This is a genomic window from Idiomarina aminovorans (assembly GCF_023155095.1).
In the GTDB taxonomy this organism is placed as follows: domain Bacteria; phylum Pseudomonadota; class Gammaproteobacteria; order Enterobacterales; family Alteromonadaceae; genus Idiomarina; species Idiomarina aminovorans.
In genome coordinates this window covers 1-57671 of the sequence record NZ_JAKNDA010000008.1, presented here as the reverse complement: position 1 = coordinate 57671, position 57671 = coordinate 1, and the positions used below count along the sequence as shown (strand labels likewise).

The 57671-nt window shown below is 47.1% G+C and carries 57 protein-coding genes, 1 tRNA gene, 1 rRNA gene and 1 other RNA gene (1 of these 60 running past the window's edge); 21 read left to right on the top strand and 39 right to left on the bottom strand.

What is annotated here, in order from left to right; all coding sequences use genetic code 11:
• From fadD to L8G48_RS12750, 7 genes are all read right to left on the bottom strand, one after another.
• Nucleotides 1-183: the 5' end (the start) of a long-chain-fatty-acid--CoA ligase FadD gene (fadD, locus tag L8G48_RS12780; protein ID WP_248265004.1), read on the bottom strand. 1485 nt of this gene lie to the left of the window's left edge; only the first 183 of its 1668 coding nucleotides appear in the window; its start codon is at nt 181-183; its stop codon lies beyond the left edge, outside the window.
• Nucleotides 184-270: 87 nt separating this feature from the next.
• Nucleotides 271-1140: an alpha/beta fold hydrolase gene (locus L8G48_RS12775; RefSeq protein ID WP_248265003.1), complete on the bottom strand. Its 870-nt coding sequence runs from the start codon at nt 1138-1140 to the stop codon at nt 271-273.
• A gap of 11 nt (nt 1141-1151) precedes the next feature.
• Entirely contained in the window at nt 1152-1724 is a 573-nt protein-coding gene (locus tag L8G48_RS12770) for a Slp family lipoprotein (protein WP_248265002.1), read from the bottom strand.
• A 30-nt stretch (nt 1725-1754) separates the two neighbouring features.
• Entirely contained in the window at nt 1755-2054 is a 300-nt protein-coding gene (locus L8G48_RS12765; protein WP_248265001.1) for a hypothetical protein, read from the bottom strand.
• Nucleotides 2055-2120: 66 nt separating this feature from the next.
• The gene (gene tsaB / locus L8G48_RS12760; protein WP_248265000.1) at nt 2121-2804 is read right to left on the bottom strand and encodes a tRNA (adenosine(37)-N6)-threonylcarbamoyltransferase complex dimerization subunit type 1 TsaB; all 684 of its coding nucleotides are present in this window, start codon (nt 2802-2804) and stop codon (nt 2121-2123) included.
• Nucleotides 2782-4734: a DNA repair helicase YoaA gene (yoaA, locus tag L8G48_RS12755; RefSeq protein WP_248264999.1), complete on the bottom strand. Its 1953-nt coding sequence runs from the start codon at nt 4732-4734 to the stop codon at nt 2782-2784. The genes tsaB and yoaA overlap by 23 nt, the downstream gene beginning before the upstream one ends.
• Nucleotides 4735-4783: 49 nt before the next feature.
• Nucleotides 4784-5056: a hypothetical protein gene (locus L8G48_RS12750; RefSeq protein WP_248264998.1), complete on the bottom strand. Its 273-nt coding sequence runs from the start codon at nt 5054-5056 to the stop codon at nt 4784-4786.
• A 334-nt stretch (nt 5057-5390) separates the two neighbouring features.
• Here L8G48_RS12750 and hisG point away from each other — a divergent pair, with 334 nt between their 5' ends.
• From hisG to hisIE, 8 genes are read left to right on the top strand one after another with little or no spacing between them, the layout of a single operon-like run.
• Nucleotides 5391-6284: an ATP phosphoribosyltransferase gene (hisG, locus tag L8G48_RS12745; RefSeq protein ID WP_248264997.1), complete on the top strand. Its 894-nt coding sequence runs from the start codon at nt 5391-5393 to the stop codon at nt 6282-6284.
• A gap of 6 nt (nt 6285-6290) precedes the next feature.
• Nucleotides 6291-7604 (top strand): histidinol dehydrogenase, encoded by a 1314-nt coding sequence (hisD, locus tag L8G48_RS12740; RefSeq protein WP_248264996.1) that lies wholly within the window; start codon nt 6291-6293, stop codon nt 7602-7604.
• Complete coding sequence (gene hisC, locus L8G48_RS12735; RefSeq protein WP_248264995.1) at nt 7601-8659, top strand: histidinol-phosphate transaminase; 1059 nt, start codon at nt 7601-7603, stop codon at nt 8657-8659. The genes hisD and hisC overlap by 4 nt, the downstream gene beginning before the upstream one ends.
• Nucleotides 8656-9732 (top strand): bifunctional histidinol-phosphatase/imidazoleglycerol-phosphate dehydratase HisB, encoded by a 1077-nt coding sequence (hisB, locus tag L8G48_RS12730; protein WP_248264994.1) that lies wholly within the window; start codon nt 8656-8658, stop codon nt 9730-9732. The genes hisC and hisB overlap by 4 nt, the downstream gene beginning before the upstream one ends.
• Nucleotides 9729-10319, top strand: coding sequence for an imidazole glycerol phosphate synthase subunit HisH (gene hisH, locus L8G48_RS12725; RefSeq protein ID WP_248264993.1), 591 nt, complete (start codon nt 9729-9731; stop codon nt 10317-10319). Before hisB ends, hisH begins: the two co-directional genes overlap by 4 nt.
• Nucleotides 10313-11050, top strand: a complete 738-nt coding sequence (gene hisA, locus L8G48_RS12720) for a 1-(5-phosphoribosyl)-5-[(5-phosphoribosylamino)methylideneamino]imidazole-4-carboxamide isomerase (protein ID WP_248264992.1) — start codon at nt 10313-10315, stop codon at nt 11048-11050. Before hisH ends, hisA begins: the two co-directional genes overlap by 7 nt.
• Entirely contained in the window at nt 11032-11829 is a 798-nt protein-coding gene (hisF, locus tag L8G48_RS12715; protein ID WP_248264991.1) for an imidazole glycerol phosphate synthase subunit HisF, read from the top strand. The genes hisA and hisF overlap by 19 nt, the downstream gene beginning before the upstream one ends.
• Nucleotides 11826-12434 carry a bifunctional phosphoribosyl-AMP cyclohydrolase/phosphoribosyl-ATP diphosphatase HisIE gene (hisIE, locus tag L8G48_RS12710; RefSeq protein WP_248264990.1) on the top strand — a complete coding sequence of 203 codons (609 nt, stop codon included), beginning with the start codon at nt 11826-11828 and terminating at the stop codon, nt 12432-12434. Before hisF ends, hisIE begins: the two co-directional genes overlap by 4 nt.
• Here hisIE and L8G48_RS12705 read toward each other — a convergent pair.
• The 16 genes from L8G48_RS12705 to L8G48_RS12630 all read right to left on the bottom strand — a co-directional run bounded on the left by L8G48_RS12705 (nt 12431) and on the right by L8G48_RS12630 (nt 27156).
• Nucleotides 12431-13819 carry an MATE family efflux transporter gene (locus L8G48_RS12705; protein ID WP_248264989.1) on the bottom strand — a complete coding sequence of 463 codons (1389 nt, stop codon included), beginning with the start codon at nt 13817-13819 and terminating at the stop codon, nt 12431-12433. The two genes, hisIE and L8G48_RS12705, sit on opposite strands and share 4 nt — an antisense overlap.
• Nucleotides 13820-13837: 18 nt before the next feature.
• The gene (locus L8G48_RS12700; protein ID WP_248264988.1) at nt 13838-14626 is read right to left on the bottom strand and encodes an alpha/beta fold hydrolase; all 789 of its coding nucleotides are present in this window, start codon (nt 14624-14626) and stop codon (nt 13838-13840) included.
• 9 nt (nt 14627-14635) lie between these two features.
• Nucleotides 14636-15043: an MAPEG family protein gene (locus L8G48_RS12695; protein ID WP_248264987.1), complete on the bottom strand. Its 408-nt coding sequence runs from the start codon at nt 15041-15043 to the stop codon at nt 14636-14638.
• 89 nt (nt 15044-15132) lie between these two features.
• Nucleotides 15133-15780, bottom strand: coding sequence for an adenylate kinase (gene adk / locus L8G48_RS12690; protein ID WP_248264986.1), 648 nt, complete (start codon nt 15778-15780; stop codon nt 15133-15135).
• Nucleotides 15781-15897: 117 nt separating this feature from the next.
• Nucleotides 15898-17811, bottom strand: coding sequence for a molecular chaperone HtpG (gene htpG / locus L8G48_RS12685; RefSeq protein ID WP_248264985.1), 1914 nt, complete (start codon nt 17809-17811; stop codon nt 15898-15900).
• A 65-nt stretch (nt 17812-17876) separates the two neighbouring features.
• Nucleotides 17877-18482, bottom strand: coding sequence for a recombination mediator RecR (gene recR, locus L8G48_RS12680; RefSeq protein WP_248264984.1), 606 nt, complete (start codon nt 18480-18482; stop codon nt 17877-17879).
• A 16-nt stretch (nt 18483-18498) separates the two neighbouring features.
• Nucleotides 18499-18825 (bottom strand): YbaB/EbfC family nucleoid-associated protein, encoded by a 327-nt coding sequence (locus L8G48_RS12675; protein WP_248264983.1) that lies wholly within the window; start codon nt 18823-18825, stop codon nt 18499-18501.
• A 30-nt stretch (nt 18826-18855) separates the two neighbouring features.
• A complete protein-coding gene (dnaX, locus tag L8G48_RS12670) occupies nt 18856-20784 on the bottom strand; it encodes a DNA polymerase III subunit gamma/tau (protein ID WP_248265012.1) in 1929 nt (642 codons plus the stop codon).
• Nucleotides 20785-20809: 25 nt separating this feature from the next.
• The gene (locus L8G48_RS12665) at nt 20810-21346 is read right to left on the bottom strand and encodes an adenine phosphoribosyltransferase (RefSeq protein WP_248264982.1); all 537 of its coding nucleotides are present in this window, start codon (nt 21344-21346) and stop codon (nt 20810-20812) included.
• A 13-nt stretch (nt 21347-21359) separates the two neighbouring features.
• Complete coding sequence (locus L8G48_RS12660) at nt 21360-21737, bottom strand: response regulator (protein WP_248264981.1); 378 nt, start codon at nt 21735-21737, stop codon at nt 21360-21362.
• 409 nt (nt 21738-22146) lie between these two features.
• Nucleotides 22147-23445: a tetratricopeptide repeat protein gene (locus tag L8G48_RS12655; protein WP_248264980.1), complete on the bottom strand. Its 1299-nt coding sequence runs from the start codon at nt 23443-23445 to the stop codon at nt 22147-22149.
• A gap of 3 nt (nt 23446-23448) precedes the next feature.
• Nucleotides 23449-24060 (bottom strand): energy transducer TonB, encoded by a 612-nt coding sequence (locus tag L8G48_RS12650; protein WP_248264979.1) that lies wholly within the window; start codon nt 24058-24060, stop codon nt 23449-23451.
• 1 nt (nt 24061) lies between these two features.
• Entirely contained in the window at nt 24062-24463 is a 402-nt protein-coding gene (locus L8G48_RS12645; RefSeq protein ID WP_248264978.1) for an ExbD/TolR family protein, read from the bottom strand.
• Between the two features lie 12 nt (nt 24464-24475).
• On the bottom strand, nt 24476-25000 hold the full coding sequence (locus L8G48_RS12640) for a MotA/TolQ/ExbB proton channel family protein (protein WP_248264977.1): 525 nt from the start codon (nt 24998-25000) through the stop codon (nt 24476-24478).
• Nucleotides 25001-25003: 3 nt separating this feature from the next.
• Nucleotides 25004-26371: a MotA/TolQ/ExbB proton channel family protein gene (locus tag L8G48_RS12635; RefSeq protein WP_248264976.1), complete on the bottom strand. Its 1368-nt coding sequence runs from the start codon at nt 26369-26371 to the stop codon at nt 25004-25006.
• Nucleotides 26368-27156 (bottom strand): DUF3450 domain-containing protein, encoded by a 789-nt coding sequence (locus L8G48_RS12630; protein ID WP_248264975.1) that lies wholly within the window; start codon nt 27154-27156, stop codon nt 26368-26370. The genes L8G48_RS12635 and L8G48_RS12630 overlap by 4 nt, the downstream gene beginning before the upstream one ends.
• Before the next feature lie 464 nt (nt 27157-27620).
• Between L8G48_RS12630 and L8G48_RS12625 the strand changes: the two genes are divergently transcribed.
• From L8G48_RS12625 to L8G48_RS12615, 3 genes are read left to right on the top strand one after another with little or no spacing between them, the layout of a single operon-like run.
• Nucleotides 27621-28151 (top strand): primosomal replication protein, encoded by a 531-nt coding sequence (locus tag L8G48_RS12625; protein WP_248264974.1) that lies wholly within the window; start codon nt 27621-27623, stop codon nt 28149-28151.
• Nucleotides 28138-29088, top strand: a complete 951-nt coding sequence (locus L8G48_RS12620; protein ID WP_248264973.1) for a histone deacetylase family protein — start codon at nt 28138-28140, stop codon at nt 29086-29088. Before L8G48_RS12625 ends, L8G48_RS12620 begins: the two co-directional genes overlap by 14 nt.
• On the top strand, nt 29078-29353 hold the full coding sequence (locus L8G48_RS12615) for a late competence development ComFB family protein (RefSeq protein WP_248264972.1): 276 nt from the start codon (nt 29078-29080) through the stop codon (nt 29351-29353). The genes L8G48_RS12620 and L8G48_RS12615 overlap by 11 nt, the downstream gene beginning before the upstream one ends.
• A gap of 16 nt (nt 29354-29369) precedes the next feature.
• Here L8G48_RS12615 and ffs read toward each other — a convergent pair.
• From ffs to L8G48_RS12600, 3 genes are all read right to left on the bottom strand, one after another.
• An RNA gene (gene ffs, locus L8G48_RS12610) (signal recognition particle sRNA small type) lies at nt 29370-29466 on the bottom strand.
• Nucleotides 29467-29549: 83 nt separating this feature from the next.
• On the bottom strand, nt 29550-30299 hold the full coding sequence (locus L8G48_RS12605; protein ID WP_248264971.1) for an enoyl-CoA hydratase: 750 nt from the start codon (nt 30297-30299) through the stop codon (nt 29550-29552).
• A gap of 20 nt (nt 30300-30319) precedes the next feature.
• Nucleotides 30320-31408, bottom strand: a complete 1089-nt coding sequence (locus tag L8G48_RS12600; protein ID WP_248264970.1) for a ketoacyl-ACP synthase III — start codon at nt 31406-31408, stop codon at nt 30320-30322.
• 129 nt (nt 31409-31537) lie between these two features.
• Between L8G48_RS12600 and L8G48_RS12595 the strand changes: the two genes are divergently transcribed.
• From L8G48_RS12595 to L8G48_RS12580, 4 genes are read left to right on the top strand one after another with little or no spacing between them, the layout of a single operon-like run.
• Entirely contained in the window at nt 31538-32083 is a 546-nt protein-coding gene (locus tag L8G48_RS12595) for a YajG family lipoprotein (protein WP_248264969.1), read from the top strand.
• A 2-nt stretch (nt 32084-32085) separates the two neighbouring features.
• Nucleotides 32086-32676 (top strand): peptidylprolyl isomerase, encoded by a 591-nt coding sequence (locus L8G48_RS12590; protein ID WP_248264968.1) that lies wholly within the window; start codon nt 32086-32088, stop codon nt 32674-32676.
• Nucleotides 32676-34019: an AmpG family muropeptide MFS transporter gene (locus L8G48_RS12585; protein ID WP_248264967.1), complete on the top strand. Its 1344-nt coding sequence runs from the start codon at nt 32676-32678 to the stop codon at nt 34017-34019. Before L8G48_RS12590 ends, L8G48_RS12585 begins: the two co-directional genes overlap by 1 nt.
• A complete protein-coding gene (locus tag L8G48_RS12580; RefSeq protein ID WP_248264966.1) occupies nt 34006-34917 on the top strand; it encodes a ketopantoate reductase family protein in 912 nt (303 codons plus the stop codon). Before L8G48_RS12585 ends, L8G48_RS12580 begins: the two co-directional genes overlap by 14 nt.
• Here L8G48_RS12580 and ribBA read toward each other — a convergent pair.
• The 4 genes from ribBA to glyA are packed head-to-tail and all read right to left on the bottom strand — an operon-like array spanning nt 34914 to nt 38917.
• Entirely contained in the window at nt 34914-36029 is a 1116-nt protein-coding gene (gene ribBA / locus L8G48_RS12575) for a bifunctional 3,4-dihydroxy-2-butanone-4-phosphate synthase/GTP cyclohydrolase II (protein WP_248264965.1), read from the bottom strand. The two genes, L8G48_RS12580 and ribBA, sit on opposite strands and share 4 nt — an antisense overlap.
• Before the next feature lie 13 nt (nt 36030-36042).
• Entirely contained in the window at nt 36043-37179 is a 1137-nt protein-coding gene (gene ribD, locus L8G48_RS12570) for a bifunctional diaminohydroxyphosphoribosylaminopyrimidine deaminase/5-amino-6-(5-phosphoribosylamino)uracil reductase RibD (protein ID WP_248264964.1), read from the bottom strand.
• Nucleotides 37172-37621, bottom strand: coding sequence for a transcriptional regulator NrdR (gene nrdR / locus L8G48_RS12565; RefSeq protein ID WP_248264963.1), 450 nt, complete (start codon nt 37619-37621; stop codon nt 37172-37174). The genes ribD and nrdR overlap by 8 nt, the downstream gene beginning before the upstream one ends.
• 39 nt (nt 37622-37660) lie before the next feature.
• Entirely contained in the window at nt 37661-38917 is a 1257-nt protein-coding gene (glyA, locus tag L8G48_RS12560) for a serine hydroxymethyltransferase (RefSeq protein ID WP_248264962.1), read from the bottom strand.
• A gap of 159 nt (nt 38918-39076) precedes the next feature.
• Here glyA and ettA point away from each other — a divergent pair, with 159 nt between their 5' ends.
• A complete protein-coding gene (gene ettA / locus L8G48_RS12555; RefSeq protein WP_248264961.1) occupies nt 39077-40741 on the top strand; it encodes an energy-dependent translational throttle protein EttA in 1665 nt (554 codons plus the stop codon).
• Between the two features lie 51 nt (nt 40742-40792).
• Here the strand turns inward: ettA and radA are convergent, their stop codons facing one another.
• Nucleotides 40793-42157, bottom strand: coding sequence for a DNA repair protein RadA (radA, locus tag L8G48_RS12550; protein ID WP_248264960.1), 1365 nt, complete (start codon nt 42155-42157; stop codon nt 40793-40795).
• Nucleotides 42158-42221: 64 nt separating this feature from the next.
• Here radA and L8G48_RS12545 point away from each other — a divergent pair, with 64 nt between their 5' ends.
• Nucleotides 42222-44726 (top strand): PilZ domain-containing protein, encoded by a 2505-nt coding sequence (locus tag L8G48_RS12545; protein ID WP_248264959.1) that lies wholly within the window; start codon nt 42222-42224, stop codon nt 44724-44726.
• On the opposite strand, the gene serB is transcribed toward L8G48_RS12545, so the two are convergent.
• On the bottom strand, nt 44700-45362 hold the full coding sequence (gene serB / locus L8G48_RS12540; RefSeq protein WP_248264958.1) for a phosphoserine phosphatase SerB: 663 nt from the start codon (nt 45360-45362) through the stop codon (nt 44700-44702). The two genes, L8G48_RS12545 and serB, sit on opposite strands and share 27 nt — an antisense overlap.
• Nucleotides 45363-45389: 27 nt before the next feature.
• On the opposite strand from serB, the gene L8G48_RS12535 reads away from it, so the two are divergent.
• A complete protein-coding gene (locus tag L8G48_RS12535; RefSeq protein ID WP_248264957.1) occupies nt 45390-46022 on the top strand; it encodes a YtjB family periplasmic protein in 633 nt (210 codons plus the stop codon).
• On the opposite strand, the gene L8G48_RS12530 is transcribed toward L8G48_RS12535, so the two are convergent.
• Both L8G48_RS12530 and prfC read right to left on the bottom strand, forming a co-directional pair.
• Nucleotides 45979-46776: a TatD family hydrolase gene (locus L8G48_RS12530; RefSeq protein WP_248264956.1), complete on the bottom strand. Its 798-nt coding sequence runs from the start codon at nt 46774-46776 to the stop codon at nt 45979-45981. The two genes, L8G48_RS12535 and L8G48_RS12530, sit on opposite strands and share 44 nt — an antisense overlap.
• Nucleotides 46777-46781: 5 nt before the next feature.
• Nucleotides 46782-48371 carry a peptide chain release factor 3 gene (gene prfC / locus L8G48_RS12525; protein ID WP_248264955.1) on the bottom strand — a complete coding sequence of 530 codons (1590 nt, stop codon included), beginning with the start codon at nt 48369-48371 and terminating at the stop codon, nt 46782-46784.
• Between the two features lie 179 nt (nt 48372-48550).
• Here prfC and L8G48_RS12520 point away from each other — a divergent pair, with 179 nt between their 5' ends.
• Complete coding sequence (locus L8G48_RS12520) at nt 48551-50248, top strand: methyl-accepting chemotaxis protein (protein WP_248264954.1); 1698 nt, start codon at nt 48551-48553, stop codon at nt 50246-50248.
• Nucleotides 50249-50275: 27 nt separating this feature from the next.
• Here L8G48_RS12520 and rimI read toward each other — a convergent pair whose 3' ends face one another.
• The 4 genes from rimI to L8G48_RS12500 all read right to left on the bottom strand — a co-directional run bounded on the left by rimI (nt 50276) and on the right by L8G48_RS12500 (nt 52136).
• A complete protein-coding gene (gene rimI, locus L8G48_RS12515; protein ID WP_248264953.1) occupies nt 50276-50731 on the bottom strand; it encodes a ribosomal protein S18-alanine N-acetyltransferase in 456 nt (151 codons plus the stop codon).
• Nucleotides 50718-51038: a hypothetical protein gene (locus L8G48_RS12510; RefSeq protein WP_248264952.1), complete on the bottom strand. Its 321-nt coding sequence runs from the start codon at nt 51036-51038 to the stop codon at nt 50718-50720. Before L8G48_RS12510 ends, rimI begins: the two co-directional genes overlap by 14 nt.
• A gap of 68 nt (nt 51039-51106) precedes the next feature.
• Nucleotides 51107-51183: transfer RNA gene (locus L8G48_RS12505), tRNA-Trp, on the bottom strand.
• 95 nt (nt 51184-51278) lie between these two features.
• The gene (locus L8G48_RS12500; protein WP_248264951.1) at nt 51279-52136 is read right to left on the bottom strand and encodes an HDOD domain-containing protein; all 858 of its coding nucleotides are present in this window, start codon (nt 52134-52136) and stop codon (nt 51279-51281) included.
• 56 nt (nt 52137-52192) lie between these two features.
• On the opposite strand from L8G48_RS12500, the gene L8G48_RS12495 reads away from it, so the two are divergent.
• Entirely contained in the window at nt 52193-53953 is a 1761-nt protein-coding gene (locus tag L8G48_RS12495) for an autotransporter assembly complex protein TamA (protein WP_248264950.1), read from the top strand.
• Complete coding sequence (locus tag L8G48_RS12490; RefSeq protein WP_505465442.1) at nt 53950-57327, top strand: translocation/assembly module TamB domain-containing protein; 3378 nt, start codon at nt 53950-53952, stop codon at nt 57325-57327. The genes L8G48_RS12495 and L8G48_RS12490 overlap by 4 nt, the downstream gene beginning before the upstream one ends.
• Nucleotides 57328-57586: 259 nt before the next feature.
• On the opposite strand, the gene rrf is transcribed toward L8G48_RS12490, so the two are convergent.
• Nucleotides 57587-57671, bottom strand: a 5S ribosomal RNA gene (gene rrf / locus L8G48_RS13645); the annotation flags it as partial.

Below are 57671 nucleotides of genomic sequence, written 5' to 3'. Positions count from 1 at the left end.
AAATTCACGAGTTTTTACACCCAGCTCTTTGAAACTCAGTGCTGAATCCATATTAACAAAGGCGGTTTTTTCACCGTACTTTTCTATGGACTGTTCCAGGATATCAGCCAAAGATGAAAAATGATCCGGATCAATAGTTTCTGGTACGCCTGCTGGGTAGTTTTTCAGCCAAATTTTTTCCATAAAAGGCTCTGCCTCTAACTGTTTATCGTTATTTTAGTGGCGTAATCATCGCATATCCGACCAGTTAATCCTAGTCGTTCAAAACGGCTAACCGTGCGATTTAAGCAACTCAGCGATTTTCACAGGTTGTTCCATATGCACGTGATGCCCGCCCCTTAGCGTCATGCAACTTAATTTTGACACTTTATCCTGCCAATTTTTTAAGGCATTTTCTAACTTGTCATAGCCCTCGGTGCCGCGCACTACCACAACCGGCATAGTCAACTCTTTCAGTAAGTCATCCACCGCTGTACTCGGCAGCCGATAGGCCGAGGTTGCTTTCACCCGGGCGTCGGCACGCCAATGCCAACGACCATCGGAACGGTGTTCACAGCCGCGCTCAACAATTAATTGAACCAGCCCGGTCGAAAAATCGGCCTGCGCAGCACGCGCTTCTACTGCAGAATCAAAATTACTGTAGCTTCGCCAGCGTGGCGTCTGTAATTTTTTACGGCTTAAAAAACCTTGCTGTAATTGCTCTCTGGCGTTAGTGCCATCTGACACCAGCAACCCAAAGGCTTCAATTAAAATTAAGCTTTTTATACGCTCCGGACACAAAGTCGCGACAACATTACTAACAAAGCCCCCCATGGAATGACCTAAAAGCGTCAGGTTTTTCCAGTCTTGCTGTTGAATCAGCTGCCACAAATCGTAAGCGTAATCGATAAAGTGATAGTAGTTGCCGCTAGGTCGGTGATCACTGAGGCCGTGTCCGGCCCAGTCAAGGGCCAGTAAGCCGCCCGCTTCTGCAGGCCAGTGTTCGGCCAGCGGTAAAAAGCTGTGGCTGTTATCTAACCAACCATGAGTCGCCACAACCCGAATGTCGCTGGGGTCACCCCAGCACAGGCCCCGCAGCGTGCCCCAGTCAAGCTCATAGCTGACTGGGGTGGCGAGCTCTAAGGCTTCTCGATAATCCATGGTTAAGTGGATTAATTGTTATTTTTAGCGGGCGTTCCGGACTTGTCCTGAACACGAACGCGAACCGGATAACGGTATGGGTAGTAAGGAGAATAGAAATTGTGACGGAACCAAAGCGGCGAGTAATCAACCTCTGCATGGCTCTTTTTGCGCTCCGGCTGCCATAAATAATAACCAGTAGCTTCAATCACCGGATAGGTATAAATGTACTCATCAATTTTGCCTTGCTGCGGCTGACCGATACTGCCTACAAAGCTTATTGAACGGCCGGCTTTATAAACATCGGGGTCAACAAAATCATTGACCACGGCTAAAAAGCGGCCCTGACTGTTGTCACTGACTTCAGGGCGACCCCAGCGTTTTAACGGAAAGCTGACAATTTCCAGAACCGTGTGGTCTTTGGCATTGCGGACATCGGCAATAACACCACCCCAGCGAGCAGAATCACCGACCACTTTCTCGCCCTGGTGTTTAGCCACTTTATAACCGACAAGAGCGTCTTCGTTTTCACTGGCAATTTGCTCGGGGACAGAAGAGCAACCTGCCAATACCAGTGCCATTGTCGCTGCGTATATTATTTTCATATCAAACCCGGTTTTCATAACAGACCTCACTCAGGCGTAAATATCAACACCAAACATTGACGTGATTTGCTCTCTTTTTTCACTTAACGCAACACTTTGGTACGTGTTCAGTGCTTTTTGAGAGCGTTGTGGTGGTTCATCGTAAAATGTATTTAATGATTCCCACCGTTCCGCACGCTGCTTGCTTTGCCGCACATCAGGCGCAACTTGCCGCGAATCAGCAACTTGCGTCCGGCTTTGCCCCGGACGTTGCTCATTTTCTGGCGCGACCCTTTGTGGCCCTTGCTGCTGATTGTTTAGCGGCTGAACCGCCTGCGGATTAATTCGCACGTCAACGATGACCCATCTGTTAATAAGACTGATTTTATTATGGCGAGTTCAGTGCCATTCGGCAAGTTATCGCCCCGGCAATTTTTTCCAGGTGACTTCATTACGCACATACAAAGGTTCTAAGTTTTCGGCATGCACTGCCAAAACATTGCCTTTAGTGGCTAAAGTCAGCATATCTTCAGCCAGCGGCAAGCGACAATCGCCGCTGTGCTTTAACTGCTTTTTCGGATCCAGTATTTCAGAGTAGTTATCCCAGCCCGTGCCTGCGGTATAAAAACCCTGAATATTGTAGTCGGCAAATAAGGTTTCAGATGGCTCGGCCACCGCCGGTTCAGTAACGGCTTCTGCAACGCCGCTGTTATTACGGTAAAGCGCATAATAAATTTCACCCATGCGCGCATCAATACAGGCAACCACGGCTTCAGCCTGGTGTTTACGAATGGCCTGTTGCGCTAAAGCCTGCAAACTACTGACCGGAAATACCGGCAATTCTGAACTAAACGCCAGCCCCTGCGCCATGGACACGCCAATGCGTACGCCGGTAAAGCTTCCCGGACCAACCCCAACAACCAGCCCGTTAAGCTGGTTTAAATCGGTTTTGGCTTGTTGTAGTACTTGCTCAACAAAGGGGAGTAATCGTTGTGAGTGCTCGCGCGGGCTTTCAATAGCTTCACTGAAAAAAGTATTCTGCCATTGTAAAGCTACCGAGCAATTCTCGGTCGACGTATCAACTGCTAATAGGTTCGTCATTATTGGTTTCATCTTTCTCTGCAACCTGCGCCAAAAAACTCAGCGCTTCATTTAAGTCCCGGGTTCGTGACATAGCCGGTAAGCTGGATAAAAACTGCTTACCATACTGGCGTGTGACCAGACGGCTGTCGCAAACAATTAAAACACCGGAGTCGTCTTTATCTCGAATTAACCGCCCTGCGCCCTGTTTCAGAGCGATTATTGCCTGCGGTAATTGTATTGTGCTGAAGGCATCGACGCCGCGCAAGCGAGCGTCTTCAACACGAGCATTCAATAACGGGTCATCGGGTGAGGCAAAGGGCAATTTGTCGATAATAACACAGCGTAGCGCCTCTCCTCGTACATCTACCCCTTCCCAGAAGGAAGAAGTCCCCAACAGAACCGCGTTGCCTTGTTTGGTAAAGGTATCCAGTAATTCGGTTTTGCCCGACTCGCCCTGTACCAGAATGTCCCGATCCAGCCGGTCGCGCAAAATGACCGCCATTTGCTGTAGCATACGGTGACTGGTAAAGAGCAAGAAGGTGCCGCCCCGGTTTACCTTAACGCACTGCTCGGCAATTTCGGTCAACATCTGATGCCGATTCGGGTCATTCGCTTCGGGCAGATAACGTGGTAAACATAACTTCGCCTGTTTAGCAAAATCGAACGGGCTTTCCAGTAAGAGCGTGTCGGCTTCTTCAATTCCTAAGCGTTTCGTAAAGTAGTCAAATTGTTCGTTAACCGCCAGAGTGGCCGAGGTAAACACCCAGCTCATTTTGTTGCGTTTAATATAACCACCAAAAGTTTTGGCAACGCTTAACGGTGTCTGGTGCAAACTAACGTGACGCGGCGTGGTTTCAAACCAAAAGCTGTAACCGGTACGGTCCACATCCATTAACTGACGCCAGATATACAGGTGCTGCTCGGCGCGTTCGTGCAAATTATCAAAATCTTTATTGCGGCCAATGGCAGTTTTCATTACATCGGTTAACAGCGTTAAACGCTCCTGCACACGCTCAGCAACTTCAGCAACTTCGTTTTTTTTACGCCAGTCGCGCCAGTTACCCCGCATTGGGTCGCGCGGAAACAACAGACGCCAGTCTTTTAACGTCTGCAGTAACGTACGCGTCATAGCGCTTGCCTGAGACAAGTCCTTCAGCTCGGTCATACATAACCGCTGCAGTTCTTCGCACAGCTCGGTCAACTGCCGGCTGGATACGGTTTCACCGAAGTACTGGCTGGCGATATCCGGAATTTGATGGGCTTCATCAAACACCACCGTATCCACGCTCGGGATAAGTTCGCCAAAGCCGGTATCTTTTAGCGCCATGTCGGCAAAAAACAGATGATGATTAACCACCACAATGTCGGCTTCCATAGCCTCTTTGCGGGCTTTCACCAGGTGGCAGTCTTCATAAACAGGACAGTCTCGCCCCAGGCAGTTGTCCTGGGTGCTGGTAACCTGAGGTCGTACGGCCGCGTCTTCGGCTAACGCATTAAGCTCCCCCATATCACCACTGCGTGTGGTTGTGGACCATCGCTTTACTGTAATGAGCTGATTTTGAATGTCTTTACTGAATTGTCCGGCTTGCTGGTTTGCCTGCTCCATGCGGTGCAGACACAAATAATTAGAACGGCCTTTTAATAAAGCCACGACTTTTTCTGGCGCCAGAGCCTTTCTTAAAGTGGGTAAGTCACGATGAAAAAGTTGTTCCTGCAGGTTTTTGGTACCGGTAGAAATAATGGCTTTGCCTTTTCCCAGTAACACCGGGGCTAAATACGCAAACGTTTTGCCGGTGCCGGTTTCCGCCTCCACCACCAGCTGCCCTTTTTTCTTAACGGTAGCGGCAATGGCTTCTGCCATTTTCTGTTGGGCTGCCCGCGGCTGGAAGTTTGTAATTGCCTGCGCCAGTTCGCCCGTTGGCTTAAAGACTGATAGAACTGTTGCCATAACCTGTACCGCTAAAAAAATAGACGCGTATTATGACATAGATATTGGCTCAGGCGTAGGTGTCGATATGTCCTGAAGGCGGGGTTTCATCGTCGTCAGTCACCTCTTCGGCCTCGGGCTCTGCAGACGCTTGTTGTTTCTGATGATCGTCGTTGTCGTGTCTTTGTTTATCTTCGTTGATGGTTGAGCCTTCTTCCTCGTTTACTGCGCGCAACTCATGTATTTTTTCAACCTGATTGACTTTCATTTGCTCACGAGCGTGATCCACAGCCACACGAGTGTCTTTGGGTATCAGCGGAACCATTGCATCAAAGTTAGCCATTATCTGTCTTTTTAGCCTCTCAGAGGGTTATCCGTTATTTGACTATACAACCACTGTTTGAATAATAACCTGATATCGACTCAATAACCAATAAGTTTACTCTTGCATTACCTTACCCAGATGGTATAGTGCTATACAACTTTACGGAGTAAACTTATTTTTTGGAGTGTTAATTATGCACCTTGTTCACAGCCACCACCATCATCACTGGAACCATATGGCCTAGCCGTGAACTTTGTGTTTGGGCCAGCCGTATAAACGCTGGCCTTTCAATTGACTATACAACCCCTGAAAGGCACACACTTTCGGGGGTTTTTTTATTTTAGGAGCTGTTATGACTGACCGTTTAACCATTGCGATACAGAAATCTGGACGACTGAGTAAAGAATCGATGGCATTGCTGAATGCCTGCGGCGTTAAGTTTAGTGTTAACGAAGCGCGCTTAATTGCGCATAGCACCAGTCATCCTATTGATTTACTGCGCGTTCGTGATGACGACATTCCCGGTCTGGTTATGGACGGCGTGGTCGACCTTGGCCTTGTCGGCGAGAACGTACTGGAAGAGGCGCGTTTAGAACGCATTGCCACCGACTCGGTCGCCGCTTATCAGCCACTGCGCGGCCTGGAATTTGGACAGTGTCGATTATCGCTGGCACTTCCAAAAGAGAGTCAGTACCAGTCGCTGAAAGATTTAGATGGCCTGAGAGTCGCCACCACCTACCCTCAGTTACTGAAACGTTACCTGAAAGACAACGGCGTTAATGCCCGTACCGTTATGCTGACCGGCTCTGTTGAAGTTGCTCCCCGCGCCGGCCTGGCTGAAGCTATTTGTGACTTAGTGTCTACCGGCGCTACGCTGGAAGCAAACGGTCTGGTTGAGAAGGACGTAATATTCCGTTCGCAGGCACAACTCATTCAGCGTGCCGACAAATTAGCAGACGAAAAGCAGGCCATGATTGACCAGTTACTGCCACGCATAGACGGCGTGCAAATGGCTCGGGAAAGCAAATACATTATGCTGCATGCGCCTAAAAACAAGCTGGAGCAAGTGGTTGAATTATTGCCTGGCGCGGAAACCCCGACCATTCTGCCGCTAAGCCACACCGACGAGCAAGTTGCCGTACACATGGTCAGTACCGAAAAGCTGTTCTGGGAAACCATGGAAGATCTGAAAGCCATGGGCTGTAGCTCAATACTTGTGTTACCTATTGAAAAAATGATGGGGTGATTGATTATGAGCCGTTTACAAATACCCATTGAACAATGGCAAAGCCTGAGCGCTGAGAAACAGCTTCAGCGGTTGTCCCGTCCGGTGAAGGCTCAGGCAGAGTCATTACGCCAAACCGTGACCGCCATTTTGAACGATGTCCGCGATAACGGCGAACAGGCAGTGCTGAAGTACACGCGCCAGTTCGATAACCCGGACGCTACTTCGCTGCGCTTAAACGATGCGCAAGTCGATGCGGCGATTGCTAAATTAGATGACAAAGTAAAACGGGCCATTGATACCGCTTATCAGACTATTTATCGTTTTCATGAGACCCAGCGTCCGACAGACCTCAGTATAGAAACCGCACCTGGCGTTCAGTGCGAACTGCGCTTTGCGCCACTGGATGCGGTCGGTTTGTACATTCCCGGTGGCACGGCAACCTTACCGTCTACCGCGTTAATGCTGGGCGTTCCGGCACAAATAGCCGGATGTCAGCGAGTGGTTATGACCAGCCCGCCGAACAAGCAGGGACAACTGCCGGCAGCGCTGCTTTATGCGGCAAAACTTTGTGACGTGACTGATATCTTATTGTGCGGTGGTGCTCAAGCCATCGGCGCTTTGGCCTACGGTATAGAATCGTCTCCCGCGGTGGGTAAAGTCTTTGGCCCGGGTAACAGTTTTGTTACCGAAGCCAAACAACAAGTCAGCCAAAATGACAGCGGCTGTGCCATGGACTTACCGGCGGGCCCTTCAGAGCTGCTAGTGATTGCCGACGACAGCGCCAATCCGGCCTACGCGGCAGCCGATTTACTGTCACAGGCCGAGCACGGCCCGGATTCTCAGGTAATTTTACTGACTCCTTCAATGGCCGTTGCCGAGCAGATACGGGAGGCTTTAATTGAGCAATGCGCGCAATTAAGCCGCGCCGATATTGCCGAGCAGGCTTTAGCGTCCAGTCGCCTGTTAGTAGTAACAGATATAGATGAAGCCATAGCCGTTAGTGAGGCCTACGCCCCCGAGCACCTTTGTATTCAGACAGACAATGCAAGAGATCTGTTACCCCGGTTGACCCGCGCAGGCTCAATATTTGTCGGGCACTTTACCCCCGAGTCCGGCGGCGACTATGCAACCGGTACCAACCACGTACTGCCGACTTATGGCTACGCGCGTAACTACAGCAGTTTAGGTTTGGCGGATTTTTACCGCCGCTACACCGTGCAGGAAGCCAGCCAGAAAGGATTGCGCCAGCTTGCGGAGGCCATTACCACACTGGCCGACGTTGAAGGCTTAGATGCGCACAAACGTGCCGTGACCATTCGTACGGAGAGCGAGTTATGAGCATTGTCGATCGGTTGCAGCGCCAGCACTTAAAAGAGTTAACGCCCTACGCATCGGCTCGCCGCAGCATGAGTGGCGGCAATATCTGGCTGAACGCAAATGAGTCACCGTACAGCAATTCGTACTCAGTTGATGACACTAAGCTTAACCGGTATCCGGAGTTTCAGTCGAAGCCGCTAAACCAGGCCTATGCAGAGTACGCCGGCATTGAGGCGTCACAGGTATTAAGCAGCCGCGGTTCCGACGAAGGCATTGAACTGCTGATACGTGCCTTTTGTGAGCCAGCCAAAGATAAAGTCATAATTTGCCCGCCGACCTACGGTATGTACGCCATTTCAGCCAAGACCTTTGCGGTGGGTGTCAACGAAGTGCCGTTGCTGGATAACTGGCAACTGGACACTGAAGCCGTAATTGAGGCCTCGACTAAGTGCAAGGTTATTTTTCTTTGCTCTCCGTCAAACCCTTTGGGTAGCGCGTTGAACCCCGATGACATTGAACAGGTGCTGCAGCACGCACCCAGCTCTATTGTGGTGGTGGATGAAGCCTATATTGAGTTCAGCTCCGGTGACAGTGTGGTCAATTGGTTAGAGCGCTACCCCAATTTGGTAGTATTGCGGACCTTATCTAAAGCTTTTGCTTTAGCTGGCATCCGTTGTGGCTTTTTGCTAGCAAGCGACGATATTATTGAACTGCTGCAAAAAGTTCTGGCCCCCTACCCGCTACCGGATCCAACAGTACAAATTGCGGTGCAGGCACTACAAAAAAGCTCGCTTGAACGGCTGCAAAAACAAGTGTCTGCGCTGCTGAGTGAGCGCAAAAAAGTTCAAACCGAACTTGAGTCCATGCCAATGAGCTTAATAGCAGAGAGCGATACGAATTTTCTGCTGTATCAATGTAACGACGCCGTTGGTTTAGTGACTGCACTGGCCGATACCGGTTTATTAATACGCAACCAGTCGGCCCAGCGGGGCTTAGATAATGTGGTGCGTATTACGGTCGGCAGCGCTGCCGAAAACAATGAACTGATTCAACAGTTACGGAAGTATTATTTATGAGCCAACAAGCAATGTTATTTATCGACCGTGACGGCACCCTGGTTGAAGAGCCTGCTATCGACAAGCAGCTCGACAGCGTCGATAAGCTGGTGTTTGAACCCAATGTGGTACCGGCGCTGCTAAAACTGCAACGGGCGGGCTACAAACTGGTGATGGTATCGAATCAGGATGGTCTGGGTACCGACAGCTTTCCGCAGGCCGACTTTGATGCCCCGCATAATTTGATGATGGCGGTGTTTGAGTCCCAGGGTATTCGCTTTGACGATGTTTTAATTTGCCCGCACTTTGACAATGATAACTGCAGCTGCCGCAAACCGGCACTGGGACTGGTGCGTTCCTATCTGAAAGAAGGCCGTGTCGACTTTACCAGTTCGTATGTTATTGGCGACCGCGAGACCGACCTGCAACTGGCTGAGAACATGGGCATTGAAGGCCTGCGTTACAGCCGTAATGAATTGAACTGGGACGCCATTGTGCACCAGTTGCTGGATAATCCGCGTACCGCTTCGGTTACCCGCACCACCCGCGAAACCGACATTAATATTAAAGTGGATTTAGACAGCCAGGCACCACGCGTATTTGATACCGGCATTGGCTTTTTTGATCACATGCTGGAGCAGATAGCTACCCACGCCGGTTTTTCACTATCGGTTCAGGTTAAGGGCGACTTGCACATTGATGACCACCACACCATTGAAGATACCGCATTAGCCTTAGGTCAGGCCTTACGCTCTGCACTGGGTGACAAACGCGGTATTGGTCGCTTTGGTTTCGCGCTGCCTATGGATGAATGCCGGGCAGAGTGTCTGATAGATTTATCCGGACGCCCCTATTTGAAGTGGGAAGCTGACTTCACCCGCGACAAAGTGGGCGAGTTATCAACCGAGATGGTCGAGCACTTTTTCCGCTCGCTGACCGACGCTATGGCCATGAGTCTGCATTTGTCGACCACCGAAGGTAACACCCACCACCAGGTCGAAAGCCTGTTTAAAGTGTTTGGCCGGGCTCTGCGTCAGGCCATTAATAAAACCGGCGACCAACAGCTGCCGTCAAGTAAGGGGATGCTGGCATGAAGGTGGTGATTGTGGATACCGAGTGCGCCAATTTAACCTCTGTGCGCTTTGCGGTGGAACGCTTAGGTTACTCAGTGTTGATTACCGATGACGCCGACCAGATAAAAGCCGCTGATCGTGTCATTTTACCCGGTGTCGGTACCGCAGCCGCGGCTATGCGTAATTTGCAGCGCAAGCAGTTAGTTGAGCCTTTGCGCCAGCTAACCCAGCCGGTGCTGGGTATTTGCCTAGGCATGCAGTTGTTGACGTCTCATTCTGAAGAGGGCGATGTTGACTGCCTGAACCTGATTCCGGCGAAAACCAAGCGCCTTCGGGATACTGGCTTACCGCTGCCGCATATGGGTTGGAATACGCTGCAACCAACAGCCGAGAACCCGCTCATTAATGACACCGGTAATTACTGCTATTTTGTCCACAGCTTTGCTGTAGCAGTTGATGAATATACTATTTCCAGCAGTGAATATGGCGAGCGCTTTGCCTCAATGATACGCCACAACAATTATTTTGGTGCGCAGTTTCACCCTGAACGTTCGGGCAAATTCGGCGAAGCCCTGTTGAAACGATTTTTGGAGTTAGAACTATGCTGATACCAGCTCTGGATCTCATCGATGGCAAAGTGGTGCGCCTGTATCAGGGTGACTTTGCACAAAAAACCGAGTTTGATTTAACCCCGCTGGGGCAGGCTCAGCTTTATGCCAAAGCCGGTGCCGAATGGTTGCACCTGGTCGACTTAGACGGCGCAAAAGATCCCGACAGGCGCCAGCAGAATTTACTGGCAAAACTGGTTTCGGAGTCGGGTATGAAATGCCAGGCCGGTGGCGGCATACGCACAACAGCGGACCTAGAAACCCTGTTTGAAGCCGGTATTGAACGCGCCATTATTGGCTCGACAGCCGTGAATAACCCCGAGAAAGTCTCTGGTTGGTTTGAAACATACGGCCCGGAAAAAATTGTACTCGCGCTGGATGTCAACATAGACCCGAATGGCAACGCCATGGTGGCTACGCACGGCTGGCAGCAGGCCAGCACGCACACACTGGACAATATTCTGAATCGTTATCTTGATTTAGGCTGTCGCCATGTACTTTGTACCGACATTAGCAAAGACGGTACTATGACCGGCACCAACGTCGAGCTTTACAAGCGCTACAAGCAGCTTTACCCACAGGTGGTCTGGCAGGCGTCGGGTGGTGTCAGTTGCTTAGACGATCTTAAAGATTTGAAAGCCGTAAACTGTGATTCAGTTATTCTGGGTAAGTCTTTACTTACCGGCGCTTTCACTATGCAGGAGGCTCTGGAATGCTGGCAAAACGCGTAATACCTTGCCTGGATGTTCGTGACGGACAAGTGGTAAAAGGGGTTAAGTTCCGTAACCATGAAATTATTGGTGACATAGAGCCGCTGGCAAAGCGTTATGCAGAAAGCGGCGCTGACGAACTGGTATTTTATGACATTACCGCCTCGGCCGATGGTCGAACGGTGGATAAGTCATGGGTTGAGCGGGTGGCACGGGAAATTAATATTCCGTTTACCGTAGCCGGCGGCATTCGTTCGGTTGAGCACGCACAGACCATGCTCTCCATGGGGGCGGATAAAATTTCGATTAACTCACCGGCCCTGCTCAACCCCGATTTAATTAATACCTTGGTTGAAGAATTTGGCCAGCAGTGCATCGTTATTGGTATTGACAGTTTTTACAACGAACAGTCAGATCAATACGAAGTGCATCAGTTTACCGGCGATGAAAGCAAGTCACGTAAATCAGCCTGGCAGACCAAAGACTGGCTACAAGAAGTAATTGCCCGCGGTGCTGGTGAAATTGTTCTGAATTGCATGAACCAGGACGGTGTTCGCAAAGGCTACGATATTGCGCAACTGTCGGCTTTACGTGAATACTGCTCGGTTCCCCTGATAGCCTCTGGTGGTGCTGGTGAAATTCAGCACTTTATCGATGCCTTTCAGCAGGCCAAAGTTGACGGCGCGCTGGCGGCTTCGGTCTTTCACAAAAACATATTCAGCATTGCCGACGTAAAAACGGCAATGGCGGCTAATAATGTTGTCGTTCGCGCTATAGAAGCGCCTCAGGAGACACTATGAAAATTGAGTTAGAAACCATTGACCAGCTGGCCTGGGAAAAAATGTCGGGACTGATTCCCTGTACCGTACAACATGCGTTGACCGGTGAAGTTTTAATGCAGGGCTACATGAATGCTGAAGCTATAAAAGAAAGTTTAACAACCGGCAAAACCACCTTTTACAGCCGCAGCAAAGAGCGTTTATGGACCAAGGGCGAGAGCTCGAAAAACTACCTGCATCTTAAAGGCATGTATTCAGATTGTGATGATGACGCGCTGTTAGTTCACGCTCTGCCCGATGGAGCGACCTGCCACTTAGGTAACCGCAGTTGTTTTGATGCTGCGCCTAAACCGTTGCTACACGAATTAGATACGCTTATCGCTGGCCGTAAAGGCGCAGATGCCAGCGAAAGCTATACCGCCAGCCTGTTTGCTAAAGGCATAAAACGCGCGGCTCAAAAAGTTGGCGAAGAAGGCGTGGAAGTAGCTTTAGCCGCGGCAACTGAAGATAAACACGAATTGGTTAACGAAAGTGCAGACTTACTTTATCATCTGTTGGTTGTGCTACAGGCAAGCGAACTCAGCCTGGAAGATGTGTTGGAAGTGTTAGCGAAGCGCCGCGGTTAAGCGGCACTATTAAGCTGTTCACGAAAATGCTTACGCTCGTATTTGCGGGATACGCGGCGTAAGCGCAATGACAAGAGTACCGCCGCGACACTTAAACCACTGATAAAACCAATCCAGAAACCAGCCGCGCCCATGGCCGGTACCACCCAGTCGGTACGCCCCAGAATAAAACCAACGGTTAAACCAAATGGCCAGTAAGAGATAAACGCCAGTACCATTGGATATTTAGTGTCTTTATAGCCTCGCAGAGTGCCAATAGAAATGGCCTGGAACGTATCGGACACAGTAAAAATAGCCGCCAGACCCATCAATGTCGCTGCCAGATTGATAATATCTTTGTCGGGCGTATACAGACTCGCCAGCCAGCCGCCGCCCAAGTACATGATAAGACCGTTCACAGCGGCAAACGCACCACCAAACAGCATAGCCAGTTTAAAACTCAACATGGCATTTTTCGGGTCACCGGCACCCAGCGCAAAGCCCACCCGTAAAGTCACCGCCATAGAAATACTCAGCGGCACCATATACACCAGTGAACTGATATTCAGCGCAATTTGGTGCGCAGAAACTACGGTCGGTCCTAACGGAGCTATCAATAGCGCCACCGCCGCAAATAAGCTGACTTCGAAGAACAATGACATGGATATCGGGAAGCCGATACGGATAACGTAGGTAACATCGTCCCAGTTGGGCCGATACCAGCGGCGCAGCAGCCGTAATCGCTTATACCGTTTTGCCGTAAAGGTGTACACGACCATAGAAATGGCCATGCCCCAAAGTACAATGGCCGTTGCCAGGCCACAACCGGCACCACCCAGTTCCGGCATCCCAAATTCACCATAAACAAAAATGTAGTTGGCGGGTATGTTAATAATTAAGCCGATAAAGCCAATGATGAGCGACGGCATGGTATTCGACATACCTTCGCAGAAGTTTCTTAAAACCGCATAAATAACAAAACCCGGTATGCCCCAGGCAACATAAAACAGGTAATCCAGCGTGATGGCGCGAAAGTCGTTTTCAACCTCCATCGCATCCAGTAACCAGGGCGCGGAAGACATTCCGATAAGGGTAATAACACCAACAATAGCGCAGGCGTATAAGCCCTGTTGCAGTATATTGGCAACGCGCCGGTGTGAATTTGAACCATCCAGATGTGAAATAATTGGAGCCAGGGCTAAAGCCAGGCCAAAGACTAACAGCGTTGCCGGTACAAAAATGCTGCCGCCGACTGAAACCGCCGCCAAATCCAGAGCCCCTTTGCGGCCGGCCATAACGGTATCAACCACACTCATTAACATTTGAGTGAGCTGAGCAACCAAAATTGGACCGGTCAGCTTAGCCAGCTTACGACATTCGGCTTTGTTATTAGTCCACCAATTCACTCGTTTTCACTCTCCGGGTTAAGGTGAGTTTCTTAAAAACCGCAAAATACGTTCGTTGACGTCAGCCGAATGGGTTAGTGGCCCCATATGCCCGGCCGCAACAAAGGCTCTTTCAAGGTCAGGTAATACCGTGGATAAGGCTTCGGCTACCGCTTTTGCGCTGCGACGGGTATGTTCACCCTGTAACAGCAACACGTGTTGGTCAACACCACTGTAGTCATTTAATCGACGCGGTTCATTAAGCAACGCATCAAAATCTAACGCAACCTTGTCGGCCTGACTGACCATCAGCTGTTGAATACGCTCCGGTAAAGCATCGAAATAACCGGCATTGTTCCAGTAATCCACAAAAGTGCGCGTGCATTCTATGGCGTCTCTACCGTGCATGGCCTGACTAATTTCCTGAATTTCGAGCATACCGGGAGAGTCATCCGGTAACGCATGAAAGGCCACCGGTTCATAAAGCACAACGTCTGCAATCTTAAACGGGTTTTCTAACGCGAGCTTTAACGCAACCGCGCCACCATAGGAATGACCAACCAATTGCACCGGTTGTGACAAGCCCAGATGTTCAACTGCTGAGATAATGCGGGGTAACTCCTGCTCCAGCCTGAAGTTAGCCGCAAATTCAACCTTGGGCGCCTGTCCATAGCCGAGTAAGTCAACTGCAATAACAAAGTGACTGCTGATTAAATTTTTTACCAGTGCACGCCACTGCGTGCTTGCACTTTGAGAACTGTGCAACAATATCACCGGGGTATTTTGTTGCTCTCCGTAGAGATGAATTCCAGCTTCTAATTCAGACATAGCTTCACTTTAGGATAAACTGACACCAATAAACTGACCAATACCGAAGCCAGCCGACAACAATAAAACCGCAAAAGTAGTCAATACGCCAATGGTTCTTGGCAGGCTAACCCCAGCGCTGCGAGTCAGTCCAACGGCATGACATAAGCGCGCAATAATCAGTGCAATTCCTACCCCATGCAGCAAGCCTACGGACGCATTCTGGACTTCCATCGTCGCAAACAAAATAAGCGCCAATGGCACATATTCAATAAAGTTACCATGAATGCGTACCGCAATATTAAGTTCTTCGGCTTCACCCGTACCAATGCCGACCCGGTGCTTCCAGCGTAAACGAATAATCTGCACCGCCAGAACAAGATAAATGAGCGTCAGAACTCCGGCGTACAAACCGGTAATTGTCAATTGGGATGTCATTGCATGCTTCTTATTAGTTGTTACTTTTTGACGTTGTCAAAACTGGCTTCATCAAAAAAGGCTCACTATGTGAGCCTTTTATTAGCCGGCTATTTTTTAAGCAAAGTACTTAACTGCTCACTGACTTTTTCAACGGGTTGTGTGCCATCAATTTTATGGCACTGCGTTTTACCTTCCTCAGACAACTTTTGATAATACTCAACCAAAGGCTCGGTCTGCTCATGGTAAACCGACAAGCGTTTACGAACGGTTTGTTCTTGATCGTCCGGGCGAATAACCAGCTCTTCGCCAGTTTCATCGTCTTTGCCCTCCTCTTTAGGAGGATTGTGCTCTACGTGATAAACACGTCCTGAACCGGGGTGAACACGGCGGCCACTCATACGTTCAACGATAACTTCATCCGGAACTTCAAATTCCAGTACATAGTCAATTTCAATGCCGTTATCGCGCATTGCGTCAGCTTGCGGAATGGTTCTTGGAAAGCCGTCAAGCAGAAAGCCATTCTGGCAGTCCGGTTCGGCAATACGTTCTTTAACCAGCTCGATAATGATATCGTCAGACACTAACTGTCCGGCGTCCATAACTTGCTTGGCTTTTTTACCCAATTCCGAACCTGATTTGATTGCTGAACGCAACATATCACCCGTGGAAATTTGAGGGATCCCAAAAGTGTTCATCAGAAACTGAGCCTGAGTTCCCTTTCCAGCTCCCGGGGCGCCTAACAAAATAATGCGCATAGAAAACCTCTTTGTATGATTCAAAAGTCTGCCCCGAACTTTACCCTGACAGGCAGGGTATTACAAGCGCAGAAAGCCGCTGCGGGCAACGAGTTACCGGCAGCGGCGGGTGTAAAATTATGCGTTCAGCATTAATTTATTAAGGCGGGTAACAAAGGAGGCAGGGTCTTTCAAGTTGCCTCGCTCTGCCAACGTTGCCTGATCCAATAGCACTTCAGCCCATTCTTTAAAGGTGTCATCCTCTTTGGTCAGCATACGCTGAACCAATGGGTGCTCAGGATTAACCTCAAAGATATATTTGGTTTCAGGAACCGTCTGCCCGGCGGCTTCCATCAACTTCGCCATCTGCGTGCTCATATCATTGTCATCGGTAATGATACAGGCTGGAGAATCTGTTAAGCGATTGGTCACACGAACCTTCTTAACTTTATCACCTAAGGCGTGCTCGAAACGCTCCAGATTTTCTTTGAAAGCCTCTTCCGCTTTTTCCTGTTCAGCCTTGGCTTCCTCGTCGTCCAGTTCACCCAGATCTAAGTCTCCACGCGTGACTGACTGAAGCTGCTTCTCTTTAAATTCAGTCAGATGACTCATCAGCCATTCATCGATGCGCTCTGAAAGCAGCAGCACTTCAATACCTTTTTTGTTAAAGATTTCCAGCGCAGGGTTATTTCTGGCAGCTTCATAGCTGTCAGCAACAATGTAGAAAATTTTATCCTGGCCTTCTTTCATACGCTCAATGTAGTCGTCCAGGCTGACTGACTGCACAGCGCCGTCGTTATGCGTGGAAGCAAAACGCAACAGTTCGGAAATACGCTCACGGTTGGAGTGATCCTCTGCCGGACCTTCTTTCAGCACATTACCAAACGTATCCCAGAACTGTTGATATTGCTTCTGGTCGTCTTTTGCCAGCTTTTTCAGCATTTGCAACACTTTCTTGGTACTGCCGTTTCGCATGGCACGGGTAATTTTATTGTCCTGCAGAATTTCGCGCGAAACATTCAGCGGTAAATCGTTAGAGTCCACCAGACCACGCACAAAGCGCAAATACGTTGGCATTAACTGCTCGGCGTCATCCATGATGAATACGCGCTTCACATAAAGCTTAACACCGTGCTGCTGCTCGCGATTCCATAAGTCCCAGGGAGCGCGTTTAGGAATGTACAGCAAGTTAGTGTATTCGGTTGTACCTTCAACTTTGTTGTGGCTCCACAGCAGCGGCTCATCAAAATCGTGAGCTACGGTTTTGTAAAACTCTTTGTATTCTTCATCAGTAATGTCCGATTTTTCACGAGTCCAGAGTGCCTGACCTGAGTTGACGGTCTCCCATTCACCGGGCTGCCCTTCCACTTTATTACCTTCGTCATCTTCGGACTCGGGTACCGGCTCTTTCCACATTTGCACCGGTATGCTTAAGTGTTCTGAGTATTTATTGATAATGCCACGCAAGCGGTTTTTATCTAAAAACTCATCGGCATCGTCTTTCAGATGCAAAATAATATCAGTGCCGCGACGGGCTTTATCAATGTCAGCAATTTCGAATTCACCCTCGCCTTGAGAGCGCCATTCAACCGCTGATGCCTCTTTTTCCAAGCCGGAGCGAGTTCTTACCGTAACTTCGTCAGCAACAATAAAGGCCGAGTAAAAGCCTACACCAAACTGACCGATGAGCTTGCTGTCCTTTGATTCGTCACCCGACAACTGACCGAAGAATTCAGCCGTACCTGACTTCGCAATAGTCCCCAGGTTACTCATCACGTCATCGCGTGTCATACCCACACCATTATCGCTGATAGTGATGGTGCGGCTGTCTTTATCAACAGAAACACGAACGTGCAGATCACTGTCGTCTCCATACAGGGAATTGTCACTTAAAGCTTTAAAGCGCAATTTATCCGCCGCGTCAGACGCATTGGAGACCAGTTCACGTAAGAAAATTTCTTTATTGGAATACAGAGAATGAATCATCAGGTGAAGTAATTGTTTAACTTCTGTCTGAAATCCATGTTTTTCCATTTGACCGGCTTCCGCCATAGTATATTTCTCCTGCTGTTATTACCTATGGCAACAGTAATGGGGGCGCAGGAAATATTTTCAAGTCACCGGGAAAATTGTTTTCGGCCGCTGAAGGCGTGGCCGAGTGTGGTTTGATCAACATAACCCAGCTCACCGCCGACTGGCACGCCGTGAGCTATACGGGTGGTATTAATATTTTGTTGTGCAGCAATATCGGCAATGTAATGTGCCGTAGCATCACCTTCTACGGTTGGATTCGTTGCTAATACAATCTCTTTAACCGGCTCATTCTGCAACTGTCGTTCAAGCTCATCCAGACCAATATCTACCGGACCAATGCCGTCCAGAGGAGACAAATGTCCCATCAGCACAAAGTAGCGCCCCTGAAACTGAGAGGTTTGTTCAATGGCTAATACATCAGCGGGTGTTTCAACAACGCACAGCACACCGTTTTCGCGCCGCATCGGGTTGCTGCAAATTCGACACAACGGCTCTTCTGTTAAGGTCCGGCAGCACTCACAGTGCCCCACTTTTTCAACCGCGGACTGCAGTGATTCAGCGAGCCTTGAGGCGCCACCACGATCACGTTCAAGCAAATGAAACGCCATACGCTGGGCTGACTTCTGGCCAACACCCGGTAGGCGTTTTAAATTATCAACAAGTTCATCGATTGCCGGACTAATACTCATTAACCTGCCTCAGTTCTCAGAACGGCATTTTAAAACCCGGAGGCAAACCCAGACCACCAGTAATTTCTGACATACGCTCTTTGCTGGTTTCTTCAACCCGGCGCACCGCATCGTTGGTTGCGGCAGCAATCAAATCTTCCAGCATATCCTGGTCATCTTCCATCAAGCTTGGGTCAATGCTCACGCGTTTTACGTTGTGATTACCCAACATGGTGATTTTTACCAAACCCGCGCCGGCTTCACCGGTGACTTCCATGTTAGCAACTTCTTCCTGGGCTTGCTGCATGCGCTCCTGCATTTGTTGCGCCTGCTTCATCATGTTACCCATTCCACCTTTCATCATAGTTCTCTTCCTCGTTTAAGCTTTTGAAAATTAGCGCGCCTGAATTGACGATTCATCAATTTGCGCTTGAAACTTTTGCTGTAATTCCTGCACCCCGGTATCCGCCTGTAATATTTCACAGGCGCGTTGATGCCGATACTCATTAATATGTTGCTGCACCATAAGAGGCGTTGGCTGAGCCGGTACTCCGACTTTAAACTGTACACCCGCGCTAGTGCCTAATAAACCCGCCAAAGACTCTCTGACGGCCGCGTCGGTCGATTCATTCAGTAAACTTTTCTGTTGTTCTGCAACCAGGATCAACCAGTCGTCGTCTCCGGTTTTCTGCAACTCAGAGTTCAACAATACCTGACGAGCCAGACCGGAAATGTCCATACCCGCTATCATCGCGCTCCATTTATCAATTTCAGCCGCTTCGCGAATATCATCATTCAACTCGGGCAGCGCATAGTCACTTGGGTCTGACTTTTCTTCCGTTGTTGGCTCTGTTGCTTCAAATTTTATCGGCGCGGCGGATTCAGTCTGCGCCGGAGCATCTACCGACTGATTACCTTTGCCGGGATTTTTTTTTTCAGCCAGCTGTTCACGAACACGCAGTAAATCGGACACACCGGAATCCTGCTGCGCGGGTTCTGATTCTGGTTCTGCTTTTGGTTCTTCAGCATGATACGAAGGCGGTTCGTTATCACCAGCGTCATGTTCTGCTGCCTGCTCGGGATACGTAAACGCCGGCTCTGAATCTTGTTCGGGCGGCAACGGTTCAGTAAATTCAGGTTCCGGCATCGGTTCCTGCAACTCCGAATCGGTCAGTTCTGAACTGGGAATATCAGTATTCTGAGTCGAGCTTAACGTATCGATATCATTAGAATCCGTACTCTCTGCCGGACGGAAACACAGTAAACGCAACAAAGTCATTTCCAGACCGCTGCGCGCATCAATAGCGAAGGCCTGCTCACGGCGCCCTTCCAGAACAATACGGTAAAAAACCTGAATCAATTCGGCTGGCATGCGTCGTAACAACGGCTTAAGCACATCGCTGTTTTCAAAAGCATTAGCCGCGTCCGGCACCTGTTGAACCAACGCCAGCTGATGCAGCAAGCTTTGCAGCTCAACCAAAACTGAGCTGAGATCAGGTACCATAGATACCATCGCATCAACACGCTGCATTACCGTTTCTGCATCACCGTCAAGTACGCAATCCAGCAATGCAGCGATATCTGCCACAGGGACATTACCCAGCATACGTCTGACACTGTTAATACTAACGGCACCGTTTCCCTGAGCAATGGCTTGATCGGTTAAACTTAATGCGTCACGCATACTGCCTCGAGCTGAGCGGGCTAATAATGGCAACGCGTCAGCGTCTGCCTTAACCTGCTCCTGCCCCAGAACGTAATTCAGTTGTTGGGAAATATCGTCATTCGACAGCGCTTTTAAATTGAACTGCAGGCAACGCGACAAAATGGTCACCGGTAATTTTTGCGGATCCGTAGTGGCCAGCAGAAACTTCACATGTTCCGGCGGCTCTTCCAGAGTTTTTAAAAGCGCATTAAAACTGTGCCGCGACAGCATATGCACTTCGTCAATCAGGTAAACTTTATAGCGCCCGCGAGTTGGACGATACTGAACGTTATCAAGTAACTCGCGGGTGTCTTCAACTTTGGTTCTTGAGGCGGCATCAATTTCCAACAAGTCAACGAATCGCCCCTGCTCAATTTCCAGACAGGCACTGCACTGGCCACAAGGCGTTGAAGTAATGCCTTGTTCACAATTAAGGGCTTTAGCCAGTATGCGAGCGATGGTTGTTTTTCCAACCCCACGGGTGCCCGTAAACAGATAAGCATGATGCAGCCGCTGCTTATCGAGCGCATGCTCAAGCGGTTTCAGAACATGTTGTTGACCAACAACTTCCTCAAATTGAGAAGGTCGCCACTTTCTTGCCAGTACCTGATAACTCATAGGGCGAATTCTTAACTCTGTGTCGTTAAAACTGACATAAGGTATAGCATGCAACGCCTGCATGCTGCAATTTATCTTCGCCGCCCAGTTCCGGTAATGACACAATAAAAGCAGCTTCGGCAACCTCGGCACCCGCAGAGGCTATCAATTGATTTGCTGCAATAACGGTTCCCCCGGTTGCCAGCAGATCATCAATAATCAATACGCGATCGTCTTCAGTCAATGCATTTTCGTGCATTTGCAATTGATCAGAGCCATATTCTAACTGGTAGCTTTGACTGACAATTTTACCGGGCAGCTTCCCCGGTTTTCGCAGAAGCGTTACCCCGCATCCCATTGCATAAGCTAATGCCGAACCAAAAATGAAACCCCGTGCTTCAATAGCCGCTATCTGGGTAATGCCTGACTTGCTGTAACGATGTTTTAAAACGTCAACTGCACACCGGAAGGCAGTGGCGTCTTGCAACAAAGGAGTAATATCACGAAAGATTACACCCGGTTTTGGATAATCCTTAATAGAACCTATTGAGTCCCTGATATCCGTTGTCGTTGAGTTTGTCATCTCATTCTCGTTATTAGGCAACAAAACGCATCACCCACGCCTTCAAAATATCACGCAAAAAGTCTCCTTGAAGCGGTTTAGCAAGACATTCCGTTGCCCCGGCTTTTAATGCTTTGGGTTCAACTTCTGTTAGATCCTGCGTTGACATGAACAGTAATGGGTTGTGCCGATAGGCATCCAATTCGCGTAAGTTTTTCAATAATGATAAACCGTCCATCACCGGCATTTTATGATCAAGCAGGATGATATCAAAATACGACTGTTTCGCCTTACTGAAACCATCAAGACCATCACATGCAAGGGTTACATCTAAGCCAAGCGGTTCTATCGCCTGACAAATAGACTGGCGAGTTGTGTCTTTATCCTCGACAACGAGTAAAGTCACTGACATAAATGTCGCTTACCTGATAGTTAATGAGGATTTAATTAGGCAGAAATAAGCTGAGTTAAACGTAAAACTAATGGCAAACAGCCAGTAATTACAAACAGGACAACTGCAATAAGCAAAAATCGTTTGCCCGCAGGTTCTTTAAAGGTTTCTGATGACATAACTTTTACCCCTCAATGAAATCAAGGCCGATCATACTCGATCCTTTACGACGATAAAAGTTGAATTCAATTCTTTACTGTTAATATTAATTGCTACTGAGTAAGTTGGTTTAATCTTTGCTTTGCATCTAGTTCCCGGGGTTGGAATTGCTCACTTATCTTGTCTTTAGGGTGCTGATTTCATTCTGTCCCCAAAAACAAAAACCCGACACTGTGGCCGGGTTTTACTGTGCAGTTATAACGAAAAGCGATTAATTGAGTTTGATGCCTTTTCGTTCTGCTGTCGATTTTATGTAACCTTTCCAGCTACGAGCACTGCGACGTTGACCGTCGAAGGTTGCCGCTTCATCAACATAACGCATTGCCTGGCGATAGTCACCACCATAGAAATACGCTTCTGCTAATGACATATAAACGCGGCCTTCATCTTTACGTCCTAAATAGTCCAGTGCCTTTTTCAAAGGATCCGTTGCCGCAATATACTGTTCGTTTAACAGCATCAGGTTACCCTGCTTACGGTAATATTCACCTTTGTCGTCACTGTCGTTAGTCGCTCCAGCTGCACGTTGATACCAAGCTACAGCTTTGTCAAGCGCTTTTGCCCGATGAAAACTATTCGCAATAGTTGCAAAGTTTTTCGCTGTACCCTCAATATCTCCTGCTTTTACATGCTTTTCCATGGTACTGGCTGCTTTGTATGGAATACCTTCATTATCGTACAGTTGAACCAGCATTTTATACTGACTTTCCGTATCGAGATATCCAGCCATATAAGCTATTTCCATGGTCTGAAGAGATTTTCCAAGATTCTCTTCAAGCATGTAAAACTGAGCGAGTTGAGGCCACCAAGCTGTTACTTCGGGTAGCTTGTTTAAACCTTCTTCAAGAACCTCTATCGCCTGAGGATACATCTTACGTTCATAGTAAGACGCCATCATTAGCGTATAGATATTTTTGTCCGGTTTATCAGCGGCCTGCAAAGACGCTTCCGCAAAAGGAATAATTTCCCCGAAGTTCTTCATCTGATAGTGCGCATTGGCCATATACAAGAACACCTGAGAATCACGCTCGCCGGTGAATTGGACCCACTGCTTCAGGTATTCAAGACTTTGCGCGTATTTCTCTTCCTGCAAACTAATTTGCCCTACCAGTTTCAGAGCCGCAGATTGATCATTCCAACCCAGCACATCTTGATCAACGGAGTCTTTCAAGACTGCTAAAGCGTCAGCCATGCGTTCATCTGCTGCATAAAGATTACCCAAAAAACGACCTAAGTAAGCCGAGTCATATCCCGGCTCAGGATCTTGATCTTCAAGAATCGCTATGGCTTCTTTTATTTCGTCTTCTTCATACAGCTCAAACGCATCCATGATGGCTCGACCAATACTTTGCGAAGCCGCTTTATTGTCACGAGCTTTCTTCTGCGCCTCAACGGTCTCTTTATCCGGAATATTGAAGCCAAGGTCCTGAGCCAAAGCCGGGACCGTTGTCATCGACATAATCGAAGCAAACGCCAGGGCACTAACAAATGTTTTTACTGTATATTTCATTTCTTAGCTCCCATCCATTGTGAAGTCAAGTTGAACGGTCATGCCTTCCTGACGGACAGGCTTACCATCAATGACCTGAGGTTTATATTTCCAACGCAACAATGCACGTCGTGCCTCACGGTCAAACACTCGACGAGGTTCAGAATCGATGACTTCAACGTCAGTTACACCACCTTGTTGATCGATAGTGAAACGCAGTTGTACCCAGCCTTCAGTGCCGTTTCGGGCTGCTGATGGTGGATAACGCGGTTCAATACGAACAATTGGTGTTGCGTCACCGTCGGAACTCAAACCTCCACCAGGCCCCGAAAGTCCGGTGTCAGCTCCACCAACATCAACATCAAAACCCATGTTCATGTTCATACCACTGTCTGATGTATCTGGTTCAGACTGCGGCGTTTCCGGTGGTTGCTCCGGCGGTGGCGGTGGCGGCGGCGGCGTACGCTGACGCTCTTGAACATCAGAATCCGGTGGCGACGTTACGATGTCAATAACCGGCGATGGAGGCGGCGCTTCGTTGCGCTGAGCTCCTCCGCCGATTAAGTAAGCCATGAAAGCAAACAGAGCAAACGTAACGGCGGCACCTAGTAGTAAAGATACTAAAAAGCGCACCATATTAGTTCTTCTCCGCAGCTATGGATATCTTGTCGATACCCGCTTCCTTAACTTGATCCATAACTTCGACAACGACACCATGTTCAGCTTTGTTATCTGCCTGGATAACAACAACATCAGTTGGTTGTTCGGCAAGCATACGTTCAATGTTCGCACCTACGCGTTCAACATCTACTTGACGTTTATCCATCCAGACCTCACCGGTATCGCGAATAGCGATAAAGATGTTAGCCGAAGGTTCCTTGGTCGTATTACTCGCTTCAGGTTTATTAACCTGAATACCCGCTTCTTTGACGAATGAGGTCGTTACGATAAAGAAGATCAACATAATGAAGACGATGTCGAGCATCGGCGTCATGTCGATCGACGCATCTTCCTCTTCTCGATTACGATTACGTGCCATAGTTTTACTCTCTTAGTGATGTGGCAAACTGTCAATAAGGCGTTCTTTCGCTCTGCGCACTTTACTTTCAAGGCGTGTCGCAAAGAACATACCGGATAACGCTGCAACCATTCCCGCCATTGTCGGGATTGTTGCCATCGAAATACCCGATGCCATTAGACGAGGGTTACCCGTCCCTTGTACTGCCATGATTTCAAACACCGCAATCATACCTGTTACGGTACCCAGCAGCCCGACCAGCGGACATAAGGCAACACAAGTTTTTATCAACAGAATACGTGCATTCAGTTTATCGTTCGCTTCGGAAATCCATGCTTCACGGATTCTATGGGCGTACCATGAGGTGGTGTCCTTACGGGCATCCCATTTCGCAATAATTTCTTTGCGAAATTTCGGGAAAGCACCGGTAAGATACCAATAACGCTCAATCATCAGTACCCACATTAGAAAGAGCACCCCCATGACGATGTACAGGACATCGCCACCGGTAGCCAAAAAATCCCTGATAGATTCCCAAAGTTCCATCAGGTAAAGCATGGGTTACTCCTTCTCCGAATGCGTAGCTACGATACCCGCCGCCTGCTCGTCCAGAATATGAACAATAGACTTGCCGCGAGAAGCCACAATACTGTGAGCCAAAATCAATGGAATAGCGGCAATCAGACCCATAGCCGTTGTTACCAACGCCATAGAGATATCGCCTGCCATGATCTTAGGATCACCGGTACCAAACAGTGTAATCGACTGGAACGTACCAATCATACCAACAACCGTACCTAACAGTCCAAGCAACGGTGCGATAGCGGCAAGAATCTTGATGACATTAATGCCACTTTCAACCCTTGGTGTTTCACGCAGAATGGCTTCGTCCAGTTTCAGTTCCAGGTTTTCAACATCGGCTTTCTTATTCTCATGATAAACCTTAAGAATACGACCCAATGCGTTGTTATCTTTAGGCTTGTCTGTGTTTTTCAACTGAGAACGAATTTTACCGGCTGCAGTTGTCAGAGTAACCAGTTTGAAGATAGAAATTAGCAGACCCAGAATTAACACTGCAGTGATTACATAACCAACGGTCTCACCCTGATGATAACGCTCTTCCAAGGTTGCTTTGTTAGTCAACAAGCTAAGAATCTGGCCTTTTGACGGATCAAGGAATACGCCTTCATAACCTTCTTCGGTGCTAGCAAACTCTTCAGCTTGTGAAGTTGCAGCACCCTGCGGTTGACGGCCCAACGGCTGAACTTGTTCTGTCACATCGTTGTACACCAGGTACTCGTTGTCAGAAATTAAGTTAAAGGTACCAATACGCACCACTTCACGGCTTTCGCTACCGCCGTCAAGCAAAGTTACTTGGGTATTAAACTTAACCACTTTACCCGATTCGACCATTTCAGTTAATAACGCTTTCCAAAGCTCTTCAAGTTCTTCCAGAGTAGGAAGCTCTTTGGCTTCAGACAAGCTTTCTAAAACGTCTTCACGGCCAGGGTATTGCGCACTCACAATTGACGTTGCAATACGACCGATGGTTTCTGTTGCAGCACCGCGAACAACACCGAACATTTCACCTAAGGTGCCTTTAGCATTCTCGAGTTCTTGCTCTTTGTTCGCCAGGTTAATTTCATTTTCAGAAAACTCTTCCTGTAAACGTTTGCCGCGAGCTTTCTCTTCCTTTAACTGCTGTTCAGCACGGTTAAGCAAAGCCTGCTTGTCTGCGCGGGCAGCGGTGAACTCACGCTCACGTTCTGCGTTTAATGCGCGAGAAGAAACACGGTTTTTCTCAACAAGCTGCATCAGCTCATCTAAGTTTTTAGCTTCAGATTGATCCTGAGCTTGAGCAGCGAGAGTCGTACCTGCAGAAAGGGTGACTGCTGCTGCAATCATTAACGATTTAACTAATTTATTCATTCTGCACTCTCCGCTGCGAATACTGGAAGTTTAACCAGATCGTAAGCAAGTTGCTTACGTGACATACGAATCGCTTGGGTCAGAGGACGGATAAACTCGTCTTCCAAAGCAGTCCACTCATCGGTTTCGTTGTTATAGATCCAAGCATTTTTTAAGTCCAGAGACTGCGCCAGGAATGCAACACGACCCATATGGAAATAGTCGACAGCAAATTTTTCACCGTTAATTTCCAGGTTGCCCTGGTAAGAGATCAAACCGGAACCGTAGTCCATTTCTGTCTGATAAGCTTCGATGATTTGACGAAATTGCTCTGATGTAGAAACGCTTGAGCTGTCCATAATGTCACGCAAACGCTCAACACGCTCAATACGCTTCTCGCGGTGAATTGGAATATCCAATTTCACGAATTGCTCAAGCGAATTGATCATTTCATACATCAAAGGAACAACGCCCTGTTTAGTGCGTTCAATTCCGTTAATTTGCTCCTGCAGAGACTCAAGTGTCGCGTTTTGGTCGTTAACCAAACGCTGAACGTGGTCATTATAGACTTTCAAGTTCTCGTACTCAGCAACGACTGAGCGATACTCGATAAGCATGTCCTGACTTTGCTCGAACAAAGAGTTGATTTTCTCCTGCGACTGTTCGCTGGCGTTTAAAATCTTTTGCTCTTCGTTTTGCAGCTTAGCTACATCTACTTGCTGTGCAGCGGCAACGCCGGTGCCAGCAAACGCCATCACACCCATAAGGGTTGCAGCGAGTTTGGTTCTTTTAATTACTTTGGTCATAGTTCCCAACCAATTTGACTTAACTTCCGCTTCAACGCCTGAGGCGCGAAACACCAGTTGTTTGAATGACGAAAAGATCTAGTTCTACACTTTATGAGTATTGCTCTAATAAGCAATATCAAAAGATAGTCCCACGATGACCATACGCTGTCAACCAAGTAGACTGAGTCAACCGCGCTATAGTTGTCGCTTTGTATTCAGTGCAGAACACGGATCTGGACTCTCGCAATCTCCAGATATTTTCTTGGACAACATCCTGTCGTCAACCCATTTCACATCCTAAGTTTAGATAGTTAATTACCTAACTATGGATATTACTCCTTCCAGAATAGTATCACTTTTTGATCAACGAACAACACTGACTTCTCAAATTCAACGTTTTTTAAACAACTTATTTATTAATCTATGTTTAATGACAGATCCAATTTCGTGACCTAAGTTCCAAAATCCTTTAATATAAGAGCATGAAAGAGACTTTAAACGCAACATCAATACAACATATTAAACAGTTGCTCAGCAGGTTAGAGAACCAAGCTGAACGAATTGACGAGCAAAATCGGCAGAAGCAACGGGAAATGAGTGAAAACTGGTTTAATCAATCATTGTTTAGCCAGCACTCAAACCTTGCGGTGGATTACGTGATGGAGACCCAAAGCCTTTTTCATCAGCTGCAACAGAGCATGAACCCAAATGCCCAGCAGTACCTTGCGGAAAAACTCAGTTTACAGCTTGAAGCCTTGAATACTACTTTTCGAGCCAATAAACCGCCGCGGCAAAAGCAGGATCAGCGCATTACTGCACAGAATAAAGTTCAACAAATGCATCAGCAGTTAGTGACCTACCGGGATTACGAAAGGCGACTCACGGAAAACCTTGATACTGCCGTAGCGAATAATAATTCGACGCTTATTCAAACAGCTCAGCAACGACTAAATCGTTGCCAAATGGCAATTGATACACTGGAAAAGAAGATCAGTCGTTATGAAGAAGGTTGACGTTCCTTTTATTTACTCACCTTTATACAGTGCGTTAGATTTACCTCCCCGGCATCGTTACCCAATAGAGAAATATCGCTTATTGAAAGACTGGGCGATAAAACATGGTGCTAAAAGCAATCAGTGGTTTACCCCACAACCCCTCAATTGGGAGCAAGTATCCGCAACGCATTGTACGCATTATTTGACTCAGTTACGCGAAAACAGTATTGATAAAGCGGCCTGGCGTCGTATTGGCTTTCCCTGGTCAAAGCCCCTGTTAAAACGTACTCTTACTTCAGCCGGCGGAACCCTTCTTACAATGAAGCAAGCTTTGATTAACGGCATAGCGATACATTTCTCGGGTGGGTATCACCACGCCCATAAAGACTGGGGAAGTGGTTTTTGTTTACTGAATGATTTGGCGATAGCCTGTAATGAAATTCTGCGCAACGCGCCTAATTTAAAAATTGCCGTGTTGGATACCGATGTGCACCAAGGTGATGGAACAGCAACCCTGTTCGCTAATGACCATAGAGTTTTTACGTGTTCCATTCACGGAGAGCGTAATTTCCCCTTCTCTAAAGCACGTTCAGATTTAGACATAGCCTTGAGGAAAGACACGTCAGACAAAGAGTATTTGGCGGAATTACAGCGTGTTCTTGAGTTTATCAGAGACCATGTTAAACCTGATTTAATTCTTTACGACGCCGGCGTGGACATTTATCAGCGCGACGAGCTGGGGCATCTTAATATAAGTCTGGCCGGGATTTTTCAACGTGACCTGGCAGTACTCAACTTTGCAAAGCAACAAAATATTCCAATAGCAGCGGTTATAGGCGGTGGATACCAGCGTAATTTAGAGCGTTTGGTCAGAGCACATGCTCAATTACTAAGAGCCAGCTATTATCTCTACACTGAAAGCAAACCATTAGAAGGAAAAATATATGAAGTTTGATGATGATATTCATAATTATTACGAACGCTTAGTGTCAGACCGAATAGAAGAACTGGAGCTGGAAAAGCAATACAGTCAGGAATTTCTTTCTGATCTTTGTTGTCTGGTGCTCAATCAGTTACCGCCTCGATACATTCGTCATGAAGTTGATATGGCTTTCTTTTTGCCGCCTTCAAAACGACTGGACATGGAAATGCAAGTGCATAAGGCAATAACAGAAGCATTGGAATTTTTGAAAGAGAGGAGACGCCCTGACGGCGATTAATAAAATGGGGTGGCGACTCTACCAGCCACACCTCGGCACACACATCCCTGACTACGGCTGCTCCCTTCCGGGCCTGACCGGGTTCACCAGTTAGCGTTGCGAGGGGACCCGCAGAGTCACCATAAACGCTTTACTCAAAGCGGGCTGCATTATGAACCAGTTACCCGGCTGAAACAACCCACAGAAAACCTTTTGCTTACTTTTTCTGCAGCTTCGCGGCAATAGCCTGGCGAGCGGCGTCCGAGTTCAATGCTTTAGCAAAAAATGTCGCTTCCCGGCTAATGCGATCAGCTACCGACTCAGCCGGCTGTTTTAATAAATGCTTAGAAATTCGCAGCGACTTACCGGATTGTTTACGCAGTTTATCTAACGCTTCGCTAACCACAATAGGCAAACGTTCAACGGAAACCACATGATTAACAAAACCGGCTTGCTGAGCTGTTTGCGCATCGAAATTTTCGCCAAGCAGAAGTAACTCTGCAGCTTTTTGATACCCGCAAATTTGCGGCAGTAATAAACTTGATGCAGCTTCAGGTAACAACCCAAGTTGCACAAAAGGTAATGCAAACACCGCATCATCGCTGCTGTAAACCAGGTCGCAATGCAGTAAGAGCGTTGTACCTATACCGATGGCCAGTCCGTTGACAGCGGCGACTATAGGTACTTCAACCTGCGCAAGTGTGTGTAAGAACTGAAAAGGCGGAGCTGACTCATCCAGATTTTCGACGGCTAAAAAATCATTTAAATCGTTACCGGCAGAAAAACTGTCACCGCTGGACTCAAAAAGTACCGCATGAACAGAAGCGTCGTTATCTGCGGCTTTTAAAGCCTCGTTGCAGGTTGTATACATAGCCTGAGTAAAAGCATTCTTCTTTTCCGGTCGATTCAGACGTATGCGGACAACGCCGTTATCTTGTGAAACTTGTACCCGTTCTTCATTACTCAAAATACGTCTCCTGTCACTGATTACTGATCGCGATTCTTCCATGCTTTTTTAGTTGCTTCATGCATAGGTACAATCAATTCTAATGCCGTCTTGTCACCTGCCGGTAATTCCATCTGGTTAGGGCGCTTGGGTGTCACCCTTTGTCCCCACTTTATTAACCCGGCACCGCAGGTGAGTCCACCGCCAAACACCGCGGACATAATACTGTCACCAGGCTTGATAATGCCATTATCAGCAGCTTCAGCAAAGGCTATAGGTAAAGTGGCCGAAGAGGTATTGCCGTATTTTTGAATATTAATAACGGTTTTTTCACTCGGAACTTTACACATTTTCCCAAGAAAATCGATTAAACGCTTATTGGCCTGATGTGGAATAAGCGCGTCAATATCATCGGTTGTCATGCCAGTTTGCTGAAATACATTGTGGACTGCCGCGCTCATACCTTTCACAGCACGCTTGTATATTTCCTGACCCACAAAATCAAACTGCATAATACCGTCAAAATTGAACCGGTCAAAATTGGAACCGAAATCAAGACTCAGCACGTCGCGTGCATCTGCGTCACAGCTAATATGACTGGCCAATAAGCCAACTTCTTCATCTGTCGCTTCCAGAATCATAGCGCCGGCACCGTCACCAAATAACACCGCACTTTCGCGCTTGGTCCAGTCGAGAATACGAGTCAAACGCTCGGCACCAATCAGCAATACCTTTTTATGTACACCGGTTTTTATGCCTTGAGTGGCAACGTGCATGGCGTACAAGAAACTACTGCATGCTGCATTCAAATCAAAAGCCGCCGCGTTCTTTGAGCCAATGTTTTGTTGCACTTTAGAGGCGACGTTAGGAATAAGCTCATCGGCTGTACAGGTACCGACAATAATTAAATCCAACTCATTGGGGTCTAAGTCAGCTGCCGCCAGCGCATTGCGAGCAGCAACGGTTGCCAGCTCGGATGTACCGACATGGCTCACTCGACGCTCGGAAATTCCTGTTCGTGAAACAATCCATTCGTCGGATGTTTCCAAAAAGGTTGCAAGATCATCATTGGTCATTACAGCCGGCGGCAGACATTTTCCCCAACCGGTAATTTCAGCAAATTTAGTCACGGCAAAACCTTTTACTTCTGTCGGCTAGTATCGTCATAATAGTAGGGTGTTTTATGACGATACCGTTTCAGCGTATCATAGCACGAATCGACGCTAGGTGAATGACCGCCATAAAAAAGGATTAACCACATGTTTCGAACACTATTTGCCGCAGCTTTTGTACTTTTTGTGAGTGCTTGTCAGAGTCAGCCTGATCCCTTAATTATTAGTGCTGACAGCGTTGTCAATAAGCTCAACACGCCAGTGAGTAAATTAGAAATCAGAGATAAACGCTCTTATTCTTACCTGTATCGCCATAAAAAAGAACAAGACAAAGCTGAATTCACTCCGGCTCAAAGACCTTTAACCCGCATAGTTGAAGAGGCGTTACAGCCAGTCACAGGCTCTGATAGTAACAATGGCCTTAGCTGGTACGTGAGTATTGAAAAAGCCTTAATTGACGCCACCCTTCATACCATTAAGTATGAGCTTGAGCACAGTATTACCATTCGCGTTGAGGCAACTCGCGATAATCGTCGCTACAGTAACTTCTACTCTGGAACCTACCGCTCAAGCGGCGGTCTTAAACCAGCTCAGGCTACTATCGAACGCCAGTTCAAACAGTTATTAAATTCGGTAGTTACAGATATTGCGAACGATCCTAAGCTACGACTGCCAGAACAAAAGGATTTTTAACGATGAGATGGTTTAACTATTTTATTGGCATTGCGGCGGCATTCTTTATTGGCATAAGCCACGCCGAAATTCAGCCGGACAATCCTTTTCCAAGAGTAAAGATGGTGACTTCGATGGGCGACATTGTGGTTGAGTTAAACCGCGACGCTGCACCTTTAACGGTTAAAAACTTTTTCCGCTACATAAAGAAAGCTCAATACAACGACACAATATTTCATCGGTTGGTACCGGACTTTGTTATTCAGGGCGGGGGCTATAACGAAGATTTTCAGGGCAAACCTCACTATGAAAAAATAGCCAACGAATCCGGTAACGGCCTTAACAATGAATATGGCACTATTGCCATGGCGCGTGAACGCAAGCCGCACTCCGGTACCCGCCAGTTCTTCTTTAACTTAAATGACAACAGCTCACTGGATCCTGACAATGGCGACTGGGGCTATGCGGTCTTTGGCCGTATAGTTGAAGGGTTAGATGTACTCGAAGCCATGGCTGAACTTGAGTCACAGGCGTACAGTGATGATATAGGCTGGGCTGACGTGCCTGTCGACCCGCCCATTTTAAAACGTATTGAGGTTATACCGCAAAACTGATGGCGTTAACAAAACTGACTTTCTGGCAAGACTTGAAAGTCTACAAACAGCCTCGCGTATTAGTTATTTTTGTTCTGGGCCTTGCCAGCGGTTTTCCGTGGGTGATGATTGGCTCAGCCCTTTCAGCGTGGTTGCAGGAAGTCGGCCTTACCCGCTCAACCATTGGTTACTTTGGTGCTGTTTCAGTGGCTTACTCAATAAACTTCTTATGGGCTCCTCTTATAGACAATTTCAAGTTTCCGCTGCTTACCCGTTTGCTGGGTCAACGAAGAAGCTGGATTTTTCTCTGCCAGATGCTAATCGCGAGCGGCTGTTTCGCATTAGCCTGTCTGGATATTACCAATAACCTCCATCTGGTCGGAATAATCGCGCTGGGTATTGCAGTAAGTTCTGCAACTCAGGATATTGCGATTGATGCCTACCGAATCGAGTCTTTCGCAGAAACCGAAGGCCGTCTACAAAGTGCCGGTGCAGCAATGACAACCGCCGGATGGTGGACCGGCTACAGTGGTTTAGGTGCCCTGCCGTTCTTTTTTGTCGATGGTGTAAACTGGCAATGGCAACATGCCTACTTCGGCCTGGGCTGCGTCATGCTGGGGTTGGCCTCAGTCGTGCTCGTTGTCCGCCGTACCACCTATCACCAGGACCCAATTATAAAGACTGAGCTCACCAACTATTGGCCAGCAATGAAGGAACGGATTTCTGTTACTGTAGTTCAGCCTATTGGAGAGTTTTTTTCCCGTAACGGCGTCAAACTGGCTTTCTCAATTCTTGCCTTTATCTTTCTGTTTAAAATAGGTGAAGCTTTTCTCGGCCGAATGTCGATTGTGTTTTATAAGGAAGTCGGCTTTACCAACGCGGAAATCGGTACCTATTCAAAACTTGTTACCTGGTGGGTGACTATTGTTTTTGCACTGCTTGGCAGTGCCGTTAACCTGAGACTAGGGATAGTTAAAGGTTTAATGATTGGCGGCGTAGCGATGGCCGCATCTAACCTGATGTTTTCCTGGATTGCACTGGTTGGCCCTGACACCAGCCTTTTCCTCAGCGCGGTTTTGATAGATGGCTTTACCAGTGCTTGGTCAACCGTAGCCTTTGTCGCTTTTATCAGTTTGCTGTGCAACCGCACCTTCACCGCCACCCAGTACGCTCTTATGGCCTCACTCGGCACCTTAGGTAAAACCGCATTAGCTTCTTACAGTGGCGTTATTGTCGATTCAATGAATGGAAACTGGGCGCTGTTTTTCGTGCTAACCGCTGTAATGGTTATACCCAGTCTTATTTTCCTATGGGTTATTCGTAAGCCATTAACAGCGTTGGAGAAAAACCGTGACAAGGATTAGCCCCAACTGGGTCATATTAGGACCCGGTGCCATTAGTGGCCTGATTGCAGGCAGCTTGCTTGAACACGGGCAATCCGTCTCTATATTGCCACGCCTTACTGAACACAACACGGTAAACTGGCAAGTTATCCGTTCTGGAGCAAAAATCAACCATAGCGCTCCAGTTGTTCACTTACCACTGCCTGAGAACAGTATTTTCTTAGTTGCGGTCAAAGCTTTTGATGTTATCGATGCCCTAAAGCAAATAACGGCATTAGATGGCTTTCAAAAAACGATGCCTGTTCTGCTTAGCCATAACGGCATGGTGCAGTTGCCGGAGGCTTTAAAAGGACTTAATTTGCGTCATATGGTGACCACTCACGGCGCTGTTAAAAATCGAAATAATAACGGTGAAATTTGCATAGAACATCGAGGGGTTGGTCGCAGCTGGCTTGAAGCAGAAAAGGAAACAGAACAAACAGAATTCTCTCCCTGGTCTATTTTACAAGCGACTTTTCCTCCACTTGTATTTGAGCAAGAGCTGAGTGAAAAGCGCTGGCTAAAACTGATTATTAACTGTGTTATAAATCCGCTAACGGCCATTCATCAATGTGTTAACGGCGAATTGTTAAAAGATAAATGGCAGGAACAACTCTACAACTTGGTGGTTGAAGCCGTTGCTGTTGCGAACAGTCAAAATGTGTCATTCACCCGCGACAATTGCTACCGGGAAGTGCTTCGGGTAGCACAGGAAACCGCATCAAACCATTCGTCAATGCTACAAGATATCAAACAACAAAAGCGCACTGAAATACAACAGCTAACCGGCTATTTGATTAAGACCGGTGAGTCAGCCGGCATTGCCACACCGACTCACCAGGCATTACTCGATGAATTCCAGAAGCGTTACGCTTATTAGTCTTTATCTTCAATAAAGTCGACCACTTCTAGGCCAAAGCCTGACAATGCAGAGTAACGTTTTGGCGAGCTCATTAAGTGCATTTTATGAATATTAAGGTCGGCCAGAATTTGTGAACCTAAGCCAACATTACGAGACGCACTTGATGCTGACGTTGTCGGCTTATGCTCACCTTTATCTTGTGCCTCGAACTCCCGCACTTGAGCAATAATATTATCCGGTGTTTGCTGACGACCGATAATAACTAATACCCCATCGTGCTCTGCTATATAAGACATGGCTTTTTGAATAGGCCAACTGCGTTTTGCAGCCCGTTCCGTTAAAAACGTATCGTGAAAGGTATCCTGTAAGTGAACCCTGACATTCGTGACTTTATCCTGCGAGAGATCACCGTGAATAAGGGCATAATGCACTTGCTGATCGATGGTGTCCTGATACGTGATTAACTGAAATTTACCAAACGCGGTGGGTAGATCACACTCCGCCACCCGCTCTATGGTTTTTTCCTGGATTGAACGGTATTCAATGAGGTCAGCGATAGTGCCAACTTTAATGTCGTGCTCTTTTGCAAAAGCTTCAAGATCCGGACGGCGGGCCATGGTACCGTCTTCGTTCAGCACTTCCACGATAACAGAAGCGGGTTCAAATCCGGCTAAACGGGCGAGATCACAGCCGGCTTCCGTATGCCCCGCCCGGTTCAGTACGCCGCCTGACTTCGCCTTTAGCGGGAATATATGACCCGGCATCACTAAATCTTCTGGCTGTGCGTCTTTCTTTACTGCATCCAATACCGTTTTTGCTCTGTCGGCTGCTGATATACCGGTGGTTACTCCCTCAGCGGCTTCTATAGAAACCGTAAAGTTTGTTGCGTAAGGCGCATTGTTTTTGTCCACCATTAACGGCAGATTCAACTGCTTACACCGCTCTTCAGTCAGGGTTAAACAAATGAGTCCTCGCCCATAACGGGCCATAAAATTAATAGCCTCAGGCGTCGCGCATTCAGCTGCAATAATAATATCGCCCTCGTTTTCGCGATCTTCATCGTCCATCAGGATAACCATTTTTCCCTGACGAATGTCGTCGATAATCTCTTCTGTGCTATGCAGTGACATAACGCTTTACCTTTTAATCTTGTGTATGAGGTACGGCAACCAAGCGTTGATCCGGGCCTACCTGCCGACGGTCAATAATTTTAAATCTTGGTGCGCAAGCTAAATTTATCGGCTCAGCCATATCGATAACCGATCGGCCCTGGTGGCCTAATATCTGCTCAGAACTGTAAATCATCAATCTGTCGCATAACTGCTGTTCAATAAGAGCACCGGCTAAGTTTGCACCGCACTCCGTCCAAAGTTGATTAATTTCACGGTTCGCTAATTCAACCATCAGCGCTTTCAGGCAAACTTTGCCATTCTTATCTGCTGAGACAATCAATTCATGACAATGCGGGTGACGGCTGGCATTACCCGGTGTTGTCCGAACCAGCCAAACCGGCGCCGGAGAATCAAACAGTCTGGCATCGTCACTCACCCGATGCTGACTGTCGATAATAATACGCACCGGCTGCTTCAACGGTTCAGGCAATTGACGTGATTTTGGCCACTGCTCAACACGCACCGTTAACTTTGGATTATCGGCCAAAACGGTCGCCGCACCGCTTAAAATTGCATCCGCTTGTGCACGGTAAAATTGCACGTCGCTGCGAGCTTCGGCCGATGTAATCCATTGACTTCGCCCATCCGACAACGCCGTTTTCCCATCCAGCGATGTTGCCATTTTTAGGGTTAACCATGGCCGCTGAAGGGTCATACGCGAAATAAATCCGGGGTTTAAGCGCTCTGCGGCGGCTTCTAAAACCCCTACTTCAACAACCACACCAGCGTCTTTCAGACGCTTAACACCGTTGCCGCTGACACGGGGATTAGGGTCTTGCATGGCCACCACCACGCGGGCAATGCCAGCTTCAATCAAAGCGTCCGAACAAGGGGGGGTTCGCCCCATGTGACTACAAGGTTCCAGTGTCACATAAGCCGTGGCACCTTTTGCCTGTTGCCCGGCAACGCGCAACGCATGCACTTCCGCATGGGGCTCTCCAGCCTGATGGTGCCAGCCTTCGGCAACAACCCGGTGGTTAACCGTAATGACACAACCCACAGCCGGGTTCGGCCGGGTTGTCATTACCCCCCGTCGTGCTAACAGTAAAGCACGGTGCATCATATGATGATCACGCTGTAATTGCTGTTGTTGCTTTAAGTCAGTCATTCAGGCGCGCTATTTCTTCACCAAACTCACGGATATCCTCGAATGAGCGATAAACCGAGGCGAAACGGACATAAGCCACTTTATCAATTTGCTTAAGGTTTTCCATAACCAGACTGCCAATAAAGTTACTGGTGATTTCTCGCTCACCAGTGGCACGAATACTGGATTTAATTTTGTTAATGGCCTGCTCCATCAGTTCAAGGCTGACCGGCCGTTTTTCCAGCGCTCTTAGAAAACCATTTCGCAATTTGTCTTCGTTGAACGGCTCGCGTGAACCATCGGTTTTTATCACTCTGGGCATAACCAGCTCAGCAGTTTCAAAGGTGGTAAAGCGCTCTTTGCAATGATTACACTCACGCCTGCGACGGACTGAGGCGCCATCCGCAACTAATCGCGAATCGATAACCTTAGTATCTTGTGTGCCGCAAAATGGACAATGCATTGCCTGACTCCTTTAAGTGCGCTCAGCCTCAGCGAGCAATTAACCGTAAACCGGAAACTTAGCGCATAGCGCTTTAACTTGCTCTCGAACTTCGCTGATTTTGCTTTCGTTAGCAATATCGTCCAGAACGTCACAAATCCAGTTAGCAACCTGCTCAGCTTCTGCTTCCTTAAAGCCACGGCGGGTAATTGCCGGCGTGCCTAAACGCAACCCTGACGTCACAAACGGAGAACGCGGGTCATTCGGAACCGCATTCTTGTTCACGGTAATAAAGGCATTCCCTAATGCAGCGTCTGCATCTTTACCAGTAATGTCTTTATCAATAAGGTCAACCAGGAATAGATGGTTTTGGGTGCCGTTAGAAACGATCTTGTAGCCGCGCGCCTGCATGGTTTTCACCATCGCGTTCGCGTTTACTAATACTTGTTTTTGATACTCTTTAAATTCCGGTTGTAACGCTTCCTGGAAAGCAACGGCTTTACCAGCGATAACATGACACAAAGGACCGCCCTGATTCCCCGGAAATACCGCACTGTTTAATTTTTTATGCAGTTTTTCGTCATCGCTACCGGATATGATCAAACCACCACGTGGACCTGCCAGAGTTTTATGCGTGGTTGTGGTTAACACATGCGCATGAGGCACTGGGTCAGGATACTCGCCTGCTGCAACCAAACCGGCTACATGCGCCATATCGACCATTAAGTAGGCATTGACTTTATCGGCAATTTCACGGAATTTCTTCCAGTCAACAATGCCGGAATACGCGGAAAAACCAGCCACAATAACCTTAGGTTTATGCTCTAGCGCCAGCTTTTCAACGTCGGCGTAGTCGATTTCACCAGTGGCTTCATCCAGACCATAAGAAACCGCATTGTATAACTTACCGGAGAAATTAACACCTGAGCCATGTGTCAGGTGACCGCCGTGAGCCAGGCTCATACCCAGAAAAGTATCGCCGGCTTCCATCAGTGCCATGAATGCGGCAGTATTTGCCTGAGAACCTGAGTGTGGTTGAACATTGGCATATTTTGCACCAAACAACTCTTTCGCTCGCTCAATGGCTAAGTCTTCAACTTTATCAACAAACTCGCAGCCACCGTAGTAACGCTTATGCGGATAGCCTTCGGCATATTTATTAGTCAGTTGTGAGCCCTGAGCTTGCATCACCCGCGGACTGGTATAATTTTCCGATGCGATAAGCTCGATGTGTTGTTCCTGGCGTTCAACTTCGCCTTGCATCGCCTGCCATAAGTCCGCGTCAAAGTCGGCAATGTTCATCTCAGATTTAAGCATTACAGCTCTCCAAATTATTAAATGGTCTTAATTTATCCAGTATTTTACCTTAAAACACAAAAGAGTGCCTACTTCAGCGCAACAAAGTTTGGGGATGTTCGTAAATCACAGTAAACTATGCGGTAACTTTTTACTTGATAGGAAGGATTTTACGTCACTATGGCGCAATATATCTATTCAATGTCTCAGGTGAGCAAAGTTGTTCCACCGAAGAAAACCATCTTAAAAGACATTTCTTTGTCGTTTTTTCCGGGCGCCAAAATTGGTGTTTTGGGTGTTAACGGTGCCGGTAAATCAACCTTGCTACGCATTATGGCGGGGGTTGATACCGAGTACGAGGGTGAAGCCCGCGCGCTGTCTGGTACTCAAATTGGTTACCTGCCTCAGGAACCGCAACTGGACGAGAACAAAACGGTAAAAGAAACCGTTGAAGAAGCGGTAGCAGATGTCAAAGAAGCGTTTGCAAAACTGGACGAAATTTATGCCGCTTATGCCGACGAAAATGCTGACTTTGATGCCCTGGCGAAAGAACAAGGCGAATTAGAAGCCTTGTTGCAGGCAAAAGACGGTCATAACATCGACAATATTCTTGAGCGTGCCGCTGATGCCCTGCGTCTGCCTGACTGGGACGCTAAAATTGGTAACTTATCCGGTGGTGAGCGTCGCCGTGTTGCTATCTGCCGTCTGTTACTATCAAAGCCAGACATGCTGCTTCTTGATGAGCCAACTAACCACTTAGATGCGGAGTCTGTTGCGTGGTTAGAGCGCTTCTTGCATGACTACACCGGAACCGTTGTAGCCATTACCCATGACCGTTACTTTCTTGATAACGTTGCGGGCTGGATCCTCGAGCTCGACCGTGGTCATGGTATTCCCTGGGAAGGTAACTATTCTTCCTGGCTGGAGCAAAAGGAAAAACGACTGGAGCAGGAAGAACGCTCTGAAAAAGCGCGCCAACGCACCATTAAACAAGAGCTGGAGTGGGTACGTACTAACCCCAAAGGCCGCCAGGCAAAAAGCAAAGCTCGTCTTAACCGCTTTGAAGAGCTGCAAAGCGGCGATTACCAGAAACGCAACGAGACCAATGAGCTGTTTATTCCACCCGGTCCGCGTTTGGGTGATAAAGTCATTGAAGTTAATGGCATTAGCAAAGCTTACGAAAAACACCAACTGATTGATAACTTAAGCTTTAGCGTTCCGAAAGGCGCTATTGTCGGTATTATCGGCCCTAACGGTGCCGGTAAATCAACCTTGTTCCGCATGATAAGCGGCGAAGAAAAGCCTGACGGTGGCTCTATCGAATTGGGTGAAACCGTACAACTGGCCAGTGTTGATCAGTTCCGCAATGACATGGATGACCGCAAAACCGTTTTTGAAGAAATTACTGACGGTAACGACATTTTAAAAATTGGCAACTTTGAAGTGAATGGCCGAGCCTACGTTGGTCGTTTTAACTTCCGCGGTACCGACCAGCAAAAACGCATTGGCGAGTTGTCCGGTGGTGAACGTAACCGCATACATCTAGCCAAACTGCTAAAGGCCGGTGGCAACACATTGTTACTCGATGAGCCGACCAACGACCTGGACGTTGAAACCTTGCGAGCACTGGAAGAAGCCATTCTGGAATTCCCGGGTTCAGCTATGGTTATCTCGCACGACCGTTGGTTCCTTGACCGTATCGCGACTCATATTCTGGATTACCGCGACGAGGGCGAAGTGGTGTTCTATGAGGGGAACTACAGCGATTACGAAGCTTACATGAAAGAACAATTCGGTGAGCAGGCTATGGAGCCGCATCGCATTAAATACAAACCGATTGGTTAATGGGAGAGTCATAAGGGGAGCTTACTGGCTCCCCTTTTTTACCCCCACCAGTTACATCACATCCAACGCTTGCTGAAGATTCTTCACACCAATGACTTCCATTCCTTGGGGTGAAGTTTTCGGCGTATTACCAATGGGGACAATGGCTTTTTTGAAACCGTGTTTAGCTGCCTCATTTAATCGTTCCAGACCATTGGGTACCGGTCGTATTTCACCGGCCAGTCCAACTTCTCCAAACACGATGAGTTCCCGAGCTAAAGGTTCACCTTTAAAACTGGAAACTATGGCTAACAATAAGGCTAAGTCCGCAGAGGTTTCTGAGACCTTGACCCCGCCAACCACATTCACAAAAACGTCTTGATCAGACACTTGTAAGCCGCCATGCTGGTGCAAAACCGCTAATAGCAATGCCAGCCGGGTTGCTTCAAGTCCTACAGCAACCCGCCGGGGATTAGCCAGTGCGGAATAGTCCACTAGAGCCTGAATCTCCACCAGCAACGGCCGGGTACCTTCCCAAATCACCATGACCACCGAGCCATTGCCCTGATCTTCTGCTCGTTGCAGAAATATCGCCGAAGGATTCGAGACTTCTTTCAACCCACCGCCTGTCATTGCAAACACGCCGAGCTCGTTGACCGCACCGAAACGGTTCTTGGTGCCTCGCAGGGTACGATAACGGGAGTCTGAGGAGCCATCCAGAAGTACGGAGCAGTCAATGCAATGTTCCAGAACTTTCGGACCAGCCAGATGCCCTTCTTTGGTCACGTGGCCTACCATAATAATGGCGACATTTTTTTGCTTTGCGTAACGTGTTAAAAAGGCGGCGGATTCGCGTACCTGAGAAACACTGCCCGGCGCCGACTGAATATCTGCCATGTGCATCACCTGAATAGAATCAATGACCATAATGGCTGGCTTTTCTTTGTCAGCCAGCTGACAAATGCTCTCTACCGAGGTTTCTGACAGCATACGCAGCTTATCGGTTGGCAGGTTCAGTCGTTGTGCCCGCATAGCAACTTGCTGCAGCGACTCCTCGCCTGTAACGTACAACGCAGGCATTAGCTCGGCCAGTTTACAAAGAGTTTGCAGCAATAAGGTACTTTTTCCGGCTCCGGGTGAGCCACCTATCAATATCGCCGACCCCGGCACAACTCCGCCGCCCAAAACTCGGTCAAATTCCTGAAAACCGGCACTAAACCGCGGTACTTCTTGTAAGTCCACTTCGTTAAGGGTTTGTACTCTGCCTTCGGTGATACCACTAAAGCCCTGACGGTCCGCTGTATTTGTCGTTGTTTTAGAGGTTAAACGAATTTCGGTAAGCGTGTTCCAGGCCTTACACTCTGGGCATTGTCCTAACCAGCGAGGGAAGTCTGCACCGCAATCATTACACACATACGCACTTTTTGCTTTTGCCATTCGTCTGCTTCTCGTTTTATGATGATGTATTACTCAAGAATAATGATAAAAATAGTAGATTTTGATGCCTAATCAGTATTTTGACCAATTTATCGATCAGTTAAAGCCGCTCGTTTACGATACCGACTTTGATACACTGTTCCAGTCTTTAACTGAAAACGAAGATGGCCCGACCCGCTTCAAACTAAAAATGGAGCTTAGACGTTTAGCCGCCCCTTGTCACCGTACTGTTGATTTACGCAACCAGGTCGATGGCGAATGCCGCCCCTATGAATATAACGGACGCCGACATCAGCTTGACGATGTTGCCATCGAAATTTTTGAACGCGGTCTGGAAACCTATAAAGGCGTTTTCACACAGGATACATTTGAGCAAATACTTGATGCAGACAACCACTTGCGTCAAGCCCGTGAAGAAGAAAGAGCCTTTGCTCAAAGTCTGGCAGAACATAATGCCGAGCCTTTAAGTGGCCAGTCTCCATTCTTAAGCGCTGATAATGAAGCGCAATCGTACCTGTTAGAAACATTCCACTTTGGTCAATATCCTTACCGCGCCGAAGAGCGCATGAACTTTACCATTGAAGTCGGTATTGAGGACAGTCAAGGAAAGACTTACCGGGCGGTAACAACTGATATTTCAATTACCGGTATGCGGGTACGAGTTAACGACGACCACAACCTGAAATACGACGATGCCCTATCGTTGTATTTTACCGGTTTAGCAAAAGAGTTCACGGTAGATTCTGAAACTCGTATTCCTTATCGGGTTGTGGGCATACAGGAAACTAACGACAAACATTATCTCAGTTTAAACCGGGATCCCGACTACCATTCTGCAGAGCTGGATAAATTTTTCCATCGCTTTATCAACGGCTATAAAAAACGCTACCGTGTTAATGTAGATAACACTTATAACACCATCATTAATAAAGGGCATGAGCAGTTTTTGCTGCCCAGAATGCAGCAGTTGCCGGTGTTTTTCTCGGAGTCAAACCGACAACTCGTGGCCGATTACATTTTAACCACCGATAATAATCGCTTTATTCTTAATAACTGGATTAACGAACTGAACCAAATCAGCTTTGGCTCTATTTTTAACGTCAGGCGCAGTGGTTGGTTGTTGCAGGATTTAACTGAAAAGAACCATGCCAGATTATTGGTTCTGACCTTTTCAATTACCGCCAGAGGTAAAATATACAATTACTCCGCAACGGTTGAAGAGCTTCAGAAAACCGGACTCTGGGACACCTATGTCGCGTTCGGTAGTCAAAAAGCGTCGTGGAGAGTTTATCAAATTGATTTACGCCGGGTTGACCTGAATCAGGCGTGGAAGCCTCAAAGCGTTCCCGAAAATGTGGACGTTCCATTTCGGTTAAACCCGCCAACAGAAGAAGTCAAAAGAGCAATTGCTCCGTTGCGATATATGGCAGTAGTAAACGATATCACGGACAGCTTAAACGGCTTTTTTGATACTGAGCTCGATAAAGAGCAACTGTCGTCATTAAAAGTTTTCGTTCATCCTCCGGGGGTTCCTGTTCGCACTAGGGAAACACGGCTTGAATTTATTAATTTACGCAGCGAAAAGCGTTTTAGTTACCGCAGTCGTTGCCGGGTTAAAGTGGGTAAATTTGTTCGTGACGGTATGATCATTGATCTTTCCATCAGCGGCTTACAAGTGCAGATTGATACCCCGCTCTCTGCTGAGAAAGGGGATAACGTCGAAATATCCATGAGTGGTTTTCAAAAGCTGTATAAGAAAGCAAAATTAGAGCGCTTAAGTTACACCATCGCTTCTATTGACGAGGCTCGCACAACGTTACGTCTCAGAATAGATGGCGATAAAGAACAACACATGGGAGCGCAGTTCATAAGTTTCTTAATCAGGGAGCAGCGTGACCTGCTTCAACTGCAAATTGAAAACACGTCGATAAATGGTCTGGGTCTTTGTCTTCGCAATTTATATTGCGATACTCCGGGTTCTCTACCGGTTTTTCTCTACAGAAATAAAAAACGAAAAACATCGGTACGCCGAGCCGGTTTGTCCAACTGGCCTTCAGACTGGGGTAGGTTATTATCTAAATTCCCGGGAAGTCAGCATAGAGCTCTAAACCTGCAACCTTTATTACGGGGGGCTGCCGTCGCTAACGAGCTCCTGCCACGATTGAACGATATGGATCGTACCTCAGAGCCCGTTACTTTATTACTTTTGCTACGACTTTATCGTCAAAGTGGTGAAGATATAATTCAGACTCAGTGGCTGAAAAGTAATGATAATCACGCCATTGAATCCTTTATTGAGCAATGCTTACCTAACTCAATTTTTCGGGCGGCAACCGTGTCTCTGTCCAGAACAGGACGTCCTGATACGCAGTTTATTCAGGCAGAACTTTATTACATTAATCGTTATGCCGCTTATAGGGCACAGGAAATTGAAGAAGACTTATGGCAGGTTTATGGCATTGCAGATATCGTTGATGTTACCGAGAGTTTACTCGAGTTTGCTTTGCCAGATACCGACACCATCAATGAGCAACGAGAGCGTTTAAACAATTGGATCAATAAGCTTTGAATGCTTCATACAAGCCATTACCCCCATTAAATTATTGGAGTTTACGGAACAGTCAGCGACAGCCTGCAACGCAGGCTTTGCATTAAAAGCGATACCAACAGCCGCCATTTTAAGCATGAGAGCATCATTGGCACCGTCACCCACGGCAACTGTCCGGCTGGCTGGTATCTGCCACTTTTCGGCCAGTACCTTAAGTTGTTGAGCTTTCACTTTTGCATCGACAATTTCTCCCAACACCTTTCCCGTTAAATAGCCATTGGCAACTTCTAGTGTATTGGCGACCACAGCGTCCAGATTCAATTCCTGTTGAACCCTGTCGGCAAACCAGGTGAAGCCTCCGGAAACTAACGCGGTTTTCCAGCCAGCAGCTTTTAAAGTCTGAATGAGTTCCGCCGCTCCGGAGTTAAACGGAATAGGGTCGAATAATTTTTCCAGGTCGGATTCTTCAACGCCTTTTAAACAAGCTACGCGTTGCTGCAAGCTCTCGCCAAAGTCAATTCCCCCCCTCATCGCAGCTTCCGTTATTGCTGAGACTTTAGTATAACGGTTATTTAATCGTGCAATTTCGTCAATACACTCAATATGAATTAAGGTAGAATCCATGTCGAAAACGATTAAACCGGAACTGTGTTTCATTTTACCGAAAACTCCTGGGCTGAACCCATGCGATTAAAAGAACTTAAGCAATGGCACCAATTAAAAGGCTTATTGTTTAACAATAAAAACCGAGCGATTCTTCGCATTATAATGAAACGCGCGCTTCGCCTGGCTGCTGCCGGTGGTTTGCTGTTGATTATTATTAATGTCTGGAATATTGCCAGTGTCCAGTCGCAACAGCAACTGTTCTCGCAAACACAATCCGTTACCCAGTTAATGATGGACCAAGCTGAACACGAAGCTCACTACTGGCTTGAACATCAAAATACCGAGCGTTTAACCGCGCTAACCGAACATATAGCCGGACAACCTGAAATACTGGCAGCAAGCATTCGCAACCGCTTTGGCGAACTACTGGTACATAGTGGTGTCAGTGCCTCCATTATTGACTGGCCAGCCAGCGAATCTACCTCAGAGCCCTGGGTGCTGGTAGAGGAAATTAGCCTTGAAAATGACGTCAGCGGATACCTGCAAGTGGTTTTTGATAAGAAACTTTTGCTCAAACAAAGCCAGAAAGCTCACAATGGCCTTATGCAACAAGGCAAACTACTCTTGTTGCTGGCAATGTTAGCAGGGGTATTTATCATGCTGGGCTTTAACCGGATACGTGACCGTTACTGGCAGGTGGAGCGTCATTAAAGAGTTCACAGCTGTTTTTCCAAAGAACTTCGCTGAGTGAGTCTTTACTCATTTCTCTTAAATCAGCTAAAGCCTCCAGAACCTTTGCTACCCTTGCTGGTTCATTGCGCTCTCCCTGGTGTCCACAAATAGGCATATCCGGAGAGTCTGTCTCAAGCACCAGAGCCGATAAAGGCACTTTGGCTATAGCCTGACGCGTTTTTTGAGCACGGGGGTAAGTAATTACTCCTCCAACACCCAGTTTATAGCCGCAATCAACAAACTTCATAGCCTGCTCGTAGCTTCCGCTGAACGCGTGTATAACGCCAGATTCCGGACCATATTGCTTAACTAATGGGTGTGTTGTTTCCAGAGTTTTACGATGATGAATAATGGCGGGTAAACGAAACTGCTTAGCTAACTTAAGTTGCTCAATAAAGAGCTCGCGCTGTAAGTCTGCATTATCGCAGGTTGCATCCAGACCAATTTCACCGACTGCCCGCAAGCGTTTATGCTGGTTGCTTAGCGCCTGCTCAAGTTCGCTTAGCTGATGTCGGTTATGTTGTTTTATAAACCAGGGGTGCAACCCCAGAGCAAAGCGCCAGCTCGGGAATTGTTCGACGTGTTGTTGTAACCGGGGCCACTGCTCAGCACTGACGCCCGGCACCATAAAACGCTCTACTCCAGCTTCAGAAGCATTTTTGACCACTGGCCCTCGGTCATTATTAAACACCTTAAAGTCAATATGGCAATGAGTGTCGTAGAGCTTATTCATAACCCCTAATGTTCGCGCGTATGAGTAAACTCAATATCGGGATAGCGTTCTTCCGCTAAGCTCAGGTTCACCATAGTAGGCGCAATATAAGTCAGATTATCACCACCATCTAATGCCAGGTTAGACTCAGCTTTTCGGCGAAACTCATCCAGTTTCTTCTCATCTTTACTGCTTACCCAGCGCGCTGTCGAAACGTTAATATTTTCGTACATCGCGTCTACTTTATATTCCGTTCTCAACCGGTGAACCACAACATCAAACTGCAGCACACCCACTGCGCCGACAATCAAATCGTTGCTAATAAACGGACGGAAAACCTGTACAGCGCCTTCTTCTGACAACTGTACCAAGCCTTTCAGAAGCTGCTTCTGTTTGAGCGGATCTTTTAAACGGATACGACGGAAAAGCTCAGGAGCAAAGTTAGGAATACCGCTGAACTTAAAGTCTTCGCCAGCGGTGAAAGTATCGCCTATTTGAATGGTGCCATGGTTATGCAGGCCAATGATATCACCGGGGTAAGCTTCTTCGACATGAGACCGGTCGCCTGCCAGGAACGTTAAGGCGTCACTAATACGCACATCTTTACCGGTACGCACCTGACGCATTTTCATGCCTTTTTCATATTTACCGGAAACAATTCGCAAGAAAGCAACACGGTCACGGTGACGCGGATCCATATTGGCCTGAATTTTAAAGATAAAGCCGGAAAAATCGCCATTCTTAGCGCTAATACTCTTATTTTGATTGGTTTCACGGGGTTGCGGTTGCGGTGCCCACTCAACCAAACCATCCAGCATATGATCAACCCCAAAGTTACCCAGTGCGGTACCAAAGAATACCGGGGTCAGTTCGCCGGCCAGAAACAGTTCTTTATCATATGGATTGGATGCACCGTTTACCAACTCAATTTGTTCGCGTAATTCATCGGCCCAGACACCGAGCCGTTCATCCAGTTCGGGGTTATCAAGCCCTTTGATAATATTTTCTTCCTGAATGCGATGCCCCTGACCGGTTTTATATAAAATGGCCTCGTCTTTAAGAAGGTGATATACGCCTTTAAAATTCTTACCAGAACCAATTGGCCAGGTAATAGGGGCGCACATAATTTTCAGAACATCCTCAACTTCATCCAGTAACTCAAGAGGGTCTCGAATGTCGCGGTCAAGTTTGTTCATAAATGTGATGATGGGTGTGTCGCGCAGTCGGGTGACTTCCATTAACTTAATGGTACGATCCTCGACACCTTTGGCTCCGTCAATAACCATCAGGCAAGAATCAACTGCCGTCAGCGTACGATAGGTATCTTCCGAGAAATCTTCGTGTCCCGGTGTATCCAATAAGTTTACCAGCGCATCGTTATAGGGAAACTGCATAACAGAAGTGGTGACTGAAATGCCCCTTTCCTGCTCCATCTGCATCCAGTCAGATTTTGCATGTTGACCCGACTTTTTTCCTTTTACCGTACCGGCTTTCTGAATTTGATTACCGTGCAACAAAACTTTTTCGGTAATCGTTGTTTTACCGGCATCCGGGTGAGAAATAATGGCAAAAGTACGACGTTTCGCGACTTCGTTCTGCAAGCTCGATTCAGACATCAATTAAGACTCTTAATAGTTAAATTTCACTATGCCCCTTATTTTCGCTGATTTAATGCCGATACACAAACAAAGGAGTGCGATAAAAAGAGACGAATATGTTATTAAGGTCTAAAAGAGATGCTCAGTAAACTGTATTAAACGATTCAAGTAACAACAACTTGCAGAGTAATTCGCCAATGAAACTAACGATTAAAGCCAAAGTATTCTCCCTTGCACTGATTCCGCCGGTGCTTATTGCCGTATTCTTAACCTGGTATAATTTATCCCAGTCTACTGTCGTCGGCCAAAATGCTGTTAAAGAATTCAAAGCACAAATGCAAAAGGACAGCAGAGAAGAATTACACAACTATATGGAATTAGCTTTTACTGCCATTGAACACCTGGTAAAAGATACCTCATTGGGTTCGTTAGAAGAACGGCAGAAACGGGCAAAAAACATACTCCGGCAATTACGCTTCGATGATTCTGATGATGTGGGTTACCTCTTTGTCTATGATCGTCAGGGCGTCAGTATCGCTCATGGTGTGAATCAAAGCCTTGAGGGAAAAAACCTATTCAACTTTCAGGATCCCAATGGGGTTTTCCTTATACAGGAGCTTATTGACGCCGCAGAAAGTGGCGGAGGCTTTGTCGAATATGACTGGCAAAATAACCGGCAACAGGTTAGCCCAAAACTCGGTTACGCCCAGTTACTGGATGAGTGGAACTGGGTTATTGGCACCGGTTTTTGGACGGCAGGGCTGGAACAGGAAGCAGCCAGAATAGAAGGAAATGTCGATGAAGCACTTTCAAAAGCTGTCATTGAAACCATTATTGCATCAGTTATCGCATTACTTATTATCGCCACTCTGGCTCTGTTTGTTGTTAAAGGAATCACGCAGCCACTGCGTAATGCGCTGAACGCAATGGACAGAATTGCAAAAGGAGATGGTGACCTTACTCAACGTTTGGACACAGACAGTAACGACGAAATGTCTGATCTTGGCCAAGCCTTTAATGATTTTGCTGATCAAGTATCGAATATGGTCAGCAATATTCGGCATTCAGCCACATCGGTCAGTGAATCCACACAGCAATTAGATAAAGTACTTGAGGATGCACGTCAGGGCGTTAATGAGCAGCAGGCCGAAAGTGAGCAAGTTGCCACCGCTATCAATGAACTGGCAACCGCATCGCATGAGGTTGCCCGAAGTGCCAGCGAAGCCTCAACCGCGGCGGAGCAAGCGGAAGCATTGGTCCATTCGAGTAACCACTTACTCACTAAGGCGGTCAATGTCATTCATGGCTTAGCAGAAAAAGTTGAAAACGGGACTACCGAAGTTGAAAAACTTAATAAGCATTCAACCGAAATAGGTTCAGTGCTTGATGTCATTCGCAGTATCGCCGAACAAACCAACCTGCTGGCTCTCAATGCAGCTATAGAGTCAGCCCGGGCGGGAGAAGCCGGTCGGGGATTCGCTGTAGTCGCGGATGAAGTCAGGACTCTGGCTAAGAGAACTCAAGACAGTACGCACGAAATTGAATCGATGATTGAGCAGTTGCAACAGGGAAGCCATCAGGTTTCCAGCGTCATGTCATCGATAAAAGAAGGCAGCGAAACCAGCGTTGCAGAAGCCGCTGAAGTTGAAAGCGCTCTTGCTCAGGTGCTTGAGTCAGTTAACACTATCAACACGCAAAATGCTCAAATTGCGACAGCAGCGGAAGAACAAACGTCCGTTTCAGAAACCATCAATCAAAACATGACTAAGATTGTCGACATTGCGAACCAGACAGCCACTGGAACACAGCAGGCCGGAGAGCACATGACAGAGCTGACCAATACTGCTGAGCAATTAGAGCATAATGTGAAGCGCTACCGCGTTAACGGAGTTTAATCGGTTCCCCTTCTGTCAATGGTATAATTACTCGGTTAACTTTTTTTGACTGCTCCAGCGCATAACCAAAGCGTCTTCACGGCCTTTGCCGGATGGATAATAATTTATTCTCCGACCTACCGTATCAAATCCATTACTTTCATATAAGCCAATAGCGCCCGCGTTAGACGCACGAACTTCAAGAAAAACAATACAATGACTTTTTTCAGCGTATTCCAGTAAGTCTTCTAGCAGTTTGCGACCAAAACCCTGACCTTGATAGTCAGGATCGACCGCAATATTATGCAAAGTCAATTCACCGGCGACTAGCTGGCTAATGGTAAAACCAATAATCCGGAGGCCGCTGACCAGCCTCCGACAACGATATTGCTGACCATAACTTTGGCTGAATACCGGCCATGACCAGGGGCTTAGGTGTGCTTTTTTCTCAACCGAAAACTCAAGCTCACCGGGTCGAAAATTCTCGATGTTAAAGCTCTGCATTTTGTAGCTTTTGCCAAAGTGCCTTTTTCTGTTCAACTGAAACTGGCTCATCCAGCCAGTCGTTATAATCAACACTTAGAATAGGAGTTTGAAGTGGCGCTTTTACCGCAACCGGTCGCTGTTCAAAATAAAGGCAAAGATCATTAACCCAAGCAGGTAAGGAAACCGGGAGTTCCCTTGCTCCATGCATATACAGCTGACCCAGACGATAATAAAAGACAGGTGGTTTTGCCGTTTTCTTTTGCCATACGGGAATGCCCATAACTTGCAATGCGGCACGTTGTTGACGGGTCCATTCTGGGAGCATAACGATTACCGTTGATAGACAGATAAGTTCAGTTTACTCAAGCTTGGGAAGGATAGCCAGTGAGAAACTGGCAGGGGCGGAGGGATTCGAACCCCCAACCATCGGTTTTGGAGACCGCTGTTCTACCAATTGGAACTACGCCCCTAACGCTTGAGCGAAGAATTATACCGACACCGAGAGTTCAGACAAGCGATATCTTCGGGTTAGCTTACCGTTTGCAGATAAATTAGACAATTATCACTAAACTTCAGTATCAAAAAGCTCTTCGTGAACTATCTGTAATATTTCTTCGACCTTAAACTCGTCGATCTGAAAATGCTCCAGCAGCCCATCCTGCACTTGCTGCCACTCTTCTTCCCCGGCCAGACTGCGTGTTCTCATATCGACCGCATAACGGGCTATTTTCAGTATGCCTAATAAATCCAATGTTAAACTGTCCAGCTCACTGGAATAGGCAAAAATTGAACTGTCTTCAAATAAATAATAAATGACTTCGACAACAATTTTAGGCAATTTCCATTGCTGAGCAAGTAACGCACCTATGGTCGTATGGGTGGTATTAAATAATTCTTGTTCTTTCGTCTGTATTGTCGGCCACGGTGTGCTTGCTGACGCATTTAACAAATCTGCGTAATCATCAAATTCAGCCAGCATTACCGGAATACCGGAACTCTGAAACAAACCCAGCATGTAGGCATGATCTCTAAGTTCAGGACGACCAATAGACTCCGCAACCAGTACACAGGCGCTAGCCACCCACTCGTTATAGCGCCAAAACTCATTAAGGTCATAGTCAGAGGACAACGCTGATTTCAGTGCAACGGCCCGAACGATTGGAAATACTCGACGGAATCCTAATGTCATTACCGCTTGCTGAATTGAGTCGACTTCCTTTGCCCGGCGATAAGCGGCAGAATTTACAACCTGTAAAACCGCTGCTGCTATACCCATATCAGCAGAAATTGACTCGGCTATAACACTCACATCAGGCTCGTCTTTTTTGGCTTCACTACTGACAGTTAACAGAGTTTGAGGGCGCGGCGGAATACTGACTCTTTGTAACAACTGCTTTTCTGCTGTCGTAATTTCTATCGCCATGATATCTCCAACAAGTTGAGCCTAATAATTTACATAAAATCTTAAAGCATGCGATTATGTTGACACCTTTTGTCTGGTATAGCACTTCAATGCCTTATTTTCGACGTATTCTTTTTTGCTGTACTTTAATTTTCAGCGCCCTGGCTCAAGCTTCAGTTGAAGTTGAGGTGTCAGGTGTTGACGGGAACGAGTACGCCAATGTTATGGCGCTATTGCAAATAGCGCGTCTTGACGAAAATAAAAGCTATGCCGCTTATCGAGTCAGGTATCTGCACCGGCAGGCGCCTGAAAATATCAAAAAAGCACTTCGTCCCTATGGATATTATCAGGTTGACGTTAATGCTCAACTAGAAACTGTCGACTATGGTTGGTCTGCCTCTTATCAAGTGACATTAAATGCTCCTGTAAAAATTTCAGCGAACAGCTGGAAAATACAGGGTGACGCAGCTGATGATAAAGCTTTCAATACGGTCATGGAAAACATCGGGCTCAAACAAGAGCAACGCTTCATTCACAGTACGTACGAACAAGCTAAGTCACGTTTATTATCCTTAGCAAGCCAGCGCGGTTATCACGACGCTCGGCTTCTAAAACATGACGTTGAAATTGACATAGATAAAAATACTGCAGAAATTGAAGTTCTGTTTGACTCCGGACAACGCTATCAATATGGCAAGACCACCTTTAAACAAGACATACTCGATGACAAATTACTGCAACGATATGTTCCTTTCCAACCGGGGGAAGGTTACAACACTCAGGAACTCAGCCAATTACAAGTGGCCTTAGGTGATAGCGGGTATTTTTCTCACGTTCAGGTTACTCCAAAATGGAGTAATGCGGACGATAATAGGGTGCCTGTTGCTGTCAGTTCGGAACCTAACTTTAGAAACCAATACCAGTATGGTGTCGGTTACGGTACAGACACAGGCGCTCGGGTTAGTGCCAGTCTTAACCGTCGATGGGTTAATACGATGGGTCATCAATTACGTGGAATAATGCAATTATCTCAAGTCGAAAGCCGCGTAGGAGCAAATTACACCATTCCCGGCCAAAAACCGCAGTCCGACTATTATCAGATACGCGCAGAAGCGTCTGATAAAGACAACGAAGGGCAAGTTAACCGACTTTATCGCTTAGGCGTATCTAATGTCATTGCGATGAATGAGTGGCGTCGTGAGTATGGGTTAAGCTGGCAACGCGATAATTTCGAGATTGGCGAAAGCTCAGGAACCAGCCAATTTTTTATACCCCAGGCTAACTGGAACTATATGACAGCAGATGGTCGCTTGAATATAGACAAAGGATTCCGTTTCGATGTGCGCTTAAAAGCGGCAAGTGAAGCGCTTTTGTCCGATGCAGATATGGCAAGCCTTGAACTCGGCTTTAAAGCGATTGTCCCTGTAACGGACAGAATACGTTTTCTTGCCCGGACCGAAGCCGCCGCGACCTATATTGAAGACTTTGATCTGTTGCCACCTTCGCTGCGCTTCTTTGCCGGCGGAGATAATAGTGTCCGCGGCTATGCTTACGAGCAATTGGGACCCGAGGATGACACCGGAACGGTTATCGGTGGTCGCTACCTGGCCGTTGCAAGTGCAGAAATTGATTATCGCTTTAAGGAAAACTGGCGCATCGCGCTTTTCACCGATATAGGTAACTCCATGATTGAGCCGAATGAGAAGCTGAAACAAAGTATCGGCTTTGGCGTTCGTTGGATTTCGCCTATTGGCTCCGTTCGCCTTGATCTGGCTCAGGCAATTGACGAACCCGGCACGCCCTGGCGGCTGCACTTTACGCTGGGGCCAGACTTATGAGGTTGTATCGTTGGCTGGCAAGCATTGTACTTCTGCTTATTTTACTGATTCCCCTAGCAGCAGTCAGTCTGGTTGCTACTGAAACCGGCAGTCGATGGCTACTGTCACAAGCGCAACAATATCTACCTGCCTCTATTCAGTACAACGAATTTAGCGGGACTTTGCTCGATGAGTTTGAGTTTGATGGTTTTAGCTTTAACAGTGAAACTTTTAGCTACACGCCGGATCAGCTACAAATAAAATGGCAGCCCTTCGCTTTATTATCCGGCGTTGTGCGGATTGACAAAATTGAAAGCATTGGTGGCGAAGTTCGGGTCAGAGCACAACAGAATAAAAGCCAGACTGCTAATGCCGAAACATCTATTGAAAATATAAAAATAGAACTACCGCTAAACCTGAATATACGCAGTTTTACTATTCAGAAGAGTCAATTTTTTATTCTTGAAACGCCGGCACAACAACTTGATATTCATGCGGCAGCCAGAATTAATACTGACGGCCTGTTAAGTATTAAAGAATTAGGTATAGAGCATCAATACCTGAGCACTTCGATCTCAGGTACCACTCAATTGTCTTATCCCTTTTTAAGTAACATTAAAAACAATACGCACTTACATTCCCCTGACTTCCCATCACTTAAAGTAAAGAGTCAGATAGCGGGTGACACACGCTCTTTAACAGTCAGTAGTGAGTTTTCAGAAGGTCTCGAAGGTCAGATTAACGCAAAAGTTGAGCAGCTGCTTAATAAGCTCAAGTGGCAATTTAACAGTAATTGGGCAAATAATAATTTAAAACCCTGGTTAGCCAGTATGAATGCGGGTGACCTTGATCTTAATTTCAGCGGAGCAATAAAAGGTAACGGAACTTTAGAGCAGGCAATTTTAGCACCTGAGGTTTCCATTACAGCCAATCAGCAAAGTGCGGACATAGACGGCAACCTTCATTACCAAAATAGTACCGTACTGTTTGATTCAGTAAATGTTCGTCCTAAAAATGTTATTCAAGGGCAGTTTTCGCTGACAGGAAGCATTTCGGCGCTTAATACTAAGCCAATGATTAATGCGTTGATAAACTGGGATGAGCTTACCTACCAGCCAAATGACATTGTCAGTCGCAACGGTAATTTGAAGGTACAAGGTGCCCCAGATGACCTGACAATAAATTTGAGTAATGCGCTATCGGGTTTTTTAGAACAAAATTTGATGCTTACTACAGAAGCTAAACTTAAACCCGAAAGCCTTAGACTCGTCGATATACAGTTATCGCAGAACAACGAAAAAGTCGTCGGCAAAGCCAATATCGATTGGAGTGACGGTGTATCCTTAAGCGCTAATCTCTCCGGGAATTATCAAAAGAGTCCGGTTGAAGCAAAGTTTGAATTGCGGATGTTGAGCCCCTACTTATTCGTTGATCAGTTCGAAGCCAATTGGGGAGAACAGTCCGTTAAAGCTGAGGGAGCACTCAGTCCGGGCAGGAAGTTAAACTGGGAGGTACGTTCGCAAAAGCTTGATGCGCTCTCTGATATTAGAGGCCAGACCTTAGTACAAGGTAGCATTAATGGCTTATTTAATCAGACAGAGTTTGAGTTAGGTGTCGATAAACTGATGCTTAAGCATCCTGACTATAATGCTATTCACCTGGACGAGCCTGTTATAGCCAGCTTTGATTATCAGCGTCTCACATTCGATGCTTCCCCGATTTGTTTGATTTATAGCGGAATTGATAATCCTCTGTGTGTGCAAGTGGAGCAAAATAAAAACTTACTCGATTTTGAGGCTTATGCTAGTGAGGTGCCGTTAAATTTACTACAAGCATTTGCTTTACCTAACGCTCATTACAAGATCAATGGCTCTGTCTCTGCCGACATTAAGGGGTCTTTCAATTATCAAAGTATGAAACTCGCCCATCTTAAAGGTGTGATCAACGCCGATAACAGTCAGGTTCAAGCCGCAGAAGACACTATTACTTTAAATAAGCTCAATTTGACCGCTAAAAACAGTAATGACGAAGGAATCGATGTTGCATTAACCGCTAAAGCCGAAGAGTTCAACTTTAATCTAAAAGGACAGCTCGCCATTGCCACAGTAGCGGTAGATAGCTCAATATCAGGTAAACTATCATTAAATTCTAAAGGCTTAGAATTAATTAGTTTATTTACACCACAACTTGATATTGGCGATGGCGATACAAGCGCTCTAATTGATATAGCCGGTAACTTAAACGATCCGACCGCTTCAGGAAATATTAATTTATCCGCCGACAGGCTTGTAATACTAGCCAGCGGCACTTTAATCACTAAGTTACAAGCCGAATTAACAGCAGACGCTAACGTGGGTCAATTTACAATTAATGCAAGCGGGAACGTTGGTCGGGGGAATGTCCTCATAAAAGGCAAACTCAATGCCTTCAAGCGAACAGGTCTACTGACTATCGAAGGCGAAGAGTTATTAATTTTAGATACTCCGGATCTTTTATTAGTTGCATCGCCCGATGTAAGCCTGGAGCTGGATAACGATCTCGTCACCATAACTGGCAACCTCAAAATGCCCAAAGCAAAAATAACTCCTGTTGAATTGGATCAGGCGGTCACCGAGTCGGCTGACGTAACTTTAAAAAATGAACCTAAGGAAGAACCTCTGTTTTCCACTAAAACCGATGTAACCGTCAGTTTGGGGAAAGACGTTAGAGTCGAAGCTTTAGGCTTTGCCGGTAATCTTCAGGGTAAACTACAAATCACGCAACAACCTAATTCAGTCACCCGCGGAAACGGCACAATAGGTGTTGTTACCGGTGATTATGAAATTTATGGTCAAAAATTAGCGATAGAACGAGGCGACTTACTTTTCAATGGAGGGCCTTTAAACACGCCTTCATTAAACCTTCGGGTAACCCGTAAGATAGAGAAAAATGGCATTAACCAGCGCACACCTAAAAATATCGGAGCTCGGGTTACAGGAACAATCGATCAACCAGAATTAACTCTTTTTTCAACACCTCTGCTTCCCGATAGCACAATTCTTTCCTATCTGCTCTTTGGCAAACCGCCGGGGAGCCAGGGCGACGTTAATAACCTCGAACTTCAGGCAGCTTTGCTAGTGGGGGGACGAAGCACCAAGTTCCTTACTGAAGGAATAAAAGATACTTTCGATTTGGATGAAGTGTCCTTAGATTCTGAAACTAGCGATGTTAACGATACATCCCTATACATTGGTAAATATCTGTCACCTCAGCTGTATATTAAATACGGAATCGGTTTATTAGAACCAACCTCCACTTTTATTCTGCGCTATACCCTGTCTGACAGGCTCCTTTTTGAATCTACTTCAACTACCGAAGGTCAAGGTGGGGATCTGATCTATACCATTGAAAACTAGTTTCTGATACCTAACTGATGCTCCCTATCAAGATACATATCTATAGTAGTGTAATTTTCCTATCAGATTAGACAGCTTAATAATAGTAGTGCAAGTGTTAACCAGAGGAATTGGACTTTGGTCGTAGCCTGATGGTCACATAAGGTGGGGTGCCGGAGGAAGATACGATGTCCGGCAATGAGAAGTGTCAGAGTCGCGTTATTTCCGCGCACGCATAAAAAAAGCCCCCAGCGTCAGCTGAGGGCTTCTTAGAATTAAAGTCTGGCGGTGACCTACTCTCGCATGGGGAGACCCCACACTACCATCGGCGCTGGTGTGTTTCACTGCTGAGTTCGGAATGGATT

Bases quoted from the DNA above. Each gene is read 5' to 3' on its own strand.
- L8G48_RS12750 (WP_248264998.1), bottom strand. From the start codon at position 5,056: ATGGCTAACTTTGATGCAATGGTTCCGCTGATACCCAAAGACACTCGT.
- L8G48_RS12695 (WP_248264987.1), bottom strand. From the start codon at position 15,043: ATGACATCCCAATTGACAATTACCGGTTTGTACGCCGGAGTTCTGACG.
- L8G48_RS12645 (WP_248264978.1), bottom strand. From the start codon at position 24,463: ATGGCACGTAATCGTAATCGAGAAGAGGAAGATGCGTCGATCGACATG.
- serB (WP_248264958.1), bottom strand. From the start codon at position 45,362: ATGAAACACAGTTCCGGTTTAATCGTTTTCGACATGGATTCTACCTTA.
- nrdR (WP_248264963.1), bottom strand. From the start codon at position 37,621: ATGCATTGTCCATTTTGCGGCACACAAGATACTAAGGTTATCGATTCG.
- hisG (WP_248264997.1), top strand. From the start codon at position 5,391: ATGACTGACCGTTTAACCATTGCGATACAGAAATCTGGACGACTGAGT.
- ribBA (WP_248264965.1), bottom strand. From the start codon at position 36,029: ATGTCACTGCATAGCACAGAAGAGATTATCGACGACATTCGTCAGGGA.
- hisA (WP_248264992.1), top strand. From the start codon at position 10,313: ATGCTGATACCAGCTCTGGATCTCATCGATGGCAAAGTGGTGCGCCTG.
- ettA (WP_248264961.1), top strand. From the start codon at position 39,077: ATGGCGCAATATATCTATTCAATGTCTCAGGTGAGCAAAGTTGTTCCA.
- L8G48_RS12700 (WP_248264988.1), bottom strand. From the start codon at position 14,626: ATGTCTGAATTAGAAGCTGGAATTCATCTCTACGGAGAGCAACAAAAT.
- hisF (WP_248264991.1), top strand. From the start codon at position 11,032: ATGCTGGCAAAACGCGTAATACCTTGCCTGGATGTTCGTGACGGACAA.
- L8G48_RS12770 (WP_248265002.1), bottom strand. From the start codon at position 1,724: ATGAAAATAATATACGCAGCGACAATGGCACTGGTATTGGCAGGTTGC.
- L8G48_RS12590 (WP_248264968.1), top strand. From the start codon at position 32,086: ATGAGATGGTTTAACTATTTTATTGGCATTGCGGCGGCATTCTTTATT.
- adk (WP_248264986.1), bottom strand. From the start codon at position 15,780: ATGCGCATTATTTTGTTAGGCGCCCCGGGAGCTGGAAAGGGAACTCAG.
- recR (WP_248264984.1), bottom strand. From the start codon at position 18,482: ATGAGTATTAGTCCGGCAATCGATGAACTTGTTGATAATTTAAAACGC.
- hisC (WP_248264995.1), top strand. From the start codon at position 7,601: ATGAGCATTGTCGATCGGTTGCAGCGCCAGCACTTAAAAGAGTTAACG.
- L8G48_RS12655 (WP_248264980.1), bottom strand. From the start codon at position 23,445: ATGAAATATACAGTAAAAACATTTGTTAGTGCCCTGGCGTTTGCTTCG.
- L8G48_RS12535 (WP_248264957.1), top strand. From the start codon at position 45,390: ATGCGATTAAAAGAACTTAAGCAATGGCACCAATTAAAAGGCTTATTG.
- radA (WP_248264960.1), bottom strand. From the start codon at position 42,157: ATGGCAAAAGCAAAAAGTGCGTATGTGTGTAATGATTGCGGTGCAGAC.
- L8G48_RS12490 (WP_505465442.1), top strand. From the start codon at position 53,950: ATGAGGTTGTATCGTTGGCTGGCAAGCATTGTACTTCTGCTTATTTTA.
- L8G48_RS12675 (WP_248264983.1), bottom strand. From the start codon at position 18,825: ATGATGAAAGGTGGAATGGGTAACATGATGAAGCAGGCGCAACAAATG.
- hisD (WP_248264996.1), top strand. From the start codon at position 6,291: ATGAGCCGTTTACAAATACCCATTGAACAATGGCAAAGCCTGAGCGCT.
- L8G48_RS12520 (WP_248264954.1), top strand. From the start codon at position 48,551: ATGAAACTAACGATTAAAGCCAAAGTATTCTCCCTTGCACTGATTCCG.
- yoaA (WP_248264999.1), bottom strand. From the start codon at position 4,734: ATGGCAACAGTTCTATCAGTCTTTAAGCCAACGGGCGAACTGGCGCAG.
- L8G48_RS12585 (WP_248264967.1), top strand. From the start codon at position 32,676: ATGGCGTTAACAAAACTGACTTTCTGGCAAGACTTGAAAGTCTACAAA.
- L8G48_RS12630 (WP_248264975.1), bottom strand. From the start codon at position 27,156: ATGACCAAAGTAATTAAAAGAACCAAACTCGCTGCAACCCTTATGGGT.
- dnaX (WP_248265012.1), bottom strand. From the start codon at position 20,784: ATGAGTTATCAGGTACTGGCAAGAAAGTGGCGACCTTCTCAATTTGAG.
- L8G48_RS12510 (WP_248264952.1), bottom strand. From the start codon at position 51,038: ATGCTCCCAGAATGGACCCGTCAACAACGTGCCGCATTGCAAGTTATG.
- rimI (WP_248264953.1), bottom strand. From the start codon at position 50,731: ATGCAGAGCTTTAACATCGAGAATTTTCGACCCGGTGAGCTTGAGTTT.
- L8G48_RS12500 (WP_248264951.1), bottom strand. From the start codon at position 52,136: ATGGCGATAGAAATTACGACAGCAGAAAAGCAGTTGTTACAAAGAGTC.
- L8G48_RS12640 (WP_248264977.1), bottom strand. From the start codon at position 25,000: ATGCTTTACCTGATGGAACTTTGGGAATCTATCAGGGATTTTTTGGCT.
- L8G48_RS12620 (WP_248264973.1), top strand. From the start codon at position 28,138: ATGAAGAAGGTTGACGTTCCTTTTATTTACTCACCTTTATACAGTGCG.
- L8G48_RS12635 (WP_248264976.1), bottom strand. From the start codon at position 26,371: ATGAATAAATTAGTTAAATCGTTAATGATTGCAGCAGCAGTCACCCTT.
- htpG (WP_248264985.1), bottom strand. From the start codon at position 17,811: ATGGCGGAAGCCGGTCAAATGGAAAAACATGGATTTCAGACAGAAGTT.
- L8G48_RS12545 (WP_248264959.1), top strand. From the start codon at position 42,222: ATGCCTAATCAGTATTTTGACCAATTTATCGATCAGTTAAAGCCGCTC.
- prfC (WP_248264955.1), bottom strand. From the start codon at position 48,371: ATGTCTGAATCGAGCTTGCAGAACGAAGTCGCGAAACGTCGTACTTTT.
- glyA (WP_248264962.1), bottom strand. From the start codon at position 38,917: ATGCTTAAATCTGAGATGAACATTGCCGACTTTGACGCGGACTTATGG.
- L8G48_RS12665 (WP_248264982.1), bottom strand. From the start codon at position 21,346: ATGACAAACTCAACGACAACGGATATCAGGGACTCAATAGGTTCTATT.
- L8G48_RS12625 (WP_248264974.1), top strand. From the start codon at position 27,621: ATGAAAGAGACTTTAAACGCAACATCAATACAACATATTAAACAGTTG.
- L8G48_RS12530 (WP_248264956.1), bottom strand. From the start codon at position 46,776: ATGAATAAGCTCTACGACACTCATTGCCATATTGACTTTAAGGTGTTT.
- tsaB (WP_248265000.1), bottom strand. From the start codon at position 2,804: ATGACGAACCTATTAGCAGTTGATACGTCGACCGAGAATTGCTCGGTA.
- hisIE (WP_248264990.1), top strand. From the start codon at position 11,826: ATGAAAATTGAGTTAGAAACCATTGACCAGCTGGCCTGGGAAAAAATG.
- L8G48_RS12650 (WP_248264979.1), bottom strand. From the start codon at position 24,060: ATGGTGCGCTTTTTAGTATCTTTACTACTAGGTGCCGCCGTTACGTTT.
- L8G48_RS12775 (WP_248265003.1), bottom strand. From the start codon at position 1,140: ATGGATTATCGAGAAGCCTTAGAGCTCGCCACCCCAGTCAGCTATGAG.
- hisB (WP_248264994.1), top strand. From the start codon at position 8,656: ATGAGCCAACAAGCAATGTTATTTATCGACCGTGACGGCACCCTGGTT.
- L8G48_RS12615 (WP_248264972.1), top strand. From the start codon at position 29,078: ATGAAGTTTGATGATGATATTCATAATTATTACGAACGCTTAGTGTCA.
- hisH (WP_248264993.1), top strand. From the start codon at position 9,729: ATGAAGGTGGTGATTGTGGATACCGAGTGCGCCAATTTAACCTCTGTG.
- L8G48_RS12660 (WP_248264981.1), bottom strand. From the start codon at position 21,737: ATGTCAGTGACTTTACTCGTTGTCGAGGATAAAGACACAACTCGCCAG.
- L8G48_RS12495 (WP_248264950.1), top strand. From the start codon at position 52,193: ATGTTGACACCTTTTGTCTGGTATAGCACTTCAATGCCTTATTTTCGA.
- L8G48_RS12595 (WP_248264969.1), top strand. From the start codon at position 31,538: ATGTTTCGAACACTATTTGCCGCAGCTTTTGTACTTTTTGTGAGTGCT.
- ribD (WP_248264964.1), bottom strand. From the start codon at position 37,179: ATGACTGACTTAAAGCAACAACAGCAATTACAGCGTGATCATCATATG.